Genomic DNA, 52064 nt, shown 5'->3' with positions numbered 1-52064 from the left:
CCGGAAGAGCGGTTTCCATCAATCCGGAACAATGGTTTCCTCAATCCGGACAAGTGGTGTAAAAGTACCCGTAATATTCATTTTCCGTCATATACTTAACAATCACCATAATACTAACTGTCAATACTTGTCATATTTTGAATCGTGGAATCATACGGATTTATAACTAAAACATTTTCAATAACATTATTATCCTCATCTCTTATATGTACAAATCGTTTTACCATCAATAAACTATTCAACTTATGATGAAAGCCAACAAGATCATCATATTCAATGTCTATACACATTTTAAAAGGTTCTTCTAGCATTTTATTACTGTATTCCTTCCATTCACGCTCTGATAGTTCCTTGTAAAACATTAAACATATTCCACTAGAAGTAGCAATTTCCTTATATGTCCTTAATTCAGTATCCCATGTACTTCCTTTGGAATCCAAAATCAAAGAACTAATTTTTATATTATTAGCTTCTCCTCTCCCTATATTCAAGACATACAAACTAATACTAATTCTTTTTTTATTAAATTGAATTTCCATCTTACCATTCAACGATAATGTATTTTCTATATAAAACTTTGGACGTTTTGACATCCCAAATTTAATATCATCTATATAATTCGAATCAAATGTAACTGTCAAAATAGGCTTATACTGTGCAGAGAGATTAATTTTCGTATCGTTATTTCTTTTTTCATATTCCTCTTTTAATTCCTGTTCATGCTTTCTAAAATCTTCTTTCCTAGTAAAATCGGTATAACAAATAGTCAAAGCAACTCCTAGCAATGTTATTCCACTACCTATTAATGAGGCATAGAAACTAATCCAAACTTCCTGCTTTTCTATTGGTATAAATCCTATAGGTGAAGGCGTCGACACCCAATAATTTACAAATGGAGGTATAGCTAGAAACACCACTAATATGCTTACAAGTATTAAGATTTTCTTTTTCACTTTTTATTCCTCCCATAAATTTTATTGCACTTTTCCGATGATACTATCTATAAGAATATGTATTAACCTAACCACATTGGTTAAGATGTGGTTAGCTTATTTTCTTACGAAAAGTATTTCTGATTTTTACTTGATGGCTTTTCCGGTATAGTCATCTTTAACACACTATTTTTCAGCATAGGAGTTAAATACTTTCTTCTAAAGCTTGTCCTGCTATCAAAATCAAATTCATCCATTATTTCTTGGACCGACTTCGGGTCTTTACAAAAATCGATAATCAGCTTATTCACATCCTGACCATTTTGGTTAGGATGATGGTCAGGATGCTGACCATCATCTCTCAATAACCTCAAATACCTATCACAAGCCTTGCAAAGAACCATAATTCCAGCCTCATTAATCTCGTATTCCGGCAATGGTCCATCATACAACGCACAGGCTTCCCTAATCTTCTCAAATCCTCTTCCCCAAGCTTCAATCATACCGCTTTTGAAAAAGATATTAGCCAATTTCGGATTATAAGGCTTTGATGAATGCTTCATAAACAACTTGTCAGTAGAATCCAGATTTGGAGGCATCTCTCCATCATTCCAAATATATATCTTGTCCTCGTAAACGCTAATCTGAATTGGATTGCAACCGCTGTAATCCTTATGAACAATGGCATTCAACAAAATCTCACGGAATGCGTCCTTGTGGAACATAAATTGCTCAATTCTCTGGACACCCTCATAATCAATCAATGCCTTCATATATTTCGTGTATACCAAATCTACAGTCTTATCTACCTGCTCTATCAAAGGCCCGTGCACCTCATCCTGATACACCAAATCCGAATCCGATTTTCCAAAATAACCGATTTTGATATAAGAACCTGTTACCCACTTCTCTGGATCCTTATAAAACGCAAGCATTGCTGCTCTTATCAAATATCCATCTTCATCAATTAGGTGCAGGTTATCCATCAAGATAGTATCTTCCACACTGACTTCTTCATTCGTAAGCCTTCCTCTTTTCACTGCCTTATCTTTGAATAGCTGTATTGCATCCTGCTTTAAATCAGATACTGTCAGTTTTGGTAGAGGCACACCATCCCATGTTCTTCCCTGCGTTTTTAACAAAGCTCTTTCCAATTCCTTTCCAGTAATCTCACGCATGGTACTTCCGGAACGATAATAATATTTTCCACGAAAACTTATTAAAGATGGATATTTATCAACAATTATCTGCAAATACTCAAGTTCGCCTTTATATAACAAATTCACATCTGCAATGATTCCCATTGTGTCCGTAATTTTATTAGGAATTCGCTCTAATAAATCTCTTGCATTATCAATACCTACAACATTACCATTGTCATCCGTACCTATGTATATTGTTCCACCGTAGGCATTGGCATATCCACAAATCCATTTTAAATACTCATCCTGCCATGATTCCTTCCACTCTATGGATTGATGTTCTTTTTCCTTCATATATCCACCAGCTTTCCAAATTACTACTTGTCCACTTCCGTAAAGAAGTATTCCAATGTATCCACAAACATATTATGCTCAAACAATTCCTTAATTTGCTCCCGATTCATCCATGCAACCTGCGCCACTTCATCTGTTGTGGCATTGCCTAAATCAACCTCTCCATCGTAATCAAACAGCCAAACATCAACAATTTTATTAGCCACTTTTCCAAACTCGATTTTCTTAATGTCTGACAAAACAACTTGACCTTTTTCTGGCAATAAATCTATTCCAACCTCTTCTTTGGCTTCTCTAAGCGCTCCTTGCAGACTGTCCTCTCCTTTTACTACAGAACCATCCACACATTCCCACATCAAAGGATGTGTTGGTCTGTTTGCAGAACGCTGCGAGATAAGGTACTCGCCCTTGGAATTACGAATCCAGACATGCACCACCAAATGGTAGCCGTCTATCGGTAACTGTTCTCCTCTGATATGGTCTTTTCCCAGAAGCTCTCGGTTCTCATTATACAAATCCCATATTTCTGCATCCGGCACATACTCCACAATATCCCCAAAGTCTGCATGTAAAGTTTTACAAATTTTACTAAGAATTGTAAGGCTTACCTCTTCATCACGTCGAAGCTTTGTCATTGTGTTAGGGGCAATTTCTGCCTTTTTACGCAAATCCGATTTACTCATTTTTTTATCTATTAATAATTTCCATAATTTATTGTATGATACTGCCATAACAATGTCTCCATTCACCTTCAATAATTATCAATTTCCTATCTGCAATCCATTATCTGTTTCATTAACTCTGAATAGTCTATTAAATTCATTCTACTTTTTATCGTCTGTTGAAATCTACGAGCATCCTTTGAGAAATATGAGTTAGTTACCATTATTCCTGCTGTAACCCTGTCCGCTTCAACAGTTCCATATAGTTGTCTAACAAGTCCAACATTCACAGGATGCCTAGGCGCTTTCTTTTTACATTCAGCATAAATCACCAAATCGCCTAACACTGAATTATTAAGAACAATCAAATCCTTACCACCATCTCTTGTCTGTTTCGTAAGTTGCACATTATATCCTTTTCTTTCAAACAATTCACAAACCAGTTCCTCAAACTGTCTAGGAGTAATTTCTTGAAGTATTTCTGGTCTTAATGCAACTTTATCCACAAGCGAATGCGTTACTACCTTTATATCATTTTTTATTTCGTCTGGTACTCTAATAATTTTTCGTTCTGGAACAACTATCTCTGGATGTTGTAGAGATACACCACCTTTATATGTATATATTTGATGTATATCCTTTTCGAAATCAAGAAAATATTCGTTAAGCCCCTCGCCCTTTAGTTTTGTATGAAGCTTTTCAGCTATCGTTCTAGGCGTTAAATTTTGCTTATCAAGTTCTTTAAAAATACCTTCTACAATACTGTCACTCGAGATACGGGCACCAAGATAATCACTAATAAACAATAATATCTGTTTATCTGTTAATGGCTTTAACCTTATTTCATAATCAAAATTTATATCAAACTTATTTTCTCTAGCAGTGCATATATAACACCCTCTAGCATTTTTAATGTTCTCTACCATTTGTTGTTTATATCTATATATTTCGTCCAAACCATCCACTAAACAAACAACATCTGTAAAATCAGATGAATGTTTCCATATTTTATTTCCCATCTGTGAAAAAACCATCGTTTCATACCAGATTTTTCTTCCTTGTTCCTCTAATATCTTTCCAATTATATTTAACAAAAAAGTTTTACCACTTCCTGCCGCACCTGTTATCAAGATTTTGCCATATGGTTTCATCCTGACAACATCTAAAAGTTCCTGTAACTCGTCCCTTCTTATAATCTCCATACGCAGCTTTCCTTTCGTTACCCAACCGACTTATCCAGCATCTCTATAATCTTTTCTTTCTCGCCACTACCATTAGTCATAAATCTCAGTAATGGAATTTCATACAACTCCATAATATGATTTTTCAACAAATCTCTTGAAGCCTGAACAGTATCCTCTTTATGGTATTCATATCCGTCAACCTCAATCGCCAACACAGGCTTTTTACCAATTCTGTTATAAACCAGAAAATCTAAATGTGTTGCTGGATTCATTGCATACTGACATTCCTGCTCATTTAATAGTTCTGGATTCTTAATCAACATATTCAACGGAAAATGACAAACAACATCCAAGCTTGAATACTTGTTAGCGGAGATAATGTCCTCTATCAATGAATACATCAGATTTTCCGAATCATATTCTGATACTTTTTTGTGCTTCTGCAAGTATGCCCTTCTTTCCTCAGTATACTGCTTGTAAAGGTAATCAAAAATCGAATAAATCTTGCTTTCAGTAACTTCAAAATTATTATATTGAATATAATCAATCAAATCTGTTATATTACGCTCTTTTGATTGCTCATTTCCAGTTACAACCAACATCAATTTCTTTTTGGCTCTTGATACAGCAACATTGATTAAATATGGATCATCTGCAAAATCAGATATTTCATCATCCACGGTAGATATAATAATATTCTCTTTCTCCTTGCCCTGGAACTTATGCACTGTAGCAGCATCAATATCTGTAATCTCCTTGCTTAAAGCTTCTACCTGATTTTTGTACGGTGCAATAATTCCGGTTTCTTCCGGATTTGAAACATATTTTGGTATAATCTCATTTTTAATAACATCTATCTGGCGCTGGCTATAATGGTTACGCTCATGATTTCCCACTACCGTTTTTACTACCGATAAAACATCCTCTTCACCCTTATCCGTTGTCATAATAATCAATTCACCACGATAGAATTTCTGGTTACAGAAATTGATTATTTTGGGGTGACACCTATAATGTTCCCGCAACAATGTTTGTGTTACATTTGGCATAACATCCAAAATGGATTGCAGAAAACTGTTTGTATACTGATATCCTTCACTCACATTAAAGCTGTCAAATATAACTTTTGCTTTGGCTTTTATATCACCTGTAACAACATTGGGAAGTTGCTTGGTATCCCCTACAATAACAACATTCCTTGCACAGGACAATGCCAACGCACCAGTTGCAATATCTACCTGTGATGCCTCATCCATGATAAGGTAATCATACACCACATCTGAATTCAGGCTGTTTCTTGATGAAAATGTTGTACTTAATATAACCGGATACTCAGCCAATACATCGTATGGTTCCTTCCACAAATTATCTTCACTAAAAGTTTTCCTACTACTGTTACCTTCATATTTCCTTGCCAGTTTGTCTTTTAGGACAACCATTGACTGATCGCATAAATCCTCAAGCAAATTCTTATTAACACTATTTAAATACTTTTCAATATCTGCAATTTTCCCAGACAACTCCGCCTGCTTCGCACGATAATACATTGCTTGAAAGGTTGTAATTATCTTTGAAATATCCTGCTTATAAATGCTCCAATCGGTTACTCTATATTTAAATAAGGCTTTTATCTTAAACCAAAATCCTATTGCCGTTTTCTCTTCTGAAATCAACTGGCACTCCTGCCACAATACCATCCATTGCTTTGAAGATAGTTTTTTCTTGAACTTAATACTATCTGTATGAACATCTGATTCTTTAACATATTGATTGAAATATTCCTGTTCAGTAACCAACTGTGAAAGTTCCTGCCTTAAACACGCCAGTTTTTCCTGCTTATCAAAAACACTTTTTAACTGACTGGATTGCTCTTCTATTTCCTTCTGCAAAACACTTTGATCTTCTCCCGTTTTCCACGACGAAAAATCGGGATAAGCGGCATCCTGATGCTCAACAAATAATTTCTTATTTTTAGAACTTCCTAACGTCGCAGCAATAAAACCCAAATTGTATTTTGGAGAAGATAATTTTTCATATACGTTTTCCGTTGCCGAATTATTATTGGATACTATCTGTACCGTTTTCCCTTGCATTAATATATTGGCAATAATATTCAATATCGTTTGTGTCTTCCCCGTTCCTGGAGGTCCCTGTATAACACTAATCTGATTCTCCATGGCATTTTTTACAGCCTTATACTGACTGTTATTGCATCCAAATGGGAAAATTGGAATGTATTCGCGTCCTGTTCTTTTTCCTTGCAATGATGATGGATTCAAATACTTTGCTAAAGCTACATCACTACCCACAAAAGAAATCTTGGCAAACTTCTTAGACAATAATTTTTCACCAGTCTCTTCATTCTTAAGATTACTCAAACCTGCAATTTGCTTTATATATTCAAATACATTTGATGACTGACTATGGGCAAGACATGACTCTATAATATGCAAGTCGTTCCGACGATAATCTCTTTCACTACCATCGCCAAAACAAATGTGCCAATAAGACTCACTTCCGCTTCTAAATACATATATTGCATTAACAGCAAAGAACTCTCGTCCTTCTCTGCTAATCCGATACATGTTAGGATTCAAAACCTCCGGATCAGTCAACTTTTCCACATTCAAATATGCATACGAGTATGTTTTTCCATTATTGAATTTTACATCCCATTTTTGGGTATTTCTATTATAACCACATGACATTATTTCGGATGTCTTTATTTCACCCTTGATAATGACCATATAATATCGTGTATTCATCTATTCCTCACTACTTCTTATCCGCACGCTGATTGCCCTTGAATTCCTTCTCCACATAGCAATGTTCATGTTTGCCAACCAACTTATCGCCTTCAAAATCCAGTTCGATAATATATGGCATCCAATCTATAATTCGCAGAAATTCTTCGCACCCGAAACTATTGTCATAAGAATTCAATATCGTACTAAGGGCAGTACCATGGGTTCCTATAACACTCTCTTTATCTGTATTATCTGCTAAAATCTCGTTCAACGCCTCTATATTACGATTTTAAACCATAGCAATGGATTCTCCACCATCTTCATGATAATCATGGTCAGCCCAGCGTTTCTGAAACATTCCGTAGTTGTTTCCATCAGGACCTTTTTCTCGCTCCCTCAATCTCTCATCTGTTATAATCTCTTTTGTAAAAAAATCTGCTGCCTCTGCAATAGTATCCATACTACGTTTATATGGACTACAATAAAACGCATCTTTTTTCTTGTTACTCAAAAATTCTAACACAACTACTGAATCTTTCTTCCCTTCTTCCGTCAAAGGTCTTGTTCTGTCTTCTTCCCAATCATGCTCCGGTTGTGCGTGACGTACAAAATAAACTCTTGTCATTTGATCAGCTCCATTTCATCTTCCATTTTCACAAATCCATGTCTTTCATACAAAGGTCGTCCCATATCCGTCGCTTCCAACGCAATCTGTAATACGCCCTGTTCCTTCGCTTGCTCCATTTCTTACAGGACTACAATTCGTTACCAATACTTTCATTTTGACCTCCGTTTTCATGTACCATATTTTTATATGATATCACAGAATCACTACATCATCAATAACAATCGCAACTTCTTGCGATTGTTTCCTGGTTTGCAATATATATTTCGGGTGCGTAAAGTGAATCGTGGATATGCAGAGGAATCATCTTCCTCTGTCCCTATTCCTCATCTTATCTTCCATCTTTCCTTTATCAACATCTCTACCAACACTTTCATCATAAATCCTCTGAAATTCCTCATAAAGTTCATCTCCATCCAGTTTTATCCCCAACCTTTTCATCACATCTGAAAACATCCTTATGCTTCCACTCACATCAGCAATATCAAATCCGAATACATCTGCCTTAACAGAATCACTGACATTCTCAAAACCACCAAGCTCTGATATTCTCCTGACAATCCAGCCAACTTCGTCCACAGGCTCTTTTTCTTCATGTTCACCAATTCACTTTTACTTGTCACATTAATTATACTTTCGTCCATTCTTGTCATATTCACATCAGACAAATTAAGAATCTCTGGTATTCCTATTCCCCCTAAATCAGTCTGTTGTTTTCTCGCACTATCAGCTTGCTCTTTCTGTCTGCCTATTTCATTCTGATTATTGTCTGGATTTATTACCACAACATTCGTCTCCGGCTCAACAGCCACATCTTTCTCTGACACTGCCTCATCTTCCATCCCCGGTATCTCAACATCCCTGTCTGCAACGATTTCTTCTTTCTCCGACACTGCATAATAAGCCGTATACAAATCTTCTTTCACAATTCCATCAGCAAGCTGTATTTGCTTCTTAATATTCCTTTTCTCCTGCTTCAATTCGTCCAGTTCTTCCTGCACTCCCACATGCCATATCTGATACTCATGATACTGCTCCTCGTTCTCAATATTCCGTTTCCGGCTCGAGCTTTCTCTGTATACTTTGCTCCACCAACCACAAAACGCTTCTGCTCTACAATCCTTAATCTGTATAGCTTTGCATAAAACTTTTTCTGGAATGGTGACAACTACTTTATCTGACATGTCAGATAACTTGGTGTTCAACAGCCCATACAGGATCACAAAATGGAGGTAACTACACTATGACAATAGGTGAAAGAATAAAGAAAATACGGGTATTCCGTAAAATGACAATGGATGATCTAGGCGGTGCACTTGGCTTTGAAGGAAAAAATATGTCAGTCCGTATATCACAATACGAAACTGGTGCACGTATTCCCGGCGAAGATATGATTTTGAAGCTCGCCGATGCACTGCACTGCAATTACAAAGCTATTTCTGATTACAGCCTTGGTGCTGCAGAGGATATCATTGAAACTCTTTTCTGGCTTGAAGAAAGTGCAGCTTCACTTCCAGCAAGAGGAAAAGGTACAAGATTTCCTGAGTACACTGCTCCTGGCAATTTGATTCACTTAACTGCAATGACTCCGGCAAAACCATCTGAAACAGTCAGACCAACTTATAACGAAGATGATTATGACTGTACAGGTGCACCTGTTGCATTAACTTTTGAATATTGATTGGTAAATGATTTCCTTTCGGAATGGTGTGAAATGAAAACGAAATTAAATAACGGAGAGATTTCTCCAAATGAATATTTTGAGTAGAAAATAACATGGCCTCATGCGTGAAACATAATGCCATCCGATGTGCACCATCTCGATTCCACTTCGATTCATCTCGATGTAGGGCGTTCGCCCTATAGGAATAGAAATCTGCTGTCTGTGGAATGCAAGCATTCCAAGCCATCAATTTTCTATTCCTGCACAGCTCACTTTAGTACCAAAATAGTACCACAAGGCAAAAAACAAGCTCGCAAATGCCCATTTTACTAGGCTTTGCGAGCTTTTGAAAATTATTCAAACTCAATCGTAGCCGGCGGTTTCCCTGTGCAGTCATAGAGTACGCGGTTAACATGCGGTACTTCGTTTACGATACGGCTGGCAACGGTTCCGAGAACTTCCCACGGAATCTCAGCGGCCTCAGCAGTCATAAAGTCGATGGTGTTTACTGCTCTCAGGGCAATTGCGTAGTCGTAGGTTCTCTCATCACCCATAACGCCTACGGAGCGCATATTGGTCAGTGCTGCGAAGTACTGGCCGATATTGCGGTCGATTCCTGCCTTTGCGATCTCTTCGCGGTAGATTGCGTCAGCTTCCTGTACCATCTTTACTTTCTCCGGTGTTACAGCGCCGATAATACGGATTCCGAGTCCCGGACCCGGGAACGGCTGACGGTATACGAGCTTCTCCGGAATTCCGAGTTCCAGACCGGCCTTACGAACCTCGTCTTTGAAGAGGTCGCGGAGTGGCTCAATGATCTCTTTGAAATCAACATAATCCGGAAGTCCTCCGACATTGTGGTGGGATTTGATCACTGCGGATTCTCCGCCGAGACCACTCTCTACAACGTCCGGATAAATCGTTCCCTGTACAAGGAAGTCAACGGCACCGATCTTCTTTGCCTCTTCCTCGAACACACGGATGAACTCCTCACCGATGATCTTTCTCTTTCTCTCCGGCTCCTCAACGCCTGCTAATTTATCGTAGAAGCGCTGCTGTGCGTTTACGCGGATAAAGTGCAGATCGTACGGGCCATTCGGTCCAAATACTTCCTCGACTTCGTCGCCTTCATTCTTACGGAGAAGACCGTGATCAACGAATACACAGGTGAGCTGATCGCCGACTGCCTTTGCGAGCATAACGGCTGCAACAGAAGAGTCAACTCCGCCGGATAACGCGCAGAGAACTTTTCCATTTCCAACTTTCTCGCGGATCGCTTTGATGCTGTTTTCGACAAATGCGTCCATCTTCCATGTTCCGGCACATCCACAGACTTCATAGATGAAGTTATGGAGCATCTTTGTACCTTCCTGAGTATGAAGGACTTCCGGATGGAACTGGATCGCATATAATTTCTTCTCCTCGCACTCAGCGGCTGCAACCGGGCAGTCCGGAGTATGTGCGACGATTCTGAATCCAGGTGCTTCTTTCTCGATGTAGTCATTGTGGCTCATCCAGCAGATCGTCTTCTCGGATACATCTCCGAAAAGCTTGCTTGTCTTATCCACAGTCACTTCGATCTTGCCGTACTCACGAACCGGTGCTTTGCATACATGTCCGCCGAGAACGTGGGACATCAGCTGCGCGCCGTAGCAGAGTCCGAGTACCGGAACGCCCATCTCAAACAACTCCTTGCTGCATGTAGCAGCACCTTCCTCATAAACGCTGTTCGGACCTCCGGTTAAGATGATTCCTTTCGGATTCATTGCCTTGATCTGTTCGATCGGAGTCCGGTAGGAGTAGATCTCACAGTATACATGGCATTCACGGACACGACGGGCAACCAGCTGATTGTACTGGCCGCCGAAGTCGATAACAATAATTTTTTCCTGATTCATCGGGTGCCTCCTGAAATATGTGCATGTACTTCTTGATAACTGCCCGGCAATCCGCATCGATTTGTGCCGGAATGCCGGACAGATATAAATTTTCCTATTTGGAACTAATTATAAGGGATTCATAGAAACTTGGCAAGTGCTTTCCCTCAAAACCTGTACTTTAATAAGTATGAAGGTTACTGTACTCGGGTAGGAATTTTCTGAACTGAAAATTCCGTACAATACAGTGGTGGTAGTGGATTTTGCCGATTCGGAATGCGAATCATCGGCAAAATCCTGTTACAGTACATAGTCAGGCATATTGACACCTCGTGCAGGCAGCAACATTATTTCTCATACGTTCCCTTTTTAAGAATTTTCCCGTCTCTCATCATAGGCACGCCCATAGCGATCACCGTATCAAGAGAGAGATCTTCATTCATGATCAGGATATCCGCATCACTTTCTTCCTTCACAGCACCCTTTTTCGGATATAATTCCAGAGCCATCGCCGGATTCTTAGTTCCGAGAGCCAGAAGTTCCTCCAAATCCATATTTTCTTCTTTTACCATGTAGACGATCTGACGGTAGATCGTATCCACATCGGAAACGCCTATCTCCACAAGTTTTCCTTCTGCATCATAGTTAGACCAGCTTCCCTGTCCATCGGAGCTCATGGTCACCTTCTCCATTGGAACTCCTTCTTTTTTCGCTTTCTTGACAGCATCTGCAACAGAGTGGAACTTGCTTTCAGATTCCCCACAGGTGAGGTCGATCGTTCCGCCCATCTTCGCGAACTTAAACGCATCCTCTAAGAGGTTCGCGTTGCGTCCCACGTGAGTCGGCTGAAATGTTTTCGGCGGAATCGAGGTGCGCTCTAATGCCTCAAATACCGGTTTCAATGCTCTCTTGTCTCCGCCCATATGAAGGCAGATAAATCCAGGTTTTCCACTCAGCATTCCTGCGGTGCGGACATCACTGGCCAGACGGATCAGTTCCTCTGTCGTGATATTCGGCGCACGGTGATCGGAGATCGCAAGCTTCACTCCAAGGATCTCATCGATAAACATGATGTCCTTGCTGACACTTCCGGTCACGGTTGTACTCGGATAACCATAGGCTCCGCAGATCGCATAGGCGGAAATTCCCTCTTCTTTTAACGCTTTTACCTTTGCTAAAAGATTCTCCACACTTCTGCTGATTCCGTCAGTTCCCAAAAGTCCAAGTACAGTTGTCACACCACCCTTGATCAGGCTGGATAGCTGGACCTGCGGTGCCTGAGTGTGGAAGCTTCCCTCTCCACCGCCTCCGGTCACATGGACGTGGCGGTCGATAATACCCGGAGTCACGATCTTTCCGGTTCCGTCGATTACTTCACATCCCTCATATTCCGGCAGATGATCCGCAATTCTTTCGATCCTTCCTCCGGCGATCAGGATATCCTTCACTCCGAGATATTCCGGTGCGTAAACTTTTGCGTTTTTTACTAACAGCATGGGCTTATTCCTCCTGTGTGATCCCTGTTTTACATAACTGCCCGGCAGCGGAAAATTAGTTACAGGTCAGCCAAACCAGAGCATGGATGAACTGTAATGGAAATTACTGTCGGGCATTTATGTTTTTCTTATTACTTCAGTATAGCATACCGCCGGAAGTATTCCAAGTGATCATTCGAAACTTTCATTTTTTTACTCGTTACCGTACACGGGCACTCCATGCCCGCGCACGGTAACAGGATTTTGCCGATGCTTCGCATTCCGAATCGGCAAAATCCGCGGTCATAACGGTATCATACGGAATTTTCAGTTCAGAAAATTCCTACCCATGAAAAGTAACCTTTACTCGTCTGAACCGGTATCTCCGTTCTCAAGATACCTCTTGACATACTGCCCCGTATAGGACTCCGGAACCTTCACGATCTCCTCCGGCGTTCCCTTCGCGATCACGGTACCGCCGCGGTCTCCGCCTTCCGGTCCCATATCGATAATATAATCCGCGGTCTTGATCACATCCAGATTGTGCTCGATCACAACCACCGTATTTCCACCTTCGGAAAGCTTTCTTAAGATCTCCACCAGCTTATGGACATCCGCGAAATGGAGTCCTGTCGTCGGCTCATCGAGGATATAGATCGTTTTTCCGGTTCCGCGTCTGGAAAGCTCTGTGGCGAGCTTGATCCGCTGTGCCTCGCCGCCGGAAAGCTCCGTCGAGGGCTGTCCAAGACGGATATAGGAAAGTCCCACATCGTTCAATGTCGCGATCTTTCTCGCGATAGACGGCACGTTCTCAAAGAACTTTAACGCCTCCTCCACGGTCATATTCAGCACATCGTAAATGCTCTTTCCCTTATACTTCACTTCCAGGGTCTCACGGTTGTACCGCTTTCCGCCGCAGACCTCGCAGGGCACATAGACGTCCGGCAGGAAATGCATTTCGATCTTGATGATTCCGTCACCGCTGCAGGCCTCGCATCGGCCGCCCTTTACATTGAAGCTGAACCGTCCCTTTGAGTATCCCTTCGCCTTCGCGTCGGTGGTCGCTGCGAATAGATCACGGATCAGGTCAAACACACCGGTGTAGGTCGCCGGATTCGATCGCGGAGTTCTTCCGATCGGGGACTGATCGATGGCGATGATCTTGTCCAGCTGTTCCACGCCGTCGATTCCGTCGTGGTCTCCGGGGATCGTCCGGGCACGGTTCAGCTTTTTCGCCAGCGCCTTATAGAGGATCTCGTTGATCAGGGAGCTCTTTCCCGATCCTGACACACCGGTCACGCAGGTCATAATTCCAAGCGGCACATCCACATCGATATTTTTCAGGTTATTCTCCCTCGCGCCGCGGATTTTGATCCAGCCCGTAGGGATTCTTCTCTCCTTCGGCACCGGAATTTTGATCCGGCCGCTTAAATACGCACCGGTGATCGATTCCTTACACTTCATGATCTGGGCTGCCGTTCCCACAGCGACCACATTTCCGCCGTGTTCCCCGGCCCCCGGACCGATATCCACGATACAGTCCGCCGCCCGCATCGTATCCTCATCGTGTTCCACGACGATCACACTGTTTCCGAGATCCCGGAGATGCTCCAGCGTTTTCAACAGCTTATCGTTATCTCTCTGGTGCAGTCCGATACTCGGCTCATCGAGGATATAGGCAACCCCCACAAGTCCGGAGCCGATCTGGGTCGCCAGACGGATCCGCTGTGCCTCGCCTCCGGAAAGGGTACCCGTCGCCCGGGATAAGGACAGATAATCCAGTCCCACATCGATCAGGAAGCTGATCCTCGCCCGGATTTCCTTTAAAATCTGTTCACCGATCATCTTCTGCATCTCAGATAGCTTCAGATCATCGATAAACTCCCTGAATTTTACGATGGACATATTCGTAGCCTCGTAAATATTCAGCCCACCTACCGTCACTGCCAGAGAAGACTGCTTTAAGCGCTGTCCATGACAGGTGGTACACGGTGTGATCCGCATAAAACTCTCGTACTCTGCCTTGCTGGCCTGGGAGAACGTCTCCCGGTAACGGCGGTTCACGTTCTCGATCAGGCCCTCAAAGGCCACGTCGTAAACGCCGGTTCCGCGCTGTCCCGTATAGTGGACCTTTACTTCCTTTCCGCCGGTTCCGTAGATCAGGATATCATGGACTTCCTTCGGATAATCTTTGAACGGAGTATCAAGATCAAAGTGATACTCTGCCGCCAGGGCATCCAGAATCGCCCTCGAAAAGCTTCCCTGCTTCGCGCAGGACTGCCAGCCAAGGACGACGATCGCTCCCTCGTTAATACTCAGGGACTTATCCGGGATCATCAGATCCTCATCAAATTCCATCTTATATCCCAGACCGAAACAGTCCGGGCAGGCGCCGAACGGGTTATTGAAGGAGAAGCTTCGCGGCTCCACCTCCTCGATGCTGATCCCGCAGTCCGGGCAGGAAAAGCTCTGGCTGAAGTTGATCGGCTCGCCGCCCGTCACGTCCACGATCATCAGACCGTCGGACAGCTTCATCACCGTCTCGATGGAGTCCGTCAGACGTTTCTCGATCCCCGGCTTCACAACGAGACGGTCCACAACGATCTCGATATTGTGCTTGATATTCTTCTCCAGCGTGATCTCCTCAGACAGCTCGTGGAGATTTCCATCGATCATCACGCGGACATAACCGCTGCGTTTCGCCTGTTCCAGAACCTTCTCATGACGTCCTTTTCTTCCACGGACCATTGGCGCTAAAAGCTGGATTTTCGTCCGCTCCGGCAGTGTCATGATCTGGTCCACCATCTGGTCCACGGTCTGTTTCCGGATCTCCCTGCCGCACTTCGGGCAGTGGGGGATACCGATCCTCGCGTACAGAAGACGCATATAGTCGTAGATCTCCGTCACGGTTCCCACAGTGGAACGCGGGTTGCGGTTCGTGGATTTCTGGTCGATGGAGATCGCCGGGGAAAGTCCCTCGATGCTCTCAACATCCGGTTTTTCCATCTGGCCTAAGAACTGACGCGCATAGGAGGACAGAGACTCCATATAGCGTCTCTGTCCCTCCGCGTAGATCGTATCAAATGCCAGGGAGGATTTTCCCGATCCCGAAAGTCCGGTCAGGACCACCAGCTCATTTCTCGGGATATCCAGGGAAATATTTTTTAAGTTGTGCTCGTTGGCACCTCGTATTTTTATATATTGCTTCGGCATTGTGTCTCTCCTCTTTGCCATGTCTGCTTTTGCTTTATCATTCTCACAGAGTTCCGGGACTATACGTTTTCCATGGATTCCGGTTACTGTCCCGTGTTACGGTCAGTATACCACAATTCCATTTTATATGCAAACATTTGTTCGTTTCATATTTTACCACTTTTCATCTGCGCAGACCGTTTCAATCGGCATATCCATCTGTCTTTTCCCCAAAAAACGCGAAAGACCCCGGCAGCTGCCCGCCGGGATCTCTCTTTATGGGTTTCTATGAAATTCTACATTATCTGTGTGTACTGTTTTTCAGCATTTCCCTGCTACGAGATCTTCTATACGCATATAAATTTAAGACTTCCAGAACTATTGATACAAATTCAGTCGGTAGAAGCAGCATAAACATATGGTACACCGGGATATACGTTATGAAAAGCTGTCGACATATCTTGTATGAGATAAAAGCTATAGGAACTATGAGTAGTATCCATCGTCCGTCTCTACTTCTTAAACTATCGTAAACAGCCAATGCATATAGAATTTCAAGCACAAATATAATGCATGATACGCTTGAAATATTCGCAACATTACTTGCCAGTACTTCATCGATTAATTCTGGATTTTTTACCAGCTCATTCCAATATTCATATGTAATGACTCCTGCCGGAGGGATATATTCTTTATGTCCGTTTTTCAGAATAAGGCCAATAAAGAATATATTAAACAAAATAACTGTCAAAGATGATAAATAAAAAAATATGCTTTCTTCATAGCTATTCATTCCCTCCTAATCATATGAGATAATGTAATAGGCACACTTTCTTTTCAATTCAATAAAAACATCGCCGTCATCATCCTTTATATAATCAAGCTTTTTGTATTCATTCCTACCAGGAAACTTCTACATTATATCCGCCGTTCTGATCCTTCGTGATCTTATATTTCACGCCGTCTGCATCTGTCACGGTTCCGCTGGTCTTTACCTTACCGGATTCATTGACTACATATGTCTTTCCGTCAACGGTGACTTTCTCGTACTTCATTCCTTCTTCCGCACTCACAAGGCGTCCGTTCTCGTAGAGACTTCCGTCCTTCACACCCGTGAATCCGTCGCCTCTCTTTCCGATACTGCCTGAAGTCGTGAAGTAGAATACTTCGTTGTCATGGTTATCGTCATTGACCACAATCCGTCCGGTCTTCATCTTTCCGTCACTGTCAAAGTAGAACTTTCTGCCATCACTCAGCTCCACAAGACCTGTCTTCATGCGGCCCTTCTTATCGAAGCAGTAGGTCTCTCCCTTGATCTTCGCTATTCCGTATCCGCAGGCCTCCGTTGTTTTATAGGATGTGGAATATGCGCGGCCATCTTTAAAGTAGTACCAGTTTTCCTCAGCGTCATCCGGGGATGCCATATATCTCCAGCCGTTCATCTGCTGTCCGCCGCTGCGGAAGTAGCGAAGGGCATTGACATCGCTGTTGGAGAGGTCGTCGCGTCCTGTAGATGTGTAATCAGACTCATTTACCCAGCCAGTCAGCATTCTTCCGCTGTGGTCAAAGATATAGGTCTCACCGGAGATCTTCAGCTCACCATCATAGATCAGCTTTCCACTGGAATTAAAGTAATACCAGTACTCACCCCAGTCATCCTCTCTGTCCGCCAGTTTTCTCCAGCCCGTCGTCATAGCTCCGGAATCTTCTAAATGATAGATCTTACCATCGATCTCCACCCAGCCGATATCCAAAACGGAATCCGTAAAGTGGTACCACACGTCATTGATCTGTTTCCAGCCGTTTGTGTACGCCTTTCCGTTTGCTCCGAAATATCTCCATCCGCTTTCGTTCCAGCGGCTGTTGTTGATGTACTTCCATGCATTTGTGATCATGACACCATTCTCATTTACATAATAGGTATCATCGATCAGGCTGTTTGTCTGCATCACTCCATTATAATCCATATAATACCATGCATCTTTGGAGCATACCCAGTCATTCCGAACGAGGCGTCCGTTGTTGTCATTGTAGTAATACCATTTTCCATTCTGCTGTGACCAGTCCGCAAAGGAGGTCATCGCCATTCCTGCGGTTAAAATCATCGCTGCAACTGCTGCACCTGCAAAATATCTCTTCTTCATAGAAACCCTCCTCTTCTAAATATTTCCGTTTCCGGAATATACTTTTTCACTTTCCCACCGGTTTCCTTTTCATCGTTCCCACGGTGGCTATTTGTTTTCGATATCTCCGTTAGATATCTTTCGTTTTTTGTTTGTACTTGTATTATACAGAAAACTTCCTAAAAACTCTTCTCTTTTTCCTTACATTTCATTAAAAATATGACGCAAAAATGCGGCAAAAACAGGATTGCATTCCCATTTCTGCCGCATTTAAAATTTTCTTATGATTTGCCGCCGGACACTGCAGTTTCTCCCTATGTCTTACCGCAGCACTGAACGTATATCCGACATTTTTATTTTACTCTGCATCTCCAAACAGACGGTTAACCGCACTGAAGATACCTCTTAAGGATGCTCTCGTGATGTTGGAGCTGATGCCGACACCGTATGTCACCTTGCCGGTCTTCTGATCCATCAGGTGGATATAGGAAGCCGCCTGTGCCCCGGAACCGGATGTCAGCGCATGCTCGCTGTAATCGAGAACCTTGATCGAGATACCAAGCTCCTCCTCCAGTCCGCGTTTCACAGCATCGATCGGGCCGTTTCCGACACCTTCAAACTGTTTTGTCTCGCCGTGGTCAGAGTAGGTAACAACAGCAACGGTTGTGAACTGGTCTCCGGACTCGAAATCTGTGATCTTACACTTGCGGAAGTGGTACGGTTCCTTGCGGTCGAGATACTCGATGCGGAACTCTTCCATGATCTGATCCGGCGCAACCTCACCCTGCTTCTCTGCGATCTTCTGGATCACATCCGCGAACTCCTTGTGCATGCCGCGCGGAAGCTTGAATCCAAAGAAGCTGTCCATAACGAAAGCAACACCGCCCTTTCCGGACTGGCTGTTGATACGGACCACCGGCTCGTACTCTCTTCCGATATCGGACGGATCGATCGGCAGATACGGAACCTGCCAGATCTCGCTCTTTCTTTCCATAAGCGCATGCATTCCCTTGTTGATAGCATCCTGATGGGAACCGGAGAATGCAGTAAATACCAGCTTTCCAGCGTACGGATGACGCGGATCGATATGCATCTTTGTGCAGCGCTCGTAAACTTCCGCGATCTTCTTGATATCGCCGATTTCAAGCTCTGGATCGATTCCCTGAGAGAACATATTGTAGGCGATGGTCAGGATATCCACGTTGCCGGTACGCTCACCGTTTCCGAACAGGGTTCCCTCAACGCGGTCAGCGCCTGCAAGCATTGCAAGTTCTGCCGCAGCAACGCCTGTTCCGCGGTCATTATGCGGATGAACACTTAAAACGATGCTCTCACGGTTCTCCAGATGTTTGCTCATCCACTCGATCTGGTCCGCAAACACGTTCGGTGTCGTCATCTCGACAGTGGACGGAAGGTTGATGATCATCTTATTGTCCGGTGTCGGTCCCCATGCTCTCTGGACCGCGTTGCAGATATCAAGCGCATAGTCCATCTCTGTTCCGGTAAAGCTCTCCGGGGAATACTCCAGGATCACTTTTCCGTCATAATCTTTCATGTACTTCTTTACCATATCGACACCGTCGATTGCGATCTGCTTGATCTCCTCACGGTCCATATGGAATACAACATCACGCTGTAAGGTGGATGTAGAGTTGTAAATATGCACAACTGCCTTCGGGATTCCCTGAATGGACTCGAAGGTTCTCTTTAACAGGTGATCACGGCACTGGGTCAGAACCTGGACCGTCACATCGTCCGGGATCAGCCTGCGTTCAACGAGCTGTCTTAAAAAGTCAAATTCGATCTGGGAAGCGGCCGGGAAACCGATCTCGATCTCCTTGAAGCCCATCTGCACCAGCATATTGAACATTTCGATCTTCTCTTCAACGACCATCGGCTCTACAAGTGCCTGATTGCCGTCGCGCAGATCCACGCTGCACCAGATCGGTGCTTTCTGGATCTCTTTATTCGGCCACTCCCTCTCCGGGTAATTCATGACCGGTACTCTCTGATATCTCTTATAATTCATCATAGTTTCTTTCCTCCGCTTTTCTGATAAAAGTCATTTTCATCCCTGCATTTCATGAATTTTTATAATCATGCAGTCTTTCCAGGCACTGCAGTTTCCCTCCAGCTTCATAGTCGCAGGCCACGGAGTCGGTAAACCACGCTGTACTTCTCAATTATAAACAATGTTACGCTTTTAGGTCTAACCCCATTTTCATCAGTCCTTTTTTGTGAAATTCTGGCGGCGGCCGCATTTTTCGGCCGCCTCCTTTTCGTTTCTTCATTATATCACTGCGAAAAAGGAATCGCAAGAATCTATACCATAACATTTAGATATGGGAGATATGCAGTGTTACAGTACACGGGCACTCCATGCCCGCGCACTGTAACAGGATTTTGCCGATGCTTCGCATTCCGAATCGGCAAAATCCACTACCACCATATATAAAATGAGGCAGCGAATTTTCTTCACTGCCTCATCGTTCATATTTTATATTTCAAGCGGTCAACTTTCTGTCACATGACCTTTTTTCTTCAATACATCGATCACCTGATCCACATACTTCTCGCAGATCTCCGGTGTCTCCGCCTCGACCATAACGCGGATCAGCGGCTCTGTTCCGCTCTGACGGAGGAGAAGTCTTCCGTCATTTCCAAGTGCCTCATCAACAGCCTTTCCTGCTGCCTGCACATCCGGATCGTTCAGCGCAGCCGCTTTATCTGCCACCCGGACATTCTTTAAAAGCTGCGGAAGAATTGTTACCTCCGAGGCAAGTGTTCCGAGTGTTTCTTTTTTCTCCAGCATAACCTCCATGATCTTTAAGGACGTCAGGATACCGTCACCTGTAGTCGCATATTTGCTGAAAATAATATGTCCTGACTGCTCACCGCCGAGGCAGTTTCCGGTCTTTGACATATTTTCATATACATATTTGTCGCCGACAGCCGTCTTCTCGTAGCCGATGCCCTCACGGTCAAGTGCCTTGTAAAGACCAAGGTTTGACATAACTGTGGTAACAATCTTGTTGTTGCGCAGAAGTCCCTGTTCCTTCATATATTTTCCACAGATGTAGAGGATCAGGTCGCCGTCCACAATATTTCCGTTCTCATCAACAGCCAGACAACGGTCCGCATCACCATCATAGGCGAATCCCACATCGAGGCCTTTCTCCTTCACGAATTTCTGAAGCTCCCCGATATGTGTGGAACCGCAGTCGCGGTTAATGTTCAGTCCGTCAGGCTTATCGTTGATGACATAAGTGTCAGCGCCGAGGGCATCAAATACGCTCTTCGCAACGGAGGAAGCGCTTCCGTTGGAGCAGTCGAGGCCAACCTTCTTACCCTTAAAGGATCTCGTAGCGATGGAGATCAGGTAACCGATATAGCGGTTTCTTCCTGCTGCAAAATCCTGCGTTCTTCCAATATATTCTCTCTTTGCAAGCGGGATCTCTTCCATCTCTCCGTCTAAGTACTTCTCGATCTCTGTGATCACGCTCTCCTCAAGCTTCTCGCCGTTGCCATTCATGACCTTGATTCCATTGTCATAGTACGGATTGTGGCTAGCGGAGATCATAATCCCACAGTCAAAATCTTCCGTGCGGATCACATGGGACACGCTCGGAGTTGTCGTTACATGTAAAAGATAAGTGTCAGCGCCGGATGCTGTGAGTCCCGCTGCAAGGGAGTACTCAAACATATAGCTGGAGCGTCTCGTATCTTTTCCGATCACGACTCTGCAGCGGTCTCCCTTTGCCTGTTTTCCATAATACCATCCGAGAAATCTTCCGACTTTATACGCATGTTCCACGGTAAGATCGACGTTTGCCTCGCCGCGGAAACCGTCGGTACCAAAATATTTTCCCATTCCTCAATTTCCTCCATATACCGCGAACCTTATAGAGAATCGGACATTTCCATAAAACGATATCCTCATTCTCTATAGAGTCCGCGGTTTTCTGTCTATTCATAAATTATGCGCATCTGCACCAAATCGTCCGCATTGATACGCCGCGGACAGGACTTCGCAGATCCTGTTTTCTCTGATAAAACAGGCTGCCGGAGAACATGTCTTCACCGACAGCCGTATGTCTTTTTATAAGCAGGACCGGTCCTTCATCGCCAAATCCTGATCTTTATCCCAGTCCGATAAGACTCCACTGCTTTCAGGCAGTGAATCCTTCTACCAGGTGATCTCCTTCAGATATCTCGCAACCGCGTCCTTCCACTCCGGGAGACGCTCGAAGCCGTTCTCTGTAAGCTTTTCCTTGCTCATCCGGCTGTTCATCGGGCGTTTTGCCTTTGCTGCCGGATACTCATCGGAATGCACCGGTGTCACCTTGACATCCATGCCGGCTGCGCGGAAGATCTCGCACGCGAACTCATACCAGGAGCAAAGTCCCTCGTTTGTCGCATGGTATCTGCCATATTTGTCGGTCTGGATCATATCCACAAGGAGTCTTGCGAGATCGTAGGTGTAGGTCGGGGATCCGATCTGGTCATCAACGACAGATGCGGCTCCACGTTCCTTTCCGATCCGCAGCATGGTCTTAATGAAGTTCTTGCCGTTTACGCCGAATACCCAGGCAATGCGGACGGTAAAGAATTTCTCCACCAGCTCCTCAACTGCAAGCTCACCTTCGTACTTTGTCTGTCCGTAAACATTTAACGGATGTCTCTCATCATCCGGCTCCCATGGGCGGGTTCCCTGTCCATCAAACACATAGTCTGTGCTGATGTACATCATCTTGATGCCGAGCTTTTTGCAGACTTCCGCGATATTTCTTGTTCCGCCTGCGTTGACCTTCCGGCACACCTCGATATTGTCCTCCGCCGCGTCAACTGCTGTATAAGCGGCACAGTGGATGACCGCTTCGACATTTGCCTCCGTAATCACACGGTCGCATGCCTCTTTATCGGTAATATCCATCTCTGCAAGATCGACTCCGACCGGAGTCAGACCGCGTTTTTCCATCTCATTTACAACGTCATGACCAAGCTGGCCTTTTACGCCTGTTACTAAAACTCTCATGTTCGCGTTATTCCTTTCACCTGAAAGTGCCTTACTTTAAATCTTTACCAAGGCGGTCGCCGTACATATTATCAAAGTAATTGCTGTACTCACCGCTTAAGATGTGCTTCCACCAGTCTTCGTTGTCCAGATACCACTGGATCGTCTGCTGGATACCGGTATCAAAGTTGTATTTCGGCTTCCAGCCAAGCTCTGTCTCAAGCTTTGTCGGGTCGATGGCGTAACGTCTGTCATGGCCCGGGCGGTCTGTTACGAATTTAATGAGGCTCTCCGGCTTATTTAATGCCTTTAAGATCGTCTTAACGACCTCCAGGTTTGTTCTCTCATTGTGTCCGCCGACGTTATAAACCTCACCGACACGTCCGTTGTGGATGATCAGGTCGATGGCCTCACAGTGGTCGGAAACATGGAGCCAGTCACGGACATTCTCGCCTGTTCCGTATACCGGAAGCGCCTCGTCAGCAAGAGCACGGCTGATCATCAGCGGGATCAGCTTCTCCGGGAAGTGGTACGGGCCGTAGTTGTTGGAGCAGCGGGAGATCGTCACCGGGAGTCCGTAGGTTCTGTGGTAAGCGAGAACGAAAAGGTCAGCGCTTGCCTTGGAGGAAGAGTACGGGCTGGAGGTGTGGAGCGGTGTCTCCTCTGTGAAGAAGAGATCCGGGCGGTCCAACGGAAGATCTCCGTAGACCTCATCGGTGGAAACCTGATGGTAACGCTTGATCCCGTAGGTGCGGCATGCGTCAAGCAGCGTTGTAGTTCCCATAACATTTGTGCGGACAAAGCTCTCCGGATCTACAACGGAACGGTCAACATGGCTCTCCGCTGCGAAGTTTACAACGATATCCGGTTTTTCTTTTTCGAAGAGGTCGAATACGAATTTACGGTCTGCGATGTCGCCCTTTACGAACTTGTAGTTCGGCTTGTTCTCGACCGGCTTTAATGTCTCAAGATTTCCGGCGTATGTTAAGAGATCGAGGTTTACGATCTGGTACTCCGGGTATTTGTTTACCATATGGTGGATGAAGTTGCCGCCGATAAATCCGGCGCCGCCTGTTACGATGATTTTCATGTGTTTATTTCTCCTTCATGAACATGATCCTGACTGCAAAATTTTCATACAGGAATACACTCAGCTCATGTTCCATCCTTTCCTGTATCAGTTCAGAAGCTTTCACTCAAACGCTTTGTGTTTGGGCGTGAGTGCGCTGAAATCCTGCTGTTTCTTTTCGTTTTACTTATCTGCGTGTCCCGGCAGTTTGTCAATATATTTTCCGTCGATAACATCCTTTAAGTACTGGCCATACTGGTTCTTCTTGTAGATCTCGTATGCGGCCATAACCTCTTCCTTGGAAATCCAGCCATTTGTGTAGGCGATCTCTTCCAGGCACGCGATCTTTCTGTGCTGGTGGGTCTCGATGGTCTTGACGAAGTTTGTGGCCTCAACTAAGGACTCGTGGGTACCGGTATCCAGCCATGTGAAGCCCTGACCTAAGAGTGTTACATCAAGCTCACCGTTCTCAAGGTAGATCCGGTTCAGGTCTGTGATCTCAAGTTCGCCTCTTGCGGATGGTTTTAAGTTCTTTGCGTACTCCACAACGCGGTTGTCGTAGAAATAAAGACCGGTTACGCAGTAGTTGGACTTCGGCTTCTCCGGCTTCTCCTCGATAGAGATCGCCTTTCCTGTCTCGTCGAACTCAACGATACCGAAACGCTCCGGATCATCTACATAGTAGCCGAATACGGTTGCGCCTTTCTCCTTCTCTGCGGCTGCGCGGAGACGCTTCTTTAAGCCCTGTCCGTGGAAGATATTATCTCCTAAGATCATCGCAACAGAGTCACCATTGATGAATTTTTCACCGATGATGAACGCCTGGGCAAGTCCGTCCGGACTCGGCTGTACAGCGTAGGATAAGTTCACGCCGAACTGCTTTCCGTCACCTAACAGTGCCTCGAATCTCGGGGTATCGTCCGGTGTGGAGATGATGAGGATATCTCTGATTCCTGCGTTCATCAGCACGGATAACGGATAATAGATCATTGGTTTATCATAAATTGGTAAAAGCTGTTTGGAAGTTACCTTCGTGAGCGGGTACAGTCTTGTGCCGCTTCCGCCGGCAAGTATGATTCCTTTCATATGCTCTCCTTTTCTCATCTGTTTTTGGGCACACTACGCCCTATACTGGGGTCATTATAGCATAAATGCCTTTTCTTTTAAAGGTACTTCCTCTTATAATTCTCTTAAAAAACATGAAGATTTTTGTGGATTTTTTATAATTTCCCCCATATTTCACATCATACCTATAATGTTGGCTGTCCGTTTTCCTCTGCAGACATCTATTTTTCCTTCTGACTCCTTTCTTAACTGTCCCTGCACCTTCTTCGACATTCATTTCCCTTTGCAGTTCTATTCTTAAATATTCTTATAGACTATCCCTTTGTTTAAGAAAATTCGCTGAAATCATACCACAGGACCATACTTAAAAACCGTAACTTTTCCCAATTGCAAATCTTATAAAAATATGTTAGAACCTATATTATATTTTTTCTGGAGGATGTATCTACATATGAATAATCGTCTTTTCAGCCGGAACGACCTGGTGCGCCTGATCATCCCCCTGATCGTGGATCAGTTTTTACAGGTCGCCGTCGGTCTTTCCGACTCCATCATGGTCGCCCGGGTCGGGGAAGCCGCCGTCTCCGGTGTTTCTCTGGTCGACACGGTCATGCTTCTCATCATCAATATCTTCACGGCTCTCGCCACCGGCGGCGCGGTGATCGCCGGGCAGTATCTTGGAAGAAAAGATCCGAAGACCGGCTGTGAGGCGACCGCTCAGCTTTTTAACTTCACCTTCCTGTTCTCGATCTTTATTATGATCCTTGGCTATCTCGGACAGAACGTGATCCTGTACCATGTATTCGGAAAGATCGAGCCGGAAGTCATGAAGGACAGTCGTACCTACCTGCTGATCGTCCTGTCTTCCATCCCAATGATCGCCATGTACAATGCGGGAGCCGCGATCTTCCGTGCTATGGGAAATTCCAATATCGCCATGAAGACCTCACTACTCATGAACTCCATCAATGTATTCGGAAACGCACTTTTAATCTTCGGATTCCACCGCGGTGTCGAGGGGGTTGCGATCCCGACGGTCGTGTCCCGGGGTGTTGCCTGCGTGGTGATTCTTATTTTGTTAAACAACCAGGAACATGAACTTCACATTTTGCACCCATATCCGTTTAAGATCAAGTGGAATGTGCTGAAAAAGATCCTCTATATCGGAATTCCGAACGGCCTGGAGAACAGTATGTTCCAGCTTGGAAAGATCGCCGTTTTAAGTCTCGTCTCCGGTCTCGGAACCGCATCCCTGGCGGCGAACGCGGTCGGCAATAATATCGCGAACTTTGCGATCCTGCCCGGCATGTCCTTCGGCTTTGCTCTCCTCACGGTCTGCGCCCAGTGCGTCGGAGCGGGAGATTTCGAGCAGGTAAAATATTACACAAAGCATATGATGCGCGTTGAGTATCTCTGCCTGATCGCGTCAAACCTCATCGTGATCCTGGCGCTGCCGTTTATCCTGTCGGTCTACAATCTCTCCGACGAGGCCGCTCAGTATGCAAACGATATTATCCTGTATCATGCTGCCTGCGTTGTGACGATCTGGCCGCTGTCCTTCACGCTGCCGAATACGCTGCGCGCCGCGGCGGATGTGAAGGTCACCATGGTGCTCTCCATCATCTCCATGTGGGTGTTCCGGTTTGGTTTCAGCTACCTGCTGACCATGGTGTTCCATATGGGAATCTTCGGTGTCTGGGTTGCCATGACCATCGACTGGCTTGTCCGCGGGATCTTCTTTGTCTGCAGGTATAAGAGCGGACGATGGCAGAAGATTATTTTCTCATAAAGAGAATGTGCCTTTTGTGAAATAGGGAATTTCTTGGAATTTCCCATTTTTTTCAAGTCGAACGTCCATGAGACTTGACGCGTAATTCTGGTCAGCGCAAGCTGACATATTCTTTACAGAATCACTGCGCATCCTCGCGGAGCGTTTCTCTCAGTCGGAGACCTAACTCCCACTGAGACTAATTTGTTATGACTCACCACCTGAAGAGGTGGGAGTCTTCTCGACTGAGATAAAAAATACCTTCGAAGATCATTTCTGGTCCTCGAAGGTATTTTTTAATTAGTTCTCATTCATCTTCGCAAGCTTCGCCGCCTGATCCGCCGCAATAAGGCTGTCGATCAGCTCCTGAATATCGCCGTCCATGATGGCATCGATCTTATAGAGTGTCAGCTTGATCCTGTGGTCTGTCACACGTCCCTGTGGGAAGTTGTAGGTACGGATCTTCTCAGAGCGGTCGCCGGTACCGATCTGGCTGCGGCGCTCTGCCGCTTCCTCATTCTGACGTTTCTCAAGCTCCATATCATATAACTTGGAACGCAGTAAGCGGAAGGCTTTTTCCTTATTCTGCAGCTGGGATTTTTCTGTCTGGCTGTAGATCACGATTCCTGTCGGAATGTGAGTTAAACGTACCGCGGAGTCAGTGGTGTTGACACACTGTCCGCCGTTACCAGACGCACGCATAACATCGATACGGATATCCTTATCATCAATCACAACATCAAACTCTTCTGCCTCCGGCATGATCGCAACGGTTGCGGTAGAGGTATGGATCCGTCCGCCGGACTCTGTCTCCGGGACACGCTGTACACGGTGAACGCCGCTCTCGTATTTTAACTTGGAGTAAGCGCCGTGTCCGGTGATCATGAACTCAACTTCCTTCATTCCGCCGATGCCGCTCTCACTGACGTTGATCATCTCTGTCTTCCAGTGCTGGCTCTCCGCATAGTGCACATACATGCGGTATAACTCGGAAGCGAATAACGCTGCCTCGTCTCCGCCTGCACCGGCACGGATCTCGACGATTACGTTCTTCTCATCGTTCGGGTCTTTCGGGAGAAGCAGGATCTTTAACTCCTGTTCCAGCTCCTCGATCCTCTTCTTCGCGTCGGCGAGTTCTTCTTTTGCCAGCTCCTTCATCTCCTCGTCGCTCTCCTCGTCGAGAAGTGCAAGACTGTCCTCCACATCCTGTTTCGCCTGTTTATACTGCTTATATGCGTCAACGATCGGCGCCAGGTCTGCCTGCTCTTTCATCAGTTTGCGGAACTTTCTCTGATCTTCCGCTACCGACGGGTTATTTAATTCCAGCATTAACTCTTCGTAATGCCGAAGCATATCATCCAAACGGTCAAACATCTATAAAACCTCCTCATACGCCTGTGGTCTGCCAGGCTCCGCACACAACGCGGTCTTTTCCTGCCAGATCCTGAATCACTCTTGTATCCTTAAAGCCATGGTTATCCAGCAGTTCCTTCACCACCATCCCCTGGTCATATCCGATTTCAAAATACACATGTCCTCCCGGCGTCAGATGTTTGGCACATTCTTCTGCCAGAATTCTGTAAAAATAAAGCCCGTCCGCAGTCCCGTCAAGGGCTCCCCGGGGCTCATGGTCCCGTACTTCCGGTTCCAGCTCCTCGATAACTGCGCTGGGGATGTAGGGTGGGTTGGAGACAATCACATTGAATTGTTCTGTCCCCCGGAAGCTGCTGAACATGTCGCTGCGGCGGAATGTTACACCCGTCTGCGACACCCTGCGGACTTCGGAAACCATACGTTCTTCAGAATTGTCCTGTTTATTCTGATTGTTTGTCAGATTCGTGCAATTCTGTATTTGTTCTGTTCTGCTGTTGACTGCATCATTATTTACATCGTTGTTTTCAAGAATCTCTTCTGAATTTCTTTTTGCAACCTTTAACGCCTCTTCCGAGATATCCGCGCCTTCCACATGCGCATATCCGCCAAGCTTCTTCAAGCTCACCGCAATACAGCCGGATCCAGTACACATATCAAGGATCGAAATATCCTTATCCTTCTGCTCCTGCAGCACAAGCTCCACCAGCGTCTCCGTATCCTGCCTCGGGATCAGCACATGTTCATTCACGAAAAATGTGAGTCCCATGAACTCCTGCTGTCCTAAGATCTGCTGGAGCGGGATGCGGGACGCGCGTTTTTCCAATGTGTTCTCATACGCTGACAGTTTCTCTTTCAGCCACAGTTCTACACAGTCCAGCGCGTTTTTGCTCTCCAAAGAATTACCAGTCTGCTCTTGAGCAGCCATTTTCTGTGCCGTGCTTCCGGCAATATTCTCCCTTGCGCAAAGAAAATACTGCGCTCTGGAGATCCCGAAGATCTCCTCAAACAGGTACCAAGCGTCAAGATCCGCCTCCACGATCCCCGCATTCTTTAGGATCTTTTTTCCGTAGTTTAGGATATCTGCCCAGATCTTAAATTCACGCACGCTATTTCCCGCGCATAGATCATCTCCGGACCGGCCTGTTCCAGCCCCGACAGCGTTCTTCATCTCGCTCATGCCGTTATCTCCTGCGCGTTCTTCCCTGTCTGATCTTCTCTCTCAAAATATCCTGCCGGATACTGCTCCGGGAAATTTTCTTCCAGATATTTCTTCCAGTCAAACACAGCCTCGACCGCGACGATCGCTACCTCGATCATCGAGTCATCCGGCTCCTTTGTCGTAAGTCCCTGCATCCACATGCCAGGACGACTGACGATGTCCATGATCTTCGAATTGCTGGTTCCTGCAAGGCGGAGCACCTCATAGGAGACACCCGCGATCACCGGGATCAGGACAATCCGGCTGACGATCCGAAGCCAGATCGTATCTACACGGACCACCATGAAGAACAGGATGCTGATCACCATAACGATCAGAAGGAAGCTCGTTCCGCAGCGCTTATGCTCTTTGGAACTCTTTCTGACGTTCTCCACGTTGAGTACAAGACCATGCTCTAAGCAGTTGATGCATTTATGTTCCGATCCGTGGTACATGAACGTCCGCTTGATGTCCTCCATCCGTGAGATCACCTTAATGTAGGTGATGAAAATCGCAATTCGGATACAGCCTTCAAGAATCGCCATCACAGTCTCAGAGTGGATAAATTTCCGGAAGATTCCCGCGATCAAAAGCGGAAGTACCATAAAGATCGCAATCGCCATAAAGATGGAGAATACCATCACCGCCGACATAACGACATTATCTACTTTTTCACCAAATGTATCGATCAAAAATTTCTCGAACTTTCCCGGTTCCTCGTCCTCCTCATCGTCCTCAAAGAAGCTTGCCGACCATGTCAGGGAACGCATTCCCAGGATCATGGAGTCCGCGAAACTAAAGATTCCTCTCACAAACGGCAGGGAGAAAAACTTTACTTTTTCTGTCATGCTCACATAGGTATCTTTCTTGACAACGATCTCGCCGTCCGGCTTTCTGACAGCCGTGGCGTAATTGTCCTTGTTCTTCATCATGATACCCTCTAATACTGCCTGTCCCCCGATACCGGAATATTTCAAGATTTTACCTCCATATATGTCTCATAGTGTCATACACGAATCGCTCCGCACTGCGTGCTCCCGCGATTCTCCACAAACATTCACAATCCGCTCATTTTTCTTACGAAAAATGGCTGCTTGTTCATGTTTGTGCGGGAATCAAAGATAAAAAATCCCCTGTAAGCAAGCTTGCGTTGATTTTTTCTCCTTGATTCCCTGTATGACAAAAAAGGCTGAGTTTTCAGAGTTATCCAAAAGCTCAACCTTTCACTAATCAAACCTTATTTGTCTGTTTTCATACCATACTTACGGTTGAACATCTCGATACGTCCGCGAGCGGAAGCAGCCTTCTGCTGACCAGTATAGAATGAATGGCATTTGGAACAGATTTCTACGTGAATGTCTTTCTTGGTAGAACCAGTTACAAATTCATTACCGCAGTTACAAACGACCTTGGCCTGATAGTAATTTGGGTGGATTCCCTGTTTCATGATTTTCACCTCTTTAAAATTTTTGGTACATGACTGACAGTCACGTTACGTTAATAAAAAATAATACAGCTTTACAGCCATATGTCCTGTTCCGCCAGAACAGCTTAATAATTATAGCATATGCATACTGCTAATGCAAGTATATTTTCCGCGGTTTTCATGATTTTTGCAGGTTATCCACAATGACCGCAGGCAGCCCGTCATTTTTCCACTTCCCGCTGCTACTGTTCCACAGATTCACAGACATAGAGGGAACATACCTCACCGTTAAAGACCTGGGCACCCGCGTAGAGAGGCTCCCTGTCGTACGTATAGGCAACACTCTTAATATATAGAAGTGGAGCTCCTTTCTTTACTTTCATCAACTTTGCCTCTGCTGCTGTGGCCCGGCATAACTCGATCTGCTTTTCTGACGTGATAACACGCACCTTCGCCTCCTCCTGAAGGCATTCAAACAGAGAGTTATCATCAAACTTCTTCTCCAGGAGGAATGAGTATTTCACTGGGAAATAGTTTCTCTCGATCGTCACCGGTTCACCATCGGCTGTCCGCAGCCGGGAAATATAGATCACGTATGCTCCCGGCTCCAGATTTAACTGTTTCCGAATCTTTTCATCAGCGTGAACCAGCTTGTTCTCCAGCATCTGTCCGCCCGGTTTCATATTCATATGATGACACATCTCTGAGAAACTCTGAAGGTTTTTAATATCTTTCGCAAATTTCTGGCGACAGATAAAAGTTCCCTTTCCCTGTTTTTTCTCGACCAGTCCCTGACTTACCAGATCATCCACAGCTCTGCGGATCGTGATCCGGCTCACTTTATACTGTTCTGCCAGTTCCGCCTCCGTTGGAATTCTTCCTGTTGCATTGTATACTCCGTTTTCAATATCGCGTTTTAGACATTCTACGACCTGTACATATAATGGAACAATGCTGTTTGGATTCATATTTATTTCCATACACCCCTCCTTCTACCCCATTCTTTCAGAGCAGTTAATTATACTAATTAGATATATAATGTTATATACACTATAATACTATTTGTACTATTAGATAGCAAGATATTTTTTCTCTTCGCCTTGTATTTCTAATTTTTTTCTCAAACACAAAACAGGCTGACATCCACATTCCGTAGGCATCAACCTGTCTTATATCTCATTTGTAATTCAAGTCAAACAGCTGTGAGACTGGGCTCCCACGGGGACGCATTTACCAGTATTCACCACTTGAAAGAGGTGAAAGTCTTCTCTGACTGAGATAAATTAATGAGCAATTAATAATCAAATTTCCACATGTAACGACGATAGGTCATCGGATGCATTCTCACATCTGCCATCGCAGAGATGAACTGTTTGGAGATCGGGTGGAACAGAAGAGAGTTAAAGTACTCTGCAACTCTCTCATCCAACTCACCTAAGCCCAGCTCCTCGGCATCAATGATCCAGTGATGTCCGCCGAACTGATTTAAGAAGCGCTCGGCTCTCTCATCCACCGGACGTGTGCGTCCAACGCTCTTAAATAACAGAATTGCCAGATCCTTGTCGCATGTCTCAAATGCGCCATGGAAATATTCACCGGAGTGGATCGGAACACAGTGGACGGTCTGCATCTCCTGGAAGAAGCAGAATGCGTCAGAATAGGAAACTTCCCATGCAGCTCCGCTGGACATTACGTTCCATACGGTGTCATCCTTATATGTCATGGCGAATTTTGCTGCTTCCGCGCGAACATCCTTGTATGCCTTACCGTAGATCGTCTCTAACTTCTCGAAAGCTTCCAGAGCCTGATCATATGCCTCATAATTATCGTACTCTTTTAAGAGCCAGAACGCGATCTTTAATGCTGTACCCTGACTGTTGTAATGAACAAGTGTCGGGTCCTTATACCACTCGTCTGCGTGATAATATGTTACATAATAATCAGCTGTCTGGGCTGTCAGGGAATCCGCGTAACCGGATAATCCGATGGTGACTGCGCCCTTTGCCTTAGCCACTTTCAGCGCTTCTACGGTCTCTGCCGTCGCCTTTGTGGATGTGCCGATCACAAGAGTGTTTTTATCTACGTTCTTCGGGGTCGCATTGACGAACTCGCTGCTGTTGTAACCCTGAACACGGATGGAACTCTCCTGATTTAATAAAAAGCGTGCCGGATAGGAAGATGCGAAAGAGCCTCCGCAGGCTACAAAGATCACCTGCTTTAAGCCGCCGTTTTTATCCAGATCTGCTTTTGCCTTTGTCATCACATTGATGACTTCCTGCATCCCTTTGATCATAGAAATATCCTCTCTTTCTTACAATTGATTTTTATCCACGGAGTGCTTTGGTTGCCTGCTCATCTACATGGTAATCAACTCCATCGGATACAACAACCACACCGTATTCCTTCTTTGCTGCCTCTGCAGATACTTTTTTCTCTCTAACGTCCTTCAATACCTTTTCCGGATCACGTTTCATCGGATCACCGTAACCGCCGGCACCAGGTGTTGTAACACGGATCACATCGCCCTTCTTTAACGGGAAGCTTGTCGTCTTATGGCCCATCTTTGTGACGGTGCCGTCTGTCGCAACGCGGTAGAATGCGCCTGCTGCGCCCTCTTTGCCGCCTGCAAGTCCCCACGGATGGAATTTATGACGATCACCGAGTCCTGTGTATGCCACATCATCCTGCAGCACTTCAAGTTCACGCTCAATTCCAAGACCGCCGCGGAACTGACCTGCTCCGCCCGTATCTTCCTTCAGTTCATATTTTCTGGCAAGGATCTTCGTGAACTCCATCTCTGTTGCCTCGATCGGCATGTTGGATGTATTCGTCATATTTACCTGAACACCCGACAGACCGTCTAAGCCCTTGGAAGCTCCGCCGCCTCCGGCGATAACCTCATGGAAGATAAATACGCTGTCTGTACCGATCGCACCTTCACCAGCTAAGATCGTCGTGGTGCACGCGCCGTTTCCTGCGGTAACCACGGTATCCGGGAAGATCGGAGCCAGGGCACCGAAGATCGCGTCCGGAATTCTCTGCTGGCAGTCGATCTGCGCGCCGATCGGGCTCGGCTCTGTCGGATTTACAATGCAGCCCTTCGGAGCAATGATCTTGATCGCACGGTTGATTCCCTCATTGGCTGGGATATCGTCGCCCATCAGGGCTTTTACTGCGAAAAATACTGCCGCTTTTGTACACGGATACGGTACGTTGATCGGAGCTTTGATCTGATCTGCAGTTCCTGTAAAATCGATCGTTAAATTGTCGCCCTTGATGGTTACTTTTACTTTGATCGGAAGCGGATCCGGATATTTGTCTCCGCAGCCGTCTACATAGTCCGTGTAGTTATACTCGCCGTCCGGAAGCTCTGCAACGACAGCGCGGACACGACGCTCGGAGTAGCCTACCAGTTCCTTCATGCACGCAATCAGGTCATCCTGGTAGCGGGCATATGCCTCCTGGATTCTCTGCACACCGATCAGGTTTGCAGACATCTGTGCAGTCAGGTCTCCCTCACGTTCCTGTGGAACACGGGTATTGTCAAGGAGGAGATCAAGAACGCTGCTGATCGTCTCGTTATTTTCGCGGATACGGATCACCGGAATACGGATACCTTCCTGGAATAAGCTGTCAGCGTCACCGGATGTGGAACCCGGTACTTTACCGCCGATATCGGAATGATGGGCAATGTTTGCGATCCAGCCCACCAGCTTGTCGCCTACAAAGGCCGGAGCCGCGATTACAATATCCGGCAGGTGGTTGCCGCCGCCGTGATACGGGTCGTTAGCGATAAACATATCGCCCGGGCGGACATTTTCTTTTCCGAATTTTTCATAAATATTTGGAACTACACTCAGCATGGAGCCTAACAGTGCAGCTAAACTTTCTACCTGCGCAACGCTGTTTCCATCCGGATCGATCACAGCCGTACAAACGTCACGGCGTTCCTTCATATTGGTGGAGTATGCACTGCGGACAATGATTCCGTAAGTCTCCTCAGCAATGGACATCAGGAGATTGCGGACAACCTCAACAGTTACGGTATCGATCTGCTTTGCCATCTTACTTCTCCTCCTCATCACGAATCTTTAAGTTATGATATCCATCTACATGGATCGTCCAGCCCTTCGGCACTACAAGTGTGGTATCCATCTGTTCGCAGATACACGGACCTGGGATCGCCTGACCCGGAACGAATTCTTCTCTTAAGTATACCGGAGTCTCAATATACTCGTCGCTGTTCTGGAAGAGGACCTGACGGACTTCGATCGGTGCCGGGATCGGTGCTTCCGGATGAAGCTCTGATGCCTTAAGATCCGGTTTGTCGATCACGCCGATCGCGGAAACACGGTAACTTACAAACTGAACGATTGCGTCTTCCTTGCAGTAACCGTAGCTTCTCTTGTGCTCTGCATGGAAATCAGCCAGTGCTTTCTTTAATGTCTCCTCTGTCATCTTTCCAGCCGGTACCGGAATGCTGATCTCGAAGTTCTGACGCTGATAACGCATATCAATAGCAAACTCAAAGTAGCGGCGGTCTGCCGGAACACCTTCTTTGTCTAAAAGACCGGTTCCCTGTTTTACCATATTGTCAAACTGCTCGTTGATGCTGTCTAAGTTGTCAGCCTCACCGTTCATAACTTTTGTTCTGGATAAGTCAAACTTTGTATCAGCTAAGAGTAAACCTAAGCTGCAGAGTGTGCCCGGATGCGGCGGAATAAGAACTTCCTTCATTCCCAGTTCTTTTGCTACTTCGCACGCATGGAGCGGACCTGCGCCGCCGAATGCCATCAGGCTGAATTCGCGGACATCGTAGCCTTTTTCTACGGATACGCTTCGGATCGCACGGACCATGTTGGAGTTAACTACGGTGATGATTCCGTTTGCTGCACGTTTCATATCAAGATTAGATTTATCACAGATCTTTGTCTTGATCGCATTCTTTGCCAGCTCAATATCCACGTCCATTCTGCCGCCGAGGATCTTCTTCTGGTTCAGTTTTCCTAAGACGATGTTTGCATCTGTTACGCACGGATTCTCGCCGCCGCGCATGTAGCATGCCGGTCCAGGAGTTGCGCCGGCACTCTTCGGTCCTACCTTTAACGCGCCGCCGTCATCGATCTTTGCGATGGAGCCGCCGCCGGCACCGATGGTGATGATGTTGATCATCGGGATTCTTGCCGGATATCCCTCAACGTAACGCTCGTTGGATACCTGCGGTGTATAGTTCTCGATCAGAGAAATATCTGCGCTGGTACCGCCCATATCGAATGTAATGATCTTGTCTGCTTCGCACTGTTTGCCGATATAAGCCGCTGCGATAACGCCGGCACTCGGTCCGGATAACGCGGTCTTGATCGGGCAGTCGATCGTCTCTTTAATGGAAATGATGGAACCGTTGGACTGTGTTACATACGGCTCAACCTTGATGCCGAGCTGTGCGATAGACTCGCGGAAGTTGTTTACATACTTCTTCATAACCGGTCCTAAGTAGCTGTTCATGACCGTTGTACTCATACGGCTGAACTCACGGAACTCCGGTGCCAGCTTGCTGGAAATCGTTACGTAAGCTTCCGGGAACTCCTCATGAATGATCTCTTCGATTCTTTCCTCATGAACCGGATTGATGAAGGAGAAGAGGGTGCACACTGCGATAGCAGCAACTCCCTGGGCTTTTAAGTAGCGGACCACTTCTCTGGTCTCTTCCTCATCAAGCGGTGTCTCAATGCTGCCGTCATAGCGGATACGCTCTGTAACGGTGCAGTTTAAGCCAGACGGAACTAACGGATACGGCTTCTGTGCCTGGAGGTTGTAAAGAGACGGACGGCGCTGTGTTCCGATCTCCATCAGGTCTTTAAATCCCTTTGTGGTGATAAGACCAAGGCGGCAGCCTTTCTTTTCGATCAGCGCATTGGTTCCTACTGTGGTACCATGTGCCAGATAGCTGACTGTCTCCGGTTTTGCCTTCTTTATCTCTAATACATCCTGCACACCTTTTACAATTGCCTTGGACGGGTCTGCCGGTGTAGAACTGTCCTTATAATTGAACAATTCGCCGGTTTCCTGATCAAAAACAGAGAAATCTGTAAACGTTCCTCCAACGTCTACGCCAATCATATAAGACATATTATTTCCTCCCATGTATTGGTTGTTTGTAAGCTGCTCTCTCCGAGCATGACTATTTGCATGTCCGGCGCTTCAAGTTGACTTCATACAGCTTGTATTGTTATATATCATTATATATTCTTTAATGATAAAATACTTTATTTTCGACCATTTGTCAATACTATTCTTCATTTCTTTCTCATAACAAGCTGCTCCGATTCTTTCAAGTCGAATGTCCGTGAGACTTGGCGCGTGATTCTTGTCAGCGAAGCCGACATATTCCTATCAGAATCACTGTGCATCCTCGCGGAGCATTTATCTTAGTCGGAGACCTAACTCACACTGAGACAAATTTGCTGCGACTCACCACTTAAAAGAGATGGGAGTTTTCTCGACTAAGATAAATCTTTATACACCTGCGCATATACAGAATCCGGCACTTGAACGCCTCCACCAAAAGCGCCTTTGATCAGACATGTTTTTGCTGAAAAAGCTGCGGCAGTCTTTAATGCTACTGGCAAAATCTTCATTCTTATTTCCGGATCTTCCCAATTTGCTTCTGACTCCTCTTCTAATTTTTTCAAAATTGTCACCAACATGGCCGTCGCAAAGCTGTCTCCCGCCCCCATTGTGTCCACAGGGATCACATAGTCCGGCAGTTGACGGTAAAAATGGTGTCCATCATAAACTGTCGCACCTTTGCTTCCGCGGGTAGCTGTCACAACCCCACAGCCTTTTTCATGCAGTTTTCCGCACAACCTTTCCGTTGCTTCATCGCTTAAATCACTGCAGGAAAGGAACGCAAAATCGATATACGGGCAGACACGGTCCACACGGTCCTCCTCATTCCAGCGATAAGAAAAGTCGTAGCTTACAAATGGTGAAAGCACATGCAGATCAGGAAGCAGATCATCCGTAAATCCATTATTTGTCGTATGGATCAGATCAAAGCCGTCCGCATACTCAAGATCCTCTTTCTCAAGACGGATCGGATGTTTCTGGATTACTCCGCCTTTATTGCTTCCCTTAAACACACGGTCCCCATCGACGATCATCACTCTCGCAAAACCATTTTCTCCGGCATAGCTGCGACAATGGCTGTATCCAACGCTATGGGCGTCGAGTGATGCCTTCACATGACCGGCAATCGCGTCATTTCCAAAAACGCCCATAAAATCTGATTTTACGCCAAGCATACCTGCGTATACCGCAAAATTAACTGCCTGCCCACCTGGATACATCGTCCTCTCATTCAGGTAGATATCACACACATTGTCACCCAAACCCAAAACCTTAACCATTTTTGTATCCTCTTTTTTTACTCAAACAAAAATTTTACCTGGCAGCCAGTCACTTCTGCCGCCCCTGTGGCTACCATGTCCACACCTGTAAAAAATTCTCTGAGATCATCACTGCGAATGTCTTCCTGCTGCTTTACAGTCACCAGGATCTTCGTCAGTTCCGGAACCTTAACCATATCCTCATCGCCTGTTTCCATGATTCTCGTCTCATAGCCAACCTTATCGAATATATCTTTGTTCCCATATGCCAGACCCAGAGTGAAAAATTCCAGCGCCTCTAATGCATTTCCATTTTTGGACAGGGCTTTACCTGTCTGTCTTTGTGCTAATCCATCGTCACACAGACCGGTAAACTCAACCTGCACTTTCCGGGACTTGTTAAAATCAGACAGCTTACTCTCCATATCCATTTTTTGTGCAGACATTTCCCCGTTCTCTACAGTTTTCCTTGCAAGGAGCGGCAGATATGAATATGCTTTTCTCTTTTCCTCAAACTCTTTCCGAACCTGCTCCAAAAGAAGCGGCTGTTCAAATAACTCAGCTCCCGTCAGTGCCATTACCTTTGCCGCTACCAGCATTCCCTTCATGCAGATATCACTGCGCCCTTGGGCAACCTCCTGCCAGGAATGTCCCAACGTATCCTTTATATAGCACGCTGCCACGCACTGTACGGTAGGCGTTGCAAAGCTTACATCGCAAATATCTGTTGAACCAGGCTTATGGACATTAATTTCGCGGAATGGATACAATACATCATTATACGGCTTTCCTTTCACCTGCCTGATAATATCTTCTGCCTGTTCCTCATACAACAGTCGCATTAAATCGAAGGTTGCCTGTTCTCCGTTTTCCGGAAGAGCCTGATGCATATGTTCTGCATATTTCCAGTCTGCTTCCGTCATTGGAACAGTGCCCACTATCTGGTATTTTTTATACATAGTGCGTTCCAGCGTCCGGTTCGGAAGCAGCTCGGTTGTTCCTGTCTTATAATCCGCCGTCAATACGCATCCGGTCATGACAGCCGCGCCGTATGCTGCCATATGTAATAGCTGAAATCCTTCTTTGACCTGGCTGCTCACATGAGCTCGATATGCATATAGAATCCGGGCTTCAGGTACTTCTCCATCGTTTGCATCATCGCCCGGTGAAAGAATTGTAGAACGTACGACAAAGCATGGATCGAGATAATGTCTGACATTTGTCGCGCCCATCAAAAAGATCTGCAGCGCATCAGCAGCGCGTTTTCCCTTAAAACTGTAAATTACTTTTTGCTGCGCGTGAAAGTTGATCGACCATATACCGTTATCGTCTGTCGGATGCCAACTGATCGCTGCGGCGCAATCATCAAATACTCCAGCCTGTTTCATCAGCACTTTTCCGGCACCGCCTTCCTCGGCCGGGCATCCATAAAAACGGACGGTTCCTTTTATTCCAGTTTCCTTTAAATGGTCTTTCACAGCGATCGCAGCAGCGACAGCCGCAGTTCCCAAGGTATGATGACCACACCCGTGTCCGTGTCCGCCCTCGATGATCGGTTCTCTTTCAATGGAATCTGCTTTCTGGCTCAGATTTGGAAGCGCGTCAAATTCTCCCATGAACCCGATTACGGGCTTTCCTTCACCCCAAGAGGCAATAAATGCGGTCGGCAGACCGGCAACCCCTTTTGTCACGGAAAAGCCTTCCTGTTCAAGAAGTGCTGAAAGGCGGGTAGAAGATTTATATTCTTCAAAAATTGGTTCCGCATAATCCCAGATATCAAGAGCAGCATGAATATACTGCTCCCTTTTATCTTCAATTGTCTTCAGAATACTTTCCTGTGTGTTCATCGTTTCCATTCCTCCATCCATGCAAATATCCCTGTTTGGTCACATCACGTCATTTTTCTTCATGCTTTGTTTCTGACTGCTGCTCTTCTGCCAGCCAACATAATACCTGATGTCCCGGTTCAACTGTTACAAACGGCGGTACTGTTTCTGAACATTCTTTTTTTGCATAAGGACAACGCTTATGAAAATGGCATCCTGATGGGGGATCGGCCGGATTTGGGACATCTCCCTGAAGAATGATCCGTTCCCGCTTTACCTCCGGATCAGGCATTGGAATTGCCGACAACAGAGCCTTTGTATATGGATGGACCGGATTCTCATATATCTGTTTTTTATCTGCTATCTCCACAACCCGTCCCAGGTACATAACAGCCACGCGATCGCAGATGTGATGTACAACACTGAGGTCATGAGAAATAAAGATATAAGTCAAATTCAGTTTGTCTTTCAATTCCTTCATCAGATTCAACACCTGCGCTCGTATGGAGACATCCAGTGCCGATACTGGCTCATCACAAATGATCAATTTAGGATTCACCGCCAGTGCTCTTGCGATCCCAAGACGCTGTCTTTGTCCACCGGAAAATTCATGCGGGAAGCGATTAATATACGCACGGTTAATCCCAACCAAATCCATGAGCTTATAAATTCTCTCTTCTTTTTCCTTGCCCTCGCAGATATGAAACACTTCGAGCGGTTCTCCGATAATTTCGCCAACCGTCAATCTTGGATTTAACGAGGCGCCCGGATCCTGAAACACGATCTGCATTTCCCTGCGTTTCAGACGCATTTCTTCTTTCTTTAATCCGCAGATATTAGTGCCTTCAAAAATGACTTCCCCGCTTGTTGGCTCTATCAATCGTAAAATACTTCTTCCGAGTGTTGACTTTCCACAGCCGCTTTCTCCGACAATTCCAAGAATTTCTCCCTGCTTTACCGATAAGTTAATGCCGTCCACGGCTTTTACGCTGCGGCAGTCCTTATTCAGAAAACCAGACTTAACTGAATAATATTTCTTTAAATTTCGTACTTCTAATAAATTCCCTGCCACCTATACCACCTGCTTTCGATTTTCATGTAAAAAGCATCGTACCTTGCGATCACCTATCTGATATAAATCGGGAACTTCTGTTTTGCATCTCTCCGTCGCATAAGGACAACGAGGCCAGAATCCACATCCGGCAGGCATGTCATACAGGCTTGGAACATTTCCTTTTATCACATATAATCTGTCCTTCTGATCGTTAATATTAGGAAGTGCGCTGATCAGACCCTGCGTATATGGATGCAGTGGATCTTTAAACAAGGAATGGACATCACAATATTCCATTACCCTCCCCGCGTACATCACAAGCACATAATCAGCCATTTCCGCAATAACACCCAAATCATGCGTGATCATCATAATAGATGTATTCAGCTTTTTCTGTAGTTTACGCATTAAATCTAAGATCTGCGCCTGGATCGTCACATCAAGAGCCGTTGTCGGTTCATCTGCGATCAAAAGTTCCGGATTGCAAGACAGCGCCATGGCAATCATAACCCTCTGGCGCATTCCTCCGCTCAGTTCATGTGGATATTCGTCCACTCTTTTCTCGGGAGACGGAATACCTACAAGCCTGAGCATTTCGATGGCGCGCTCTCTTACTTCCTTTTTTGAGACTTTCTCATGGGCAGTTATCATTTCTGAAATCTGGGTTCCAACTGTATAGACCGGGTTCAACGATGTCATCGGCTCCTGAAAAATCATCGCGATTTCTTTTCCACGGATTTTTTCCATCTGCTCCGCAGAATAATTCACAATATTTTCCCCTTTAAAGATAATCTCCCCATCTACAACCTTTCCTTCCGGAGGCAATAGCTTTAATATTGACATCGATGTAACGCTCTTTCCGCATCCCGACTCGCCTACGATACCAAGGGTTTCGCCTTTTCGTATGGTGAAATCAACTCCATCGACAGCAGGAACTTTTCCAGTTCGATCAAAGAAATATGTTTTCAGATCTTTTACCTGTAATATTACATCATCCTTCATTACACATTCCTCCCCGCATCTATTTTTTCTTGCTGTCCGCGTATTCAGGGAATAGTTTCAGATAATATATCATGGATTTTTCGAAATCCAGTACTCCTTTGACTGTGCAGTATTCATTGCTGGAATGCTGCCTGGATCCATGTCCCATACCGCCTGTGACGTATGGGATCCCCAATATCTTCTCGAACAGGAAATATGGTGCGGAACCCGGATTCCAGGGCCAGATCTGCGGTCTTGTTCCCATCAGCTCATATGTTTTCTTCAAGGTCTGAACAGAAGAAGAATGATAAGGTACGCTGGACGGATCATATGGCTTTCCATACTCCTCGATCTCGATATCCTGGAAGCCTCTGGAATCCAGATGTTTCCGTACTTTCTTCAGCATTTCGTCCGGCTTCATTCCCGGAACAAGGCGGATATCCATCTTAACCGTTACTTCGTGCGGTAAAAGTGTCTTTGAACCTTCACCGATATAGCCGCCTTTGATACCATCAATATTCAGAGTCGGAACCGTCAGCATCTTTTTCCACAGATCCAGACCGGTTAAGTCCCACTTGAATTTTTTGACGTCATACGCTGTTTTCCACTCTTCTTCATCCAGAAGGTCCGCGGAAGCAGCCAAAGCCTCGTCTTTTTCCTTTTCCAATGGTAAGATTCCATCATAAAAACCATCGATCAAAATTTCATTTTCATTCTCGCCGATCATCGATGAGAGCGCTTTTGTCATTCTCCACACAGGGTTCGCAACCCAGGCTGCAAAAGCGCCATGGATCCCTCGGTCTGTCGGACCGCCCCAGTCTCCGCCTTTTGACTTCAGTTCAAAGCTTACAATTCCCTTCACACCCATAAAGATGGAAGCAATTCTGTTTTCCTCTCCAAATGATGGGAAAAACATTGCATCGCAGTCTTTAAATTTATCCTTGTTGACTTCCAGGAACTCCTGGAGGGATTTGGAGGAAAGTTCCTCCTCCCCCTCTATCAGGAATACAAGGTTTACCGGAAGTTTTCCGGCAATTTTTTTATATGCCTTTATCGCTCTGAAGAAAGCGACTGTCGGTCCCTTTGTATTTACTGCACCACGACCGATAATGCAGTCTCCGTAATCTCTGAACGGATGGATTTCTGCTGCCCACGGATCTGAAATCCAGTCAGGCTCCTCAGCCGGAAGCACATCGTACATGCTGTAGATAAGAAGCGTGTGCTCTGCTTTTTCATCAATGCGACCGTAAACAATGGGATTACCAGGTGTCTCAATCAGCTCAGAAGTGCCGCCGCACTCTTCGATCATTTCCTTCACGCGTTCCGCTGTTTCCCGGATACCTTCCCCTGTCGCTGAAATGGATTTCATACGCATAAAATCCTGGACAGCCTTTAAGTCATTATCAAAATTCTCGTCAAGATATGTCAATACTTCCTCGATTTTCAGTCCTTCCATCGCTATGCTATCTCCTTTCCGTCCACGGATCAATCTGCAAGTTTCCATTTCCATACTTCGAAATTAAACCATACAAAATTCTCGATCGGAACTTCTGCTAAACGTTTTGAATATGCCCATAAATCATTCTGATGGTATAACCAGATATACGGCTGATCTTCTACTAATGCTTCCTGATATGCGTCATAGCACTTTTTCCGCTCTTCCTTTGTTACTTTAGAAGCGCCTTCGTTAGCCAGATCAAACCACTTTGGATCTTTTACAAGTGAATAGTTTCTTGCGTCATTCGGTTTTAAAATTACGCTGCTTTCGTTCGGATCGATATTACTTCCGCCTCCGAGAAGACCTAAATCAGCTTTTCCTTCGCGGAGCATCTGAAGTAATGTAGTGAAATCATATGTCTCAATTTTTACTTTCACACCGATTTTTTCAAGGTCCTGTTGGATTAGGAGCGCAGACTGCTCTCTTACCTGATTTCCTTTCGGAACGATCATCAGATACTCTTTGTCAAAATTAAATCCTGCTTCTTTCAGCATTGTCTCTGCTGCTTCCGGGTCATATGTATTAGGTTTCAGGTTCTCATCATAATACGGATGATATTTTGGCATCGGTCCGACAGCAACCTGACCTTCTCCCAGCATCAGCTGATCAACCATCACCTGTTTGTTGATCGCTTTATCAAATGCATTTCTCACCTTCGCGTCCTGGAAATCAGGATCCTCGTCAGACAGATTAAATAACATATACTGATAAGAATAATCTTCTACAGAAGCAGCCACAAGAGAGTCTGAGCCCTTGACAGTTGCCCAGTCGGATAACGGGATACTTCCCATGCCAACCACATCAATATCTCCATTTAAGAGTCCTGCTGTCAGGTTTGCTGCCGGCACAACACGAACGACTAATGTCTTAAAATCAGGGCATCCCTGATAATAGTCTTCAAATGCTTCCATCTCTAAAGTCTCACCTGCAGTATCTTTCACATATTTAAATGGTCCGGCACCAACTGGACTTGTCCAGAAAGAAGAGTTATTGATATCCGCATAATTCCCAGTATCTAAAATATGTTCCGGAAGAACATAAAGGAAGCTTAAGAATGCGTTTAAAATAGTATCCTGATCCTTCGGCTCTTTAAATGAAAATTTTACCGTGTAATCATCGACAGCTTCTACACCTACCTGATCTGTGTCTGCTGCAACGCCGTCATCATCGGTTCCCGCTAACACATTAAACGCGGAACGATAATAGTTATCCACATCTGGATTCGTCATTGCCTTACAGGTAAATACAATGTCATTTGCCGTCAGTTTTTCTCCGTCATGCCACAATGCATTTTCAGCTAATTTGAAAGTCATCGACTTGTTATCATCTGCTATTTGCCACTCAGTCGCAAGGCGGGGTTCGATAACTCCATCATGTGTTCTTGTAACCAGACGTTCAAATAATTGATCTGCTACCGCGTTTCCGTAATTTCCTGACGTATTGTAAATATTCAATGTGTCCCAGGAAGAAATAACTGCCATCGTTACTACTTCATCTTTAGGACCTTTCTGCGCTGTTTCTGTTCCCGTTTTTTCCGCTGCAGCCGTTGTTTCCGTTTTCCCTTCTGTCTGTGTGGTCGTTGTACCACTTCCTCCGCATCCGGACAGCGCTGTCATTGCCGCTAATAAAATTGCCAGCATTTTTGTCGTCTTCTTCATTTTCTTTTCTCCTCCTATAATTATTTTTTTGCTGTTTTCGGATCTAACGCATCCCGCAAACCGTTTCCAATAAAGTTAATCGAAAGAATTGTGATTACCAGTGCCAGTCCCGGCGGAACCCACATCCATGGACGGCTGGTCAAGATCGTGATGGACTGTGCATTATAAAGCATATTTCCCCAGGAAGCAGCCGGCGGCTGAACACCCATTCCAAGGAAGCTTAACGAAGATTCCAAAATAATCGCGGAGGCGATCCGAAATGTAATGGAAATAAAAATCGGAGCGACCGCGTTCGGAAGGATATATCTGGTAATGATCAACTTGTCTTTTGCTCCAATCGCCACAGCACCTTCAATGTAATCCTTTTCTCTTATGCTCAAAACACTTCCATAAATCTGTCTTGCGAATTTCGGCCATCCGAGCACACCTATCACAACCGTGACGGTGACAATTGACGGACCAAACATGGATACCAGAAACAAAATCAGAATCGTGGATGGAAATGACATGAAAATATCTGACAGACGCATTACCACAACTTCAAATGCCCCACGATAAAATGCTGCCAGCATACCCAGAGGAATTCCCACGATCACGCTGACCGCCGTGGAAAAAATTCCAACTGCCAAAGACACCCGGCCACCGTAAAGTAATCGGCTTAATACATCTCTGCCGACATCGTCTCCTCCCAACAGATGTTTCGCGCTAGGCGGCATATTGAATGCCAACGGATCGATCTCAGCTTCCGAAAACGGAAGGAACGGAGGAGCTATGATAACGATCAGTGTGATAAGCACCAGTGTGAAAAAACCGATTACCGCCAATTTGTTGTTACAATACCTCTTGATAAAGTTTTTCGCTTTCGACTCTTTTTTACTGTCTTCCACCTTTCTCACCTCCCTTAATTATACCGGATCCGTGGATCAAGAATTCCGTAAACAAGATCTGTTAAAATATTAAATACCAGCACCGCAATTGCGACCAACACTGTAATCCCCATAACAACCGGATAATCTCTGGCATCTATGGACTTGATCATCAGGCTTCCGATTCCCGGCCAGGAAAAAACCTGCTCCGTGACAACTGCTCCGCCAATCAGCAGCGGTATTTCCATACCAAGATATGTAACCACCGGTATCAAAGAATTTCGCAGCACATGTTTTATTATAACTTTCTTTTCTTTGATTCCTTTTGATCGTGCTGTTCTGACGAAATCCTCCCTCATAACCTCCAGCATGCTGCTTCTTGTATACTGGATCAGACTTCCCACTAGCTGCATTGCCAGGACAACCGACGGCATAAATAAATGACACAATAATGAACCTATGGTCTCCTTTTTTCCAACATCGTACATGCCGCCAATAGGAAGGACTTTTAATTTCACTGAAAAAACATATAAAAAAATCAATGCCAGGAAGAAGCTCGGAGTTGAAGTCGCCAGGAATGAAAATACCGACGAACCATTGTCCCAGCCTTTATTCTGATATCTTGCTGACTGAACTCCTAATGGGATTGAGATCAGACAGGCAATGATCACTGCCGCAAAGGTCAACAGAATTGTCGGACCAAGACCTTCCAAAATCATTTGCATTACCGGCTGTCCTGTTCTGTATGAATCTCCCAGATTTCCCTGGAAAAAGTTTTTGATCCAGGTGAAATACTGGATATACAACGGTTGATCCAGACCAAGCTTTATCCGCTGTCGTTCAACTTCTGCCGCTGAAATATTCTGGTTGTTGAGCAACAACTCTAATGGGCTTCCGGACGCCATAGAAGAAATTAAAAAAACCAGAACTGTAATTCCAAAGAAAGTTGGTATTGCTATCAAAGCACGCCGTAATACATACTTTTTCATTCTATTTCTCCCTTCCATTGATTAAGAAAACATTTGCATATGCTATATAACATTATATAATATTAGATACGTCTATATTATCATTCAAATGCTGATTTGTCAAATAATTTTGTACTCTGACATATTTTTTTTAGTCAGATTCTGTTATCCGGATTTTTTTTCACAAAGTGTACCGAAGAACGATCATATCCTTATGCCGCACCATCGAAAATATATATCCGGATTCTGCACGGATCACCGCATGGCTGACCATTTGATTTCATGTTTATACAACACATCATGTAACATCATGACTTTATATGATTCAGTATAAATAAATTGTGAACAATCAACATTTTTCTATTCTTTTTTATTTTTAGTTCAGAAAATGCATACCACGTGTACAGTAATGTAATTTTTACAATTCTTCAGCCATGTTTTTCCATACTGTGGTATAACCGTTCTGCAAAAAATACAGCTGAATTCAGGAATCCCAGAGCAAAGCTAACCAGAATCAGGATCCCTGGATGGAACATATCACACAGTCTGCCTCCCACCAGGTTTGCAAGGACTGTTCCCACCACACTGCTGACGGTCAGTCCCATTGAAATACTGAAGCTGCGCAGGCGCTCATCCGCCGCCTCCGCAAAGCACTCCACGCTGACACTCATGTAGAACGCAAAACTGGCACACTGCAGCATCTGCCCCAGATAAAGGGCCCATGTACCGGAAAACAGCAGAAAGCAGAGCGGCCTGAGGAGATTTGTGATCAGAGCGATCGCCATTCCCAAAAGGGCATGGGAATTCTTCTTTTTCCATGCAAAAGCCAGCAGCATAAGACCTGCAAACTCCACTGCCGCTCCTGCCCCACAGACATTTCCATATGTCTCCGCATCTCCGCCCAGTTCCACGATGATCAGGGAGAGAAAGCTTCCCACCAGACGGTGGCTGAACCAGTAAAATGTGATGATCCCCAGCCAGAACAGAAAACGACTGTTCTGCACCAGAGTATGAAATGCCTGGAAAAAGGAGAGACTTTTCTCTTTCTCCTCCTGTTTCCGGCAATTCCCGAGACTGGTATCCGGAAGAAGAAGGAGACATGGGATCATGAAGAGAAATATCACCATTTGTACGAGAAAATAGCCATCCCAGCCTCTGTGTTTAAAATAGTATCCACCAATCACCGACATCACCGCATACCCGATGGACCCGCCGGCACGAACCCGGCTGTAGATCAGATCCGGCTGTTTTTCCCGGCTGATATTGACCCAGGCATCCATCAGCTGACTGAACGGATAAACGATCCCGGCAGACAGGACCATCCCAGGAAGCATGATCCAGGGCTGGTCCATATATTTTGTACAGAAGATACACAGCGCTGAGATCATTCCGATAAGCAGAAGAAGATACCGCCTTGTCGGAAGAAATGTGTCCGTGATATAACCGCCCACCGGCTCCATCAGAAGATTTGCCAGAAATGTCAGGCTGGTGATGATTCCGCAGACCGTGGCGCTGTAGGCGCGTTCCGTCAAAAACAGGACCGTATAGCTGGAAAATACGCAGTATGCGGCATAGTAAATAAAGTATGCAGAAAAAAACAGAACCGTATAGTGAGAGCCGCTGTTTATTCCAGCGGCCCTCTCGCGTCTCATCATAAAACCTCCAATGGAACAGATGCCAGCAGTAACCTCCTGTTAAAAATACAGTTACCGTCCTGCCATCCTTCCTCATAGAAGCAGTACACCGGACCTGTTCCCGCCAGGTCAGACGCCCCGCCCTCTTCTGCCAGAAGGAAACCATCGTCCCAGTTTTTTCCATCATCTGCACTGATGCGGATCGTCAGTTTCTGACGGGCGTCAAGACTCCACCGGACCGCCTCGCCGTTCTTCTGGCGCTCCAGTGCCGGTTCATCTCCGTAAGCGCAGTTGACAAAAGCCATCTGTCCGTCTGGAAGTGTAAGCAGCGCTCCACCGCAGATCGGATCCGGAAGTTTTTCGTTCAGCCATGGTGCTCCCCACCGGACCGCATCCTGTCCTTTCTCCGTTTTTCTGCTCTCACAGAACGCTCTTCTCCGCACTCCCGGGATCTCATGGCGCATGGTGGCAAGCAGAGTTCCGTCGCTCCGCTCCGCCACGGAGCTCTCGGTTGGATCACCGATTCCATTCTCCGCTGGAACCGTATTGCTGCAGTGCCACGTCCCACCCCAGTCATCGCTGGAAAGGCAGGCAAAGCAGGCCGGGAGGTGCGCATTCTCTCCACGGCTCAGCCACAGCGGCAGTATCAGGGTTCCATCTTTTTTGCAGATTCCATGTCCCGGAGCAATGGCCCACAGCGTCACCGGCCATTCCTTTCGGAAACCGTCGATCAGAGATGTCAGCTCACGCTCCTCTCCAAAGGTTTCCCCATTATCACGGCTTTCCCTGAGAAACAGTCTTTGATAGTCCTGACACCAGAAGAAATATACTCTTCCCTCCGGTGCTGCGATCAGTAAAGGATTATGAAGAAGTTCTTCTCCTTTCGGTGATACCATTGTGATCCGCTCTCCTGCGGGCTGCGGCTGTCCGTCCTTTATCTGATATCTCCTGAAGAATAAACTTCTGCGGTTTCCTCCGGCTTCCCTGCCCTCATATGTCAGGAGCAGATCCCCGTTGGAAGCCGTAACGATTCCCGGGACACGGTAAGAGTCAAAGCCATGTTCCCCATTTTCCTCCACCAAAACCTTAACACAAGTCTTCTCCGCCATCATTTTTCCTCCCCACTTTACTCCTGCATTGGAAAATCACAGTTAAACTGTGTTACATACTTGTCCATTCCGGACGCGGAATATAAAACCATTGTACAGCAGCTGCCAAAATCTCCGGTCCGCACTACTGCCTTAGCATTTTTCATTGTCTCCATCAGGCGCTCCTGGCTGATCGTTCCGCCCGGAAGCTGAGGCACGAGAGACTGGATCTTCTGATACATCGCATCATTGTACTGCGGCATCAGCTCAAATACTTCATAGCGCTCCGCAACCAGATCATTCAGGATCGCGCACATCGTCTGCACCAGCGTCGGAACTCCCCGCACGAGAGAGACATCGATCACATTACATCCATCCGGAATTGGCATATTCGCGTCACAGATCACGATCGCATCCTTATGTCTCGCTGTCGCCAGCGCATATCCAAGCTCCGCATTGATCACCGTGTGTTTAATCATTTAATTTCTCCTTTCGTTAAATACGTTATATAACATCATCATTTTATATGACCAGTATAGAGGAATCTGAAAAAAAGGTCAATATTTCTTTTTTCTTTTTTTTAATAACATTTAAACTATAAATGAGCAAATTTGAAAAACTGCACTATTAAGTCTTTCACATGCAGACATTAAGAATATTAAACGAATCAATGTCCGTGTTACATGCACAATAAGTCATAATTTTTGTGCACTTTTCGGTATTTGCTCATTTATAGATTTAAAATTAAAAAAAGAAGATGCATCTTTGGTGGTATGTTAATACCTTTTTGTCCAACAGGACGTCCCATCAAAATTTCCTGTTACATAAGAAAAAGCCCTGTAAGCTGTTTATATCAACAGTTTACAAGGCTTAGGGGCCTTTTTCTTGATTTTCCAGGTTATTTTCACTTTTCTGCAATCAATGTATTATAAAACTCTTCAAACACATCTGCTGCAAGACAGACAGTTTCCAGACAGCGTACATCGTCTTTCTTATAGATCTTTACCAGCTCTGAGCAGTCTGTGTTTCCAAGCTTCTTTCGGAATTCATCTACAAGGTCCGCGCATGTATCCTTAAAACCATCGGTTGCATGGGCACGGGTCTTTACCGTCAGCCGTCCCAGCGCTGCCATTGCGCCGCATAATGCACCGCAGGAGGAGCCGCATCCCATGCCGCCGCCAAACGCACTGACCAGCTTGAAATCATCCTCCGTAAGACCGATCCCGTATTCCTCGTCAATACATCGTAAGATCGCCTCCGCACAATTATAATCCTGTTCCAGATAGTATTTTTTTACGTTATCTCTCAGCATATTCTCTTCCTCCGGTTCTTTTTTCTGACTGAGTCCCAATTCTCTCGTGACATACTCCCTCCACTTAGCTAACGCTTGAAGTGGGGGCTTCTCGTTCGATTGCCCTATTGGGCAAAGCATAGGCGAGCTATCCCCGTGTGTCCCACGGTTCTGTTATTATGAGCGGGACTGTTTCGTATCTACGCAGTCCCGAACAAAATCTACGTTTTGGAGGAGATCAGGAAATTTTTCTTTCTGTATCAAGTTCAACTCCCGATATTCTCAATCCTTCCCTGCAAATATTGATAGCTGCATTCTCATCACGGTTCATCTGATTTCCGCAGGTGCATCTATAAATGCGGTCTTCCAGTTTCAGTTCCTTTTTGAGTTTTCCGCAACAGCTGCAAATTTTTGAACTGGGATACCACTTATCGATACGAACCAGTTTCTTGCCGGCACGTTCTAATTTGTAGGAAAGAAAATCAGTAAACATTCCCCATCCATTATCATGAACACTCGTTTCGAACCTTGAATCCTGGCTCATTTCTTTCATGTTCAAAGATTCTATGCACACAAGATCGTAAAAATTGGTTATCTTTCTGGATTCCTTGTGCAGATAATCTTTCCGCTGACGTGCGATATGAGCATGGAGTCTGGCTATTTTCTTTTTCTGTTTCATGTAACGGCTGCTACCCTTTTTACAATGACTCAGCCTGCGCTGCTCCCTTGCAAGTTTTTCCTGTGATTTTCGGAAAAAGTGGGGATAATCCGCATGAGCTCCATGGGAATCTACATACAATTCGCTCATGGAAAAATCAAGTCCGATTGCGGTTTTTACTGACCTGATTTCATGTTCCGGTTCTTCTGCCGCATACAGTAATGATACATAATACTTGTCATCTGCTTCCTGGCTGACGGTGGC

The 52064-nt window shown here is 45.4% G+C and carries 44 protein-coding genes and 1 pseudogene; 2 read left to right on the top strand and 43 right to left on the bottom strand.

Going from position 1 to position 52064, the window contains the following annotated elements:
* Positions 1-113 precede the first annotated feature (113 nt).
* From GPK83_RS12115 to GPK83_RS12085, 10 genes are all read right to left on the bottom strand, one after another.
* Positions 114-953, bottom strand: a complete 840-nt coding sequence (locus tag GPK83_RS12115) for a hypothetical protein (RefSeq protein ID WP_215704888.1) — start codon at positions 951-953, stop codon at positions 114-116.
* A gap of 104 nt (positions 954-1057) precedes the next feature.
* Complete coding sequence (locus GPK83_RS12110) at positions 1058-2428, bottom strand: ATP-binding protein (RefSeq protein WP_215704887.1); 1371 nt, start codon at positions 2426-2428, stop codon at positions 1058-1060.
* Between the two features lie 23 nt (positions 2429-2451).
* Complete coding sequence (locus GPK83_RS12105) at positions 2452-3159, bottom strand: helix-turn-helix domain-containing protein (protein ID WP_215704886.1); 708 nt, start codon at positions 3157-3159, stop codon at positions 2452-2454.
* A 38-nt stretch (positions 3160-3197) separates the two neighbouring features.
* Positions 3198-4292 carry a restriction endonuclease gene (locus tag GPK83_RS12100; RefSeq protein WP_015552550.1) on the bottom strand — a complete coding sequence of 365 codons (1095 nt, stop codon included), beginning with the start codon at positions 4290-4292 and terminating at the stop codon, positions 3198-3200.
* Positions 4293-4309: 17 nt separating this feature from the next.
* The gene (locus GPK83_RS12095) at positions 4310-7039 is read right to left on the bottom strand and encodes an AAA domain-containing protein (protein WP_215704885.1); all 2730 of its coding nucleotides are present in this window, start codon (positions 7037-7039) and stop codon (positions 4310-4312) included.
* A 10-nt stretch (positions 7040-7049) separates the two neighbouring features.
* Entirely contained in the window at positions 7050-7292 is a 243-nt protein-coding gene (locus tag GPK83_RS17375; RefSeq protein ID WP_243121999.1) for a hypothetical protein, read from the bottom strand.
* Positions 7293-7310: 18 nt separating this feature from the next.
* The gene (locus GPK83_RS17370; RefSeq protein WP_337495046.1) at positions 7311-7646 is read right to left on the bottom strand and encodes a histidine phosphatase family protein; all 336 of its coding nucleotides are present in this window, start codon (positions 7644-7646) and stop codon (positions 7311-7313) included.
* Positions 7643-7765: a hypothetical protein gene (locus tag GPK83_RS17155; RefSeq protein ID WP_015552547.1), complete on the bottom strand. Its 123-nt coding sequence runs from the start codon at positions 7763-7765 to the stop codon at positions 7643-7645. The genes GPK83_RS17370 and GPK83_RS17155 overlap by 4 nt, the downstream gene beginning before the upstream one ends.
* Before the next feature lie 184 nt (positions 7766-7949).
* Positions 7950-8120, bottom strand: a complete 171-nt coding sequence (locus GPK83_RS16935; RefSeq protein WP_252196340.1) for a hypothetical protein — start codon at positions 8118-8120, stop codon at positions 7950-7952.
* The gene (locus GPK83_RS12085) at positions 8117-8830 is read right to left on the bottom strand and encodes a hypothetical protein (RefSeq protein WP_015552545.1); all 714 of its coding nucleotides are present in this window, start codon (positions 8828-8830) and stop codon (positions 8117-8119) included. The genes GPK83_RS16935 and GPK83_RS12085 overlap by 4 nt, the downstream gene beginning before the upstream one ends.
* A gap of 59 nt (positions 8831-8889) precedes the next feature.
* Between GPK83_RS12085 and GPK83_RS12080 the strand changes: the two genes are divergently transcribed.
* On the top strand, positions 8890-9327 hold the full coding sequence (locus GPK83_RS12080) for a helix-turn-helix domain-containing protein (protein ID WP_252196339.1): 438 nt from the start codon (positions 8890-8892) through the stop codon (positions 9325-9327).
* A 335-nt stretch (positions 9328-9662) separates the two neighbouring features.
* Here GPK83_RS12080 and guaA read toward each other — a convergent pair whose 3' ends face one another.
* The 11 genes from guaA to GPK83_RS12025 form a co-directional block, all read right to left on the bottom strand.
* The gene (guaA, locus tag GPK83_RS12075; protein WP_215704884.1) at positions 9663-11207 is read right to left on the bottom strand and encodes a glutamine-hydrolyzing GMP synthase; all 1545 of its coding nucleotides are present in this window, start codon (positions 11205-11207) and stop codon (positions 9663-9665) included.
* Between the two features lie 326 nt (positions 11208-11533).
* The gene (gene iadA / locus GPK83_RS12070; RefSeq protein WP_117470439.1) at positions 11534-12682 is read right to left on the bottom strand and encodes a beta-aspartyl-peptidase; all 1149 of its coding nucleotides are present in this window, start codon (positions 12680-12682) and stop codon (positions 11534-11536) included.
* Positions 12683-13024: 342 nt separating this feature from the next.
* A complete protein-coding gene (gene uvrA / locus GPK83_RS12065; RefSeq protein ID WP_117515742.1) occupies positions 13025-15874 on the bottom strand; it encodes an excinuclease ABC subunit UvrA in 2850 nt (949 codons plus the stop codon).
* A gap of 280 nt (positions 15875-16154) precedes the next feature.
* A complete protein-coding gene (locus tag GPK83_RS12060) occupies positions 16155-16646 on the bottom strand; it encodes a hypothetical protein (protein ID WP_215704883.1) in 492 nt (163 codons plus the stop codon).
* A gap of 106 nt (positions 16647-16752) precedes the next feature.
* Positions 16753-17997, bottom strand: coding sequence for a hypothetical protein (locus tag GPK83_RS12055; RefSeq protein ID WP_215704882.1), 1245 nt, complete (start codon positions 17995-17997; stop codon positions 16753-16755).
* 337 nt (positions 17998-18334) lie between these two features.
* On the bottom strand, positions 18335-20008 hold the full coding sequence (gene leuA, locus GPK83_RS12050; RefSeq protein ID WP_215704881.1) for a 2-isopropylmalate synthase: 1674 nt from the start codon (positions 20006-20008) through the stop codon (positions 18335-18337).
* Between the two features lie 480 nt (positions 20009-20488).
* A complete protein-coding gene (gene glmM, locus GPK83_RS12045; protein ID WP_215704880.1) occupies positions 20489-21847 on the bottom strand; it encodes a phosphoglucosamine mutase in 1359 nt (452 codons plus the stop codon).
* 315 nt (positions 21848-22162) lie between these two features.
* The gene (rfbD, locus tag GPK83_RS12040) at positions 22163-23011 is read right to left on the bottom strand and encodes a dTDP-4-dehydrorhamnose reductase (protein WP_021905618.1); all 849 of its coding nucleotides are present in this window, start codon (positions 23009-23011) and stop codon (positions 22163-22165) included.
* A gap of 31 nt (positions 23012-23042) precedes the next feature.
* Positions 23043-24080 (bottom strand): dTDP-glucose 4,6-dehydratase, encoded by a 1038-nt coding sequence (gene rfbB, locus GPK83_RS12035; protein WP_015552506.1) that lies wholly within the window; start codon positions 24078-24080, stop codon positions 23043-23045.
* Between the two features lie 162 nt (positions 24081-24242).
* Entirely contained in the window at positions 24243-25145 is a 903-nt protein-coding gene (rfbA, locus tag GPK83_RS12030) for a glucose-1-phosphate thymidylyltransferase RfbA (RefSeq protein WP_015552504.1), read from the bottom strand.
* 40 nt (positions 25146-25185) lie between these two features.
* Positions 25186-25401: a hypothetical protein gene (locus GPK83_RS12025; RefSeq protein ID WP_215704879.1), complete on the bottom strand. Its 216-nt coding sequence runs from the start codon at positions 25399-25401 to the stop codon at positions 25186-25188.
* A gap of 174 nt (positions 25402-25575) precedes the next feature.
* On the opposite strand from GPK83_RS12025, the gene GPK83_RS12020 reads away from it, so the two are divergent.
* Positions 25576-26913, top strand: a complete 1338-nt coding sequence (locus GPK83_RS12020; RefSeq protein WP_215704878.1) for an MATE family efflux transporter — start codon at positions 25576-25578, stop codon at positions 26911-26913.
* Between the two features lie 279 nt (positions 26914-27192).
* Here the strand turns inward: GPK83_RS12020 and prfA are convergent, their stop codons facing one another.
* From prfA to GPK83_RS11915, 22 genes and pseudogenes are all read right to left on the bottom strand, one after another.
* Positions 27193-28266, bottom strand: a complete 1074-nt coding sequence (prfA, locus tag GPK83_RS12015) for a peptide chain release factor 1 (protein ID WP_215704877.1) — start codon at positions 28264-28266, stop codon at positions 27193-27195.
* Between the two features lie 13 nt (positions 28267-28279).
* Positions 28280-29443, bottom strand: coding sequence for a HemK/PrmC family methyltransferase (locus GPK83_RS12010; RefSeq protein ID WP_252196338.1), 1164 nt, complete (start codon positions 29441-29443; stop codon positions 28280-28282).
* Positions 29440-30441: a DUF1385 domain-containing protein gene (locus GPK83_RS12005; RefSeq protein ID WP_021905622.1), complete on the bottom strand. Its 1002-nt coding sequence runs from the start codon at positions 30439-30441 to the stop codon at positions 29440-29442. The genes GPK83_RS12010 and GPK83_RS12005 overlap by 4 nt, the downstream gene beginning before the upstream one ends.
* Positions 30442-30701: 260 nt before the next feature.
* The gene (gene rpmE / locus GPK83_RS12000) at positions 30702-30911 is read right to left on the bottom strand and encodes a 50S ribosomal protein L31 (RefSeq protein ID WP_015552500.1); all 210 of its coding nucleotides are present in this window, start codon (positions 30909-30911) and stop codon (positions 30702-30704) included.
* A 221-nt stretch (positions 30912-31132) separates the two neighbouring features.
* Complete coding sequence (locus GPK83_RS17150; RefSeq protein WP_273482963.1) at positions 31133-31870, bottom strand: GntR family transcriptional regulator; 738 nt, start codon at positions 31868-31870, stop codon at positions 31133-31135.
* Between the two features lie 314 nt (positions 31871-32184).
* Complete coding sequence (locus GPK83_RS11990; RefSeq protein ID WP_215704876.1) at positions 32185-33183, bottom strand: SIS domain-containing protein; 999 nt, start codon at positions 33181-33183, stop codon at positions 32185-32187.
* Between the two features lie 31 nt (positions 33184-33214).
* On the bottom strand, positions 33215-34954 hold the full coding sequence (locus GPK83_RS11985) for a hydantoinase B/oxoprolinase family protein (protein ID WP_118514021.1): 1740 nt from the start codon (positions 34952-34954) through the stop codon (positions 33215-33217).
* A gap of 1 nt (position 34955) precedes the next feature.
* Complete coding sequence (locus tag GPK83_RS11980; RefSeq protein WP_215704875.1) at positions 34956-37019, bottom strand: hydantoinase/oxoprolinase family protein; 2064 nt, start codon at positions 37017-37019, stop codon at positions 34956-34958.
* Positions 37020-37393: 374 nt separating this feature from the next.
* The gene (locus GPK83_RS11975) at positions 37394-38299 is read right to left on the bottom strand and encodes a PfkB family carbohydrate kinase (RefSeq protein ID WP_215704874.1); all 906 of its coding nucleotides are present in this window, start codon (positions 38297-38299) and stop codon (positions 37394-37396) included.
* 17 nt (positions 38300-38316) lie between these two features.
* Complete coding sequence (locus GPK83_RS11970) at positions 38317-40125, bottom strand: amidohydrolase (RefSeq protein ID WP_215704873.1); 1809 nt, start codon at positions 40123-40125, stop codon at positions 38317-38319.
* Positions 40126-40174: 49 nt separating this feature from the next.
* A complete protein-coding gene (locus GPK83_RS11965; protein ID WP_117552679.1) occupies positions 40175-41176 on the bottom strand; it encodes a dipeptide ABC transporter ATP-binding protein in 1002 nt (333 codons plus the stop codon).
* Positions 41177-42160, bottom strand: coding sequence for an ABC transporter ATP-binding protein (locus tag GPK83_RS11960; RefSeq protein WP_117472448.1), 984 nt, complete (start codon positions 42158-42160; stop codon positions 41177-41179). It lies immediately after the preceding gene.
* A gap of 19 nt (positions 42161-42179) precedes the next feature.
* Entirely contained in the window at positions 42180-43595 is a 1416-nt protein-coding gene (locus GPK83_RS11955; RefSeq protein ID WP_215704872.1) for a M20/M25/M40 family metallo-hydrolase, read from the bottom strand.
* A 29-nt stretch (positions 43596-43624) separates the two neighbouring features.
* Positions 43625-45295, bottom strand: coding sequence for an ABC transporter substrate-binding protein (locus GPK83_RS11950; RefSeq protein ID WP_215704871.1), 1671 nt, complete (start codon positions 45293-45295; stop codon positions 43625-43627).
* Positions 45296-45315: 20 nt separating this feature from the next.
* Complete coding sequence (locus GPK83_RS11945) at positions 45316-46182, bottom strand: ABC transporter permease (RefSeq protein ID WP_215704870.1); 867 nt, start codon at positions 46180-46182, stop codon at positions 45316-45318.
* A gap of 14 nt (positions 46183-46196) precedes the next feature.
* Entirely contained in the window at positions 46197-46880 is a 684-nt protein-coding gene (locus GPK83_RS11940) for an ABC transporter permease (RefSeq protein WP_252196341.1), read from the bottom strand.
* Positions 46881-46904: 24 nt separating this feature from the next.
* Positions 46905-47150 (bottom strand): annotated as a pseudogene (locus GPK83_RS16920) (ABC transporter permease); the annotation flags it as partial.
* Between the two features lie 407 nt (positions 47151-47557).
* Complete coding sequence (locus GPK83_RS11935; RefSeq protein ID WP_215704869.1) at positions 47558-48781, bottom strand: MFS transporter; 1224 nt, start codon at positions 48779-48781, stop codon at positions 47558-47560.
* Entirely contained in the window at positions 48781-49872 is a 1092-nt protein-coding gene (locus tag GPK83_RS11930) for a sialidase family protein (protein ID WP_215704868.1), read from the bottom strand. The genes GPK83_RS11935 and GPK83_RS11930 overlap by 1 nt, the downstream gene beginning before the upstream one ends.
* Positions 49873-49889: 17 nt before the next feature.
* Positions 49890-50330, bottom strand: coding sequence for an RbsD/FucU family protein (locus GPK83_RS11925; RefSeq protein ID WP_118297519.1), 441 nt, complete (start codon positions 50328-50330; stop codon positions 49890-49892).
* Between the two features lie 425 nt (positions 50331-50755).
* Positions 50756-51163 (bottom strand): C-GCAxxG-C-C family (seleno)protein, encoded by a 408-nt coding sequence (locus GPK83_RS11920; protein ID WP_215704867.1) that lies wholly within the window; start codon positions 51161-51163, stop codon positions 50756-50758.
* A gap of 217 nt (positions 51164-51380) precedes the next feature.
* Positions 51381-52064, bottom strand: a 684-nt coding sequence (locus tag GPK83_RS11915; protein WP_215704866.1) for an RNA-guided endonuclease TnpB family protein, incomplete at its 5' end; no start/stop codon positions are given.

Source organism: Clostridium sp. MCC328, from assembly GCF_018785465.1.
GTDB classification, from domain to species: Bacteria; Bacillota; Clostridia; order Lachnospirales; family Lachnospiraceae; genus Pilosibacter; species Pilosibacter fragilis.
The sequence above is the reverse complement of the archived record's forward strand: the minus strand, read 5'-3'. Positions and strand labels throughout refer to the sequence as shown.

Bases quoted from the DNA above. Each gene is read 5' to 3' on its own strand.
- GPK83_RS11950 (WP_215704871.1), bottom strand. From the start codon at position 45,295: ATGAAGAAGACGACAAAAATGCTGGCAATTTTATTAGCGGCAATGACA.
- GPK83_RS17370 (WP_337495046.1), bottom strand. From the start codon at position 7,646: ATGACAAGAGTTTATTTTGTACGTCACGCACAACCGGAGCATGATTGG.
- GPK83_RS11930 (WP_215704868.1), bottom strand. From the start codon at position 49,872: ATGGCGGAGAAGACTTGTGTTAAGGTTTTGGTGGAGGAAAATGGGGAA.
- GPK83_RS11980 (WP_215704875.1), bottom strand. From the start codon at position 37,019: ATGTCTTATATGATTGGCGTAGACGTTGGAGGAACGTTTACAGATTTC.
- glmM (WP_215704880.1), bottom strand. From the start codon at position 21,847: ATGGGAAAATATTTTGGTACCGACGGTTTCCGCGGCGAGGCAAACGTC.
- GPK83_RS12080 (WP_252196339.1), top strand. From the start codon at position 8,890: ATGACAATAGGTGAAAGAATAAAGAAAATACGGGTATTCCGTAAAATG.
- leuA (WP_215704881.1), bottom strand. From the start codon at position 20,008: ATGATGAATTATAAGAGATATCAGAGAGTACCGGTCATGAATTACCCG.
- uvrA (WP_117515742.1), bottom strand. From the start codon at position 15,874: ATGCCGAAGCAATATATAAAAATACGAGGTGCCAACGAGCACAACTTA.
- iadA (WP_117470439.1), bottom strand. From the start codon at position 12,682: ATGCTGTTAGTAAAAAACGCAAAAGTTTACGCACCGGAATATCTCGGA.
- GPK83_RS11990 (WP_215704876.1), bottom strand. From the start codon at position 33,183: ATGATCAAAGGGATGCAGGAAGTCATCAATGTGATGACAAAGGCAAAA.
- GPK83_RS12105 (WP_215704886.1), bottom strand. From the start codon at position 3,159: ATGGCAGTATCATACAATAAATTATGGAAATTATTAATAGATAAAAAA.
- GPK83_RS11935 (WP_215704869.1), bottom strand. From the start codon at position 48,781: ATGAGACGCGAGAGGGCCGCTGGAATAAACAGCGGCTCTCACTATACG.
- GPK83_RS11985 (WP_118514021.1), bottom strand. From the start codon at position 34,954: ATGGCAAAGCAGATCGATACCGTAACTGTTGAGGTTGTCCGCAATCTC.
- GPK83_RS11975 (WP_215704874.1), bottom strand. From the start codon at position 38,299: ATGGTTAAGGTTTTGGGTTTGGGTGACAATGTGTGTGATATCTACCTG.
- GPK83_RS17155 (WP_015552547.1), bottom strand. From the start codon at position 7,765: ATGGAGCAAGCGAAGGAACAGGGCGTATTACAGATTGCGTTGGAAGCG.
- GPK83_RS11925 (WP_118297519.1), bottom strand. From the start codon at position 50,330: ATGATTAAACACACGGTGATCAATGCGGAGCTTGGATATGCGCTGGCG.
- GPK83_RS12095 (WP_215704885.1), bottom strand. From the start codon at position 7,039: ATGAATACACGATATTATATGGTCATTATCAAGGGTGAAATAAAGACA.
- GPK83_RS12020 (WP_215704878.1), top strand. From the start codon at position 25,576: ATGAATAATCGTCTTTTCAGCCGGAACGACCTGGTGCGCCTGATCATC.
- GPK83_RS12110 (WP_215704887.1), bottom strand. From the start codon at position 2,428: ATGAAGGAAAAAGAACATCAATCCATAGAGTGGAAGGAATCATGGCAG.
- GPK83_RS12085 (WP_015552545.1), bottom strand. From the start codon at position 8,830: ATGTCAGATAAAGTAGTTGTCACCATTCCAGAAAAAGTTTTATGCAAA.
- GPK83_RS12025 (WP_215704879.1), bottom strand. From the start codon at position 25,401: ATGAATGTCGAAGAAGGTGCAGGGACAGTTAAGAAAGGAGTCAGAAGG.
- guaA (WP_215704884.1), bottom strand. From the start codon at position 11,207: ATGAATCAGGAAAAAATTATTGTTATCGACTTCGGCGGCCAGTACAAT.
- GPK83_RS11955 (WP_215704872.1), bottom strand. From the start codon at position 43,595: ATGGAAGGACTGAAAATCGAGGAAGTATTGACATATCTTGACGAGAAT.
- GPK83_RS12060 (WP_215704883.1), bottom strand. From the start codon at position 16,646: ATGAATAGCTATGAAGAAAGCATATTTTTTTATTTATCATCTTTGACA.
- GPK83_RS11920 (WP_215704867.1), bottom strand. From the start codon at position 51,163: ATGCTGAGAGATAACGTAAAAAAATACTATCTGGAACAGGATTATAAT.
- GPK83_RS11940 (WP_252196341.1), bottom strand. From the start codon at position 46,880: ATGATTTTGGAAGGTCTTGGTCCGACAATTCTGTTGACCTTTGCGGCA.
- GPK83_RS12055 (WP_215704882.1), bottom strand. From the start codon at position 17,997: ATGAAGAAGAGATATTTTGCAGGTGCAGCAGTTGCAGCGATGATTTTA.
- prfA (WP_215704877.1), bottom strand. From the start codon at position 28,266: ATGTTTGACCGTTTGGATGATATGCTTCGGCATTACGAAGAGTTAATG.
- GPK83_RS11970 (WP_215704873.1), bottom strand. From the start codon at position 40,125: ATGAACACACAGGAAAGTATTCTGAAGACAATTGAAGATAAAAGGGAG.
- rfbA (WP_015552504.1), bottom strand. From the start codon at position 25,145: ATGAAAGGAATCATACTTGCCGGCGGAAGCGGCACAAGACTGTACCCG.
- rpmE (WP_015552500.1), bottom strand. From the start codon at position 30,911: ATGAAACAGGGAATCCACCCAAATTACTATCAGGCCAAGGTCGTTTGT.
- GPK83_RS12100 (WP_015552550.1), bottom strand. From the start codon at position 4,292: ATGGAGATTATAAGAAGGGACGAGTTACAGGAACTTTTAGATGTTGTC.
- GPK83_RS11960 (WP_117472448.1), bottom strand. From the start codon at position 42,160: ATGAAGGATGATGTAATATTACAGGTAAAAGATCTGAAAACATATTTC.
- GPK83_RS12010 (WP_252196338.1), bottom strand. From the start codon at position 29,443: ATGAGCGAGATGAAGAACGCTGTCGGGGCTGGAACAGGCCGGTCCGGA.
- GPK83_RS17150 (WP_273482963.1), bottom strand. From the start codon at position 31,870: ATGGAAATAAATATGAATCCAAACAGCATTGTTCCATTATATGTACAG.
- rfbD (WP_021905618.1), bottom strand. From the start codon at position 23,011: ATGAGAGTTTTAGTAACAGGCGTAAAAGGCCAGCTTGGTCATGACGTT.
- rfbB (WP_015552506.1), bottom strand. From the start codon at position 24,080: ATGAAAATCATCGTAACAGGCGGCGCCGGATTTATCGGCGGCAACTTC.